This is a genomic window from Enterobacter sp. DVT3837 (assembly GCF_056238685.1).
The window spans coordinates 1,547,384-1,605,054 of the sequence record NZ_JBWDLA010000002.1 but is presented as its reverse complement, the minus strand read 5'-3'; the positions used below and the strand labels follow the sequence as shown (position 1 = coordinate 1,605,054).

Here is a 57,671-nt window from a genome sequence, read left to right as displayed (position 1 = left end):
CGATCGGCGCTTTGAGCTTACCGGCGAACTCAAGTAATTCTTTATGTGCGCCTGCACAGCCGCTGCCGCACATCAGGGCAATATTGCTGGAATAGCGCAGCAGTTGCGCCAGTTTTTTCAGCTCTTCTTCGGCTGGCGTCACCACTGGCTGTGGCGCATGATACCAGTGGCTGCTGGCGGTTTCTGGTGCGGCCTTGAGCGCGACGTCGCCAGGTAACACGACCACGGAAACACCCCGATTCAGTACAGCTTTGCGCATGGCAATCGCCAGGACCTGAGGGATCTGCTCGGGTGTCGAAACGAGCTCGCAATAGTGGCTACATTCACGGAACAGCTCCTGCGGATGCGTCTCCTGAAAATAGCCGCTGCCGATTTCTGTAGACGGAATATGAGCGGCAATCGCCAGCACCGGCACGTGGTTACGGTGGCAATCAAACAGACCGTTGATTAAATGCAGGTTTCCCGGTCCACACGATCCGGCGCAGACGGCCAGTTCCCCCGTGAGCTGGGCTTCGGCACCGGCGGCAAAGGCGGCGACCTCCTCATGACGGGTCGGCATCCATTCAATGGTTTTCATCTTGTTGAGACTGTCGCTCAGTCCGTTAAGTGAATCGCCGGTGACACCCCAGATGCGTTTTACGCCTGCTTGTTCCAGGGTTTTCGCTATGTATGCAGCCACGGTTTGTTTCATGGTTGTCCGTCTCCTTTTTGTGATATCGCTTACAAGCTTAGAAGAAAGTCTCCGTATTGCCCGCCGCATCCCCCCAATTAAAAGGTGCTGTTCACGCGCAATTATTCGGCATAATCTGGTGATACCTCAGTGAAAACAGGAATCATTTCAAATGGTTAAATCATTGTTAATTGCTGTTAATGAAAAGCTATCGTGCGACGATCTTGGCAAACTCTTGTTACGACTTGCCGTGGGTGGGCTAATGCTGTTTCACGGCTTGCATAAGTTGTTTGGTGGTGTGGGATTCATCAGCGGCATGCTGGTGGAAAAAGGGTTGCCGGGGTTTATCGCCTATGGCGTTTTGATTGGCGAAGTCGTGGCACCGATCCTGATTATTATTGGGCTCTTTACGCGCCCGGCCGCGCTGGTGCTGGCATTTACGATGATTGTGGCGTGGCTGATGGTGGGAATGGGGGAAACGCTCGCGCTCGATAAGGTAGGCGCATGGGCAATTGAAAGCCTGGTGTACTTCTTTATCGGCTCGCTGGCGGTGGCGTGTCTAGGGGCAGGGCGGTTTGCGGTAGGGAAAGGTCCTGCGTGGCGGTGAGGATAACAAAAGCCCGGTGGCGCTAGCGCTTACCGGGCCTGTGATCGAACGTTTACCGTTTATGCCAGAACCAAATCACCCTGCGGATGACACGAGCAGGCCAACACATAACCTTCTGCAATTTCCGCGTCGGACAGCGTCATAGAACTGGTGACGCTGTACTCCCCGGAGACCACTTTCGTTTTACAGCAGCCGCACACGCCTGCACGACAGGCTGCCACTACGGGGATCTTATTGCTTTCGAGCGCCTCCAGCAGCGTAGTGCCCACACGGCCAAAGAAAGTCTGTGCAGGCTGCAGTTTGCTGAATTTAATCCCGCTGGTAGCCGCTTCTGCCACGGGGGTAAAGAACTGCTCTTTGAAGAAGCGGGTCACGCCGAGCGCTTTCACTTCTTCTTCCACGATGGCCATATACGGCGCCGGGCCGCAGGTCATCACGGTACGATTTGCGATATCAGGCACGCTTTGCAGCAGCTCGCGGCTCAGACGACCGGGCACAAAACCATGGGTTGCGTTATGTTCCGCCACCAGCGTCACCGGATAATCACGCCACTCCCCGGCAAAAATCACATCGTCCGGGGAACGGACGCTGAAGATCGCCTGCACGTCGGCCTGCGGGCGGTTCTTCGCCAGCCAGCGACGCATCGACATAATCGGCGTCACGCCACAACCCGCTGCCAGCAGCAGGAATTTATCGTCTGTTTTGTCGTCACAGGTGAAATCCCCCTGCGCGTCAGACAGCCAGATGTAATCCCCGCGCTTGACGTCACGCGTCAGCCACTGGGAGCCCGCGCCGTCGTCAATGCGGCGGACGGTGAGCGTAATGTATTCGCTCACGCCCGGCGTTGAGGATAGGGTATAGGCGCGCAGGGTGTCCGCCGAATTGCGAACGCTGACCAGCGCATACTGCCCTGCACGGTACGGATAGTAGTCATGGCACAGCAGTGACAGTGTCCATACATCCGGCGTCTCCTGATGGATGTGATGAACCTGCATCCGCCACGGACATTGTGAGGTTGGCATGGTCATGAATAACTCCTTACGCGCTCAGCAGCTGCTTCATATCGTCTTCAACGTTGGTCACGGAACGCAGGCCGAATTTCTCGTTCAGCACGGCCAGCAGGTCCGGCGTAAGGAAGCCCGGCGCAGTGGGGCCGGTCACGATGTTGGTTACGCCCAGAGAGAGCAGGGTCAGCAGGATGACAATCGCTTTCTGCTCAAACCATGACAGCACCAGCGACAGCGGCAAATCGTTCACGCTGCAGCCTAGTTTCTCCGCCAGAGTAACCGCCAGGATGATCGCAGAGTAGGCATCATTACACTGTCCGGCATCCACCAGGCGCGGCAGACCTTCGATGTTACCGAAGTCCAGTTTGTTGAAGCGGTATTTACCGCAGGCCAGCGTCAGGATCAGACAGTCTTCCGGTACGCGGGTGGCGAAATCGGTGAAGTAGTTACGCTCGCCACGCGCGCCGTCACAGCCGCCGACGAGGAAGATATGGCGCAGTTTTTCACGGCTGACGAGATCGATCAGCGTATCTGCAGCCCCGAGCAGTGTTTCACGGCCAAAACCGACGGTAATCAGGTGCGGAATTTCACTGTACGGGAAGCCCGCCATCTGCTGCGCTTGCTTGATGACCGGACCAAAGTCATCGCCCTCAAGGTGGCTTACACCCGGCCAGCCGACGATGCTGCGGGTCCAGATGCGGTCGTCATACGCGCCCACGGTTGGGTCGATGATGCAGTTAGAGGTCATCACGATTGGGCCCGGGAAACGGGCAAACTCAACCTGCTGGTTCTGCCAGCCGCTGCCGTAGTTACCGATCAGATGTTTGAATTTACGCAGCTCTGGATACCCGTGAGCCGGCAGCATTTCACCGTGGGTATAGACGTTAACCCCCGTACCTTCGGTTTGCTTCAGGAGGTTGTAGAGATCTTTCAGGTCATGACCGGAAATCAGGATGCATTTGCCTTCGGTTGCTTTGACATTGACCTGGGTGGGCGTTGGGTGGCCGTAGGTGCTGGTTTCACCGGCGTCCAGAATGCTCATCACTTTGAAGTTCATCTGGCCGATTTCCATTGAGCACTCAAGCAGCGCGTTCATATCTGCAGGCCAGGTGCCGAGCCACGCCATGATGTTGTGGTACTGGGCGTAGATGTCGTTGTCGTATTGACCGAGCACATGCGCGTGCTCCATATAGGCCGCGGCGCCTTTCAGACCGTACAGGCACAGCAGACGCAAGCCAAGGATATTCTCGCCAATGGCCGCTTTGTCTTTGTTTGGGGTGAACTCTGCCGCCTGACGCTGCAACTCGCCCAGATCGTCGCTCACCAGCTGAAGTTCTGACATCGGATTTTCCACGCGGGCGTTAGCGTCCGCCTTCAGACACTGTGCTTTCAGCGCTTCACGCAGGGCAATGGCTTCGCGGGCGTAGCCGACAATGCGCGGAGAGTCGAAGTTAACGTTGGTTAGCGTGGAGAAGAAGGCGCGCGGTGCGAAGCTGTCGACGTAGTGGTCGATGATGCCATATTCACGCGCTTTGCACGCCCATGCGGAAAGGCCTTGCAGGGCCGCAATCAGCAGGTCCTGCAGGTCAGATGTTTCTGCGGTTTTGCCGCACATACCCTGTGCGTAAGAGCAGCCATTGCCTGCCGGGGTACGGATGGTTTGTTCACATTGCACACAAAACATAATCACACCTGTTAAAGTTATATTTGATATACATGTTTAAGGTTATGCTCGTGCCGGAACGGTGAAAAGGGCTTTCTGCGACAAAATAGAGGGAGATTGATTTAGCGCAATTTTGGCGGCAGGTTCGCTACCGCCAAAGAAGTATCAGGCAGAAAAGAATGCCATCAGAACGGGAACCAGCAGGCTCAAAATAAAGCCGTGCACGATGGCGGCGGGCACCATCTCCAGTCCGCCAGAGCGTTGTAATACCGGCAGGGTAAAGTCCATTGAAGTCGCGCCGCACAGACCCAGCGCCGTAGAGCGACTTCGGCGCACCAGACCCGGGATCAGCATAATGGCAATTAACTCCCGTGCCAGGTCGTTAAAGAAGGCGGCGCTACCAATCACCGGGCCGAACGATTCGGTCAGCAGAATCCCGGAGAGGGAATACCAGCCGAAACCTGAGGCCATCGCGAGGCCTGTTTTCAGCGGCAGGTCGAGAATAAAAGCGTTAATCACGCCCGCCACCATGGAGCTGGCGACAACAATGACCGCGACCATCATTCCCCGACGGTTCAGAACAATTTGCTTAAGCGTCATGCCATTATTTCGCAGCTGGATACCGATCAGGAACAGCAGGAAGATCAGCGTATATTCACTGGCCTCTGTTGCGTGCTGTAAAAATGCCCAGCCGGTCAGCCCAAGAAGAAACCCGAGCACCACGACGCCGCACAGTTTTAATGATTCCAGCGCCATCGCAATTCGGGAAGGCAGCTTTTCCTGATGATGATGGTTTTTCCAGGGAACGGTACGTTCAAGCCAGAATAGTGCGGCAATATTACACAGTAAAATAACCACCACGGTAACCACTGAATAATGCAGGATAGAAAGCAGATTGGTCGCCAGATTATCCAGGAAGGCCAGGCTGATCCCCATAAAGAAAAGAATGACGTAAACAATCCAGCTGAGAAAACGGTTGATAAGACGTAATGCGGATTCCTGATGCAGCGGGATAAGGTAGCCCGCAATCAGGGGCAGCAGAATGATGAGGAGTCCTGAAAACATGAACAGCTGGTCCTTTTGAGTATCTGTTAAGCGCCAGTGACACTACCCAATAAAGGCTGTTCAGTAAAGCGGCAAAAAGAAAGCCGGGTGGCGACTGCGCCTTACCCGGCTTGAGTGTATGTGGGGTTATGCGGCCTGATGCCCTCACCCCAACCCTCTCCCACGGGAGAGGGAGAAAATCATTAATCGCGTTTTTCCAGCAGGGTGCGATACAGCACACCGCCCAGAATACCGCCGATGATTGGCATCACCCAGAATAGCCACAGCTGCTCAAGCGCCCAACCGCCCTGGAAAATGGCGACGGCGGTACTGCGTGCCGGGTTGACGGAGGTGTTAGTGACCGGAATAGAAATCAGGTGGATAAGCGTCAGCGCGAGACCAATGGCAATAGGGGCAAAGCCTGCTGGTGCGTGTTTGTCGGTTGCGCCGTGGATCACCAGCAGGAAGCCTGCGGTCAGCACAATTTCAATCACGATGGCAGACAGCATGGAGTAGCCGCCGGGTGAGTGTTCACCGAAGCCGTTAGAGGCAAACCCGCTGGCTGCAGCGTCGAAGCCGGCTTTACCGCTGGCAATCACGTAAAGCACAGCTGCCGCAATAATACCGCCCACTACCTGAGCGACGATGTAGCCAATGACTTCTTTCGCAGGGAAACGGCCGCCCGCCCATAAACCCAATGTCACCGCCGGGTTAAAATGGCCACCCGAAATATGCCCTACGGCAAAGGCGGTAATGACTCCAACTTACTGATAGTGTTTTATGTTCAGATAATGCCCGATGACCTTGTCATGCAGCTCCACCGATTTTGAGAACGACAGTGACTTCCGTCCCAGCCTTGCCAGATGTTGTCTCAGATTCAGGTTATGCCGCTCAATTCGCTGAGTGTAACGCTTGCTGATTACGTGCAGCTTTCCCTTCAGGCGGGATTCATACAGCGGCCAGCCATCCGTCATCCATACCACGACCTCAAAGGCCGACAGCAGGCTCAGAAGACGCTCCAGTGTGGCCAGAGTGCGTTCACCGAAGACGTGCGCCACAACCGTCCTCCGTATCCTGTCATACGCGTAAAACAGCCAGCGCTGACGTGATTTAGCACCGACGTAGCCCCACTGTTCGTCCATTTCCGCGCAGACGATGACGTCACTGCCCGGCTGTATGCGCGAGGTTACCGACTGCGGCCTGAGTTTTTTAAGTGACGTAAAATCGTGTTGAGGCCAACGCCCATAATGCGGGCGGTTGCCCGGCATCCAACACCATTCATGGCCATATCAATGATTTTCTGGTGCGTACCGGGTTGAGAAGCGGTGTAAGTGAACTGCAGTTGCCATGTTTTACGGCAGTGAGAGCAGAGATAGCGCTGATGTCCGGCAGTACTTTTACCGTTACGCACCACGCCTTCAGTAGCTGAGCAGGAGGGACAACTGATGGAGATGGAAGCCACGGGAGCACCTCAAAAACACCATCGTACACTAAATCAGTAAGTTGGCACCATTACCGGCAAAGGCCATGGTTAATACGGTTAAACCAAACGCCAGTGCGACGCCGACAAAACCAATGCCTAATTCCGGGAATGCCGCAGCCAGAACGGCGCTACCGCAGCCACCAAATACCAGCCAGAATGTACCAAAGCATTCTGCTGCCAATTTTCTAAACATAACCACCTCAATAATAAATTTCCGCACGCTTTCCCGCGTACGGGATATATCGCCATAAAGGGATGACGACTCAAAGAGCCGTTATTCTAAAAACCAACAACACCCCTTCGCCACTTAAATAAATTCGATTAATTTGATTTAAGGCAATGTGATGTCAATCCTTGTTCAAATAAGCGGTAAATAGAGCATAGACCAATTCTCGCAAGGACGAATGTTATGCTGTCGTGACAGAACGCCGCCCGCTATACTGCTGATAACTTAAAGGAAAAAGTGGTCATTTCGCGGGGGATTTATGCTTCTCGAACGTGTGGAAATTGTCGGGTTTCGCGGGATTAACCGCCTGTCGCTGCAGCTGGAACAGAACAACGTCCTGATCGGCGAGAACGCCTGGGGTAAGTCCAGCCTGCTGGATGCGCTAACGTTGTTGCTTTCGCCCGAAGATGATTTGTATCACTTCGTCCACGATGATTTCTGGTTCCCACCGGGTGACATCACGGGCCGCGAGAAGCATCTGCATATCATTTTGACGTTCCGGGAATCTGAGCCAGGACGTCATCGCGTGCGTCGCTTCCGTCCGTTATCACCTTGCTGGGTGCCGTGCGATGACGATTTCCATCGTATTTTCTATCGGCTTGAAGGCGAGATGTCGGAAAACGAAGGGGTACTGACCCTGCGTGATTTTCTCGATGAGAAAGCCAACCCGATCCCCCTGGAGAATATCGACGATCTGGCGCGCCACCTGACCCGCCTGACGCCGGTACTACGCTTGCGTGATGCGCGCTTTATGCGGCGTATCCGTAACGGTACCGTACCGCATATGCCGGAAGTGGAAGTCACGGCCCGGGAGCTGGATTTCCTGGCCAGAGAGCTGGTTTCGCGTCCGCAAAATCTGACCGATGGGCAAATCCGTCAGGGATTGTCCGCGATGGTGCAACTTCTCGAACACTATTTTTCCGAACAGGGCACGTCGGAGTCGCGCCATCGTCTGATGCGCCGACGCTCTCATGATGAGCAGCGAAGCTGGCGTTACCTCGATATCATTAACCGGATGATCGACCGGCCTGGAGGCCGTTCCCATCGGGTAATTTTGCTGGGGCTGTTTTCAACACTTCTGCAGGCCAAAGGAACCGTTCGTCTCGACCGGGACGCCCGCCCGCTGCTGCTGGTGGAAGATCCTGAGACCCGTCTGCATCCCATTATGCTCTCCGTGGCATGGCATCTGCTGAATCTGCTGCCGCTCCAGCGCATTACCACCACCAATTCCGGCGAGTTATTATCGCTGACGCCGGTTGAACACGTCTGCCGTCTGGTGCGTGAATCTTCGCGTGTTTCTGCTTTCCGGCTCGGGCCTGGCGGTCTGAACGCGGAAGACGGGCGCCGTATTGCGTTTCATATTCGCTTTAATCGAGCATCGTCGCTTTTTGCCCGCTGTTGGCTGCTGGTGGAGGGGGAAACGGAAACCTGGGTCATCAACGAACTGGCGCGCCAATGCGGCCACCATTTTGATGCCGAAGGCATTAAGGTGATTGAGTTTGCCCAGTCGGGATTAAAACCGTTGATAAAATTTGCCCGCCGGATGGGGATCGAGTGGCATGTCCTGGTAGACGGTGACGAAGCGGGTAAAAAATACGCCTCAACCGTGCGTAGCCTGCTGAATAATGAGCGAGAAGAAGAGCGCGACCATTTAACCATGCTGCCTGCGATGGACATGGAGCATTTTATGTATCGTCAGGGTTTTGACGACGTATTCCACAGAATTGCGATGGTACCTGTAGATGTCCCGATGAACATGCGGCGCGTGATTGCCAAAGCCATTCATCGTTCGTCAAAACCGGATTTAGCCATTGAAGTGGCGACGGAGGCGGGGAAACGGGGCGTGGAATCGGTACCGACGCTGCTGCGCAAAATGTTCTCCCGCGTGCTGTGGCTGGCACGCGGGAAAGCGGATTAAGGTTGGGTTGCCTGGCTCACTTGCTGAATCAGGCTATCCAGCAGTTCGTAGCGGCGGCGATATTCGGAACGTTTTTTACTCGCGATCTCTTCCATCGGTTTACGTGGCATAACAAGCGGCAGCCTAAAGTTACCGTTATCCTGTTTTTCACCGCCGATGGAAACCCAGAAACTGTCGTAATCGGCCAGCAGTTTCCCCTCTTTTTTCTTGCGATAACGCCAGCTGCGATAAATATGGGTGGCGTTACTGACGGCAACAATCTGTTCTACCGGGAAAGCGGTGCCGAGGGTCATTGCGGCTTCAACGAGCAGACGTTTCGGGAACAGGCCATGACAGGCTTTCGTTGCCCCCTGGATAAGCTCGTGCGGAACGTGTGCTTTTGCGCCCTGCAAACCGCCGATAAATAGCGTCGATTTCCCTTCAAACTGGCACAACGTAAAGGTCATTTCTGCCAGCACCGTGTTCTGGCTGTCACAGAAAGCGAGGGTGGCTTCCCCCTCTTTATCCAGGAATGCATCTGCGCACAGACGAACGGTAAATTGCTGTTCATCTTTGCCGGTTAAGGTCAGCAGCGTGAAGCCCTGTTTAGAAAGATAACCATTCAGCAGCGTCGCAGGAAGCTGGCGGCTCATCGTCTGATAGTGCCAGTTGAGGGATTCCAGCGCGTGCTGACTATCCATATTCACCGTTAACCAGGGACGATGCAGCCGGCATGGTAGCCCAGGTTGTACCTGCAACATCTGCATCAGACGCGGTTGTTTTGCCAGACTCGTTAAAAGGCGCGCGGTGCTAACAGGTGACGCCAGCGAACGTAACATGAATTTACGTCGATAGGAGGGATTCTTCCACGCAAGCCCAGGTGTGAGCTGACCGAAAGCCAGATTTTTGAAAAGCTGCCAGCCTGATTTAGGCTGCGGCAGGTTTGAAAAAGGTGTATCGACGATGGAAGACATGATAGATCCTGCTTCTTGTTGAAGAGCTTCATTTCAGCAGGCGAACGTTCAACATCTCGTAAACAAATTGTGACGATTTCGGGAAACAGGGGTTTCGTTGAGGAGTCGTTTAGATAAAATCAACACTGATAATTGCCAGAACATTTATTTGGAATATTTATGAACCTCAAGGGAAAACGCAGAACGCTGTTTCTGCTGCTGGCGGTCGTGGTTTTGGTCGGCGGATACTGGCTCTGGCAGGTGCTTAATGCGCCGGTGCCGCAGTATCAGACACTGATTGTTCGTCCGGGTGAACTGCAGCAAAACGTCCTCGCAACGGGCAAACTTGACGCCCTGCGAAAGGTTGATGTCGGCGCTCAGGTCAGCGGCCAGTTGAAAACGTTGTCGGTAGAGATTGGCGACAAGGTGAAAAAAGGTCAGTTGCTTGGGGTAATCGACCCTGAACAGGCTGAGAACCAGATCCGTGAGGTGGAAGCGACGCTGATGGAACTGCGGGCGCAGCGTGCACAGGCACTGGCAGAGCGTAACCTCGCCCAGGTGACGCTCACCCGCCAGCAGGCGCTTGCCAAAACTCAGGCTATTTCGAAACAAGATTTAGATACTGCCACCACAGAACTGGCGGTCAAGCAGGCGCAGATTGGCACGATTGATGCACAAATCAAGCGCAATCAGGCCTCGCTGGATACGGCGAAAACCAACCTCGATTACACGCAAATTGTTGCCCCGATGGCTGGGGAAGTCACCCAGATCACGACGCTTCAGGGCCAGACGGTCATTGCGGCACAGCAGGCGCCAAACATTCTGACCCTGGCAGACATGAGCACCATGCTGGTGAAAGCCCAGGTCTCAGAGGCGGATGTGATCCATCTTAAACCGGGGCAGAATGCCTGGTTTACGGTGCTTGGCGATCCGCAGACGCGTTATGAAGGCGTGCTAAAAGATATTCTGCCGACGCCGGAAAAGGTCAACGACGCCATTTTCTACTATGCCCGTTTTGAGGTGCCCAACCCGCAGGGCGTTCTGCGTCTGGACATGACCGCACAGGTGCATATTCAGCTCACCGGCGTGAAAAACGTGCTGACCATTCCACTCTCCGCACTGGGTGAATCCACTGGCGAGGGACGTTATAAGGTGAAGGTGCTGCGTAATGGCGAAACCCGCGAGCGAGAAGTGGTGATCGGCGCGCGTAACGATACTGACGTGGTGGTGACGAAAGGGCTGGAAGAGGGTGAGGAGGTTGTCACCAGCGAAAGCCTGCCAGGAGCGCCTAAATGACGGCGCTGCTTGAGCTGAACGACATTCGTCGCAGCTACCCATCGGGCGACGGCCCGGTGGAGGTGCTGAAGGGGATCTCGTTACGCGTCGAGGCTGGCGAGATGGTGGCGATTGTCGGAGCGTCCGGTTCCGGTAAATCGACGCTGATGAATATTCTCGGCTGCCTGGATAAACCCACCAGCGGTACCTATCGCGTGGCCGGGACGGATGTCTCCACGCTTGATGGTGACGCGCTGGCAAAACTGCGGCGCGAACACTTTGGTTTTATCTTCCAGCGTTATCACCTGCTTTCTCATTTAAGTGCGGCACAGAACGTGGAAGTGCCCGCGGTCTATGCGGGCGTGGAGCGTAAGAAGCGTCTGGAGCGGGCGCAAGCGTTATTAACGCGTTTGGGGCTGGCAGAACGGGTGGAATATCAACCGTCTCAGCTTTCCGGCGGTCAGCAGCAGCGAGTCAGTATTGCCCGTGCGCTGATGAACGGTGGACAGGTGATCCTCGCGGATGAGCCGACCGGCGCGCTCGACAGCCATTCGGGTGAAGAGGTCATGGCGATCCTCCATCAGTTGCGCGATCAGGGGCACACGGTGATTATCGTGACGCATGACCCACAGGTCGCGGCGCAGGCGGAGCGGATCGTTGAGATCCACGACGGCGAGCTGGTCAGCAACCCGCCACCGCGACAGACCAGAGCGGCAGCACCGAAAGAAGCCTTGCCTGCGTCAACCGGTTGGGGGCAATTTTCCAGTGGCTTTCGCGAAGCGCTGACCATGGCCTGGCTGGCGATGGCGGCCAACAAAATGCGCACCTTGCTGACGATGCTCGGCATTATCATTGGTATCGCCTCGGTGGTGTCGATTGTGGTGGTGGGCGATGCCGCCAAGCAGCTGGTGCTGGCCGATATTCGCGCCATCGGCACCAATACTATTGACGTCTATCCCGGCAAAGACTTTGGCGACGACGAGCCACAGTATCAGCAGGCGCTGAAATATAACGATCTGGAGGCTATTCAGAAGCAGCCGTGGGTGAACTCCGCCACGCCTGCGGTTTCGCAAAACCTGCGTCTGCGCGTGGGCAACGTTGACGTGGCCGCCAGCGCGAATGGCGTGAGTGGAGACTATTTCAACGTCTACGGCATGACCTTCAGTGAAGGCGCTACCTTCAACGCCGAGCAGCTGGCGGGCAGGGCACAGGTGGTGGTGCTGGACGCGAACTCACGCAGGCAACTCTTCCCCAATAAAACCAACGTGGTGGGTGAGGTGATCCTGGTAGGGAATATGCCTGCCACCGTCATTGGCGTAGCGGAAGAGAAGCAGTCGATGTTTGGCAGCAGTAAGATCCTGCGCGTCTGGCTGCCCTATACCACCATCTCAGGGCGGATCATGGGGCAATCCTGGCTCAACTCCATCACCGTGCGCGTGAAGGAAGGCTACGACAGTGCCCGGGCCGAGCAGCAGCTGGAACAACTGCTCACGTTACGTCACGGAAAGAAAGATTTCTTCACCTGGAATATGGACGGCCTCTTGAAAACGGCTGAAAAGACCACACGTACTCTTCAGCTGTTCCTGACGCTGGTGGCAGTGATCTCGCTGGTGGTGGGTGGCATTGGGGTGATGAATATCATGCTGGTGTCGGTGACCGAACGCACGCGGGAGATTGGCATCCGTATGGCGGTCGGGGCCAGGGCCAGTGATGTGCTACAACAGTTTTTGATTGAAGCGGTGCTGGTGTGTCTGGTCGGCGGTGCAATGGGCATTGCGCTCTCGATGATGATTGCATTTACGCTCCAGCTCTTTTTACCCGGCTGGGAAATTGGTTTCTCACCTCTGGCTATTCTTACCGCATTTTTGTGTTCGACATTTACCGGCATTTTGTTTGGCTGGTTGCCGGCCCGCAACGCGGCGCGCCTGGATCCGGTTGATGCGCTGGCCCGCGAATAGGCTGAAAATAAAAATGCCAGCCGATCGGGCTGGCATTTTGACTGCGGGATGTACACAATAAAACAGAGAGCTATGCAACCGTCTCTGCTTCAATGGGTACGATAAGGCTTGCATGATTGCCTTTTGGTCCCTGGTGTACATCGAACCGGACGGACTGCCCGGCTTTGAGCGTTCTGTAACCATCCATCTGAATGGTGGAATAGTGAGCGAAGATATCCTCGCCGCCGCCTTCGGGGCAGATGAATCCAAACCCTTTGGCGTTGTTGAACCACTTAACAGTACCCATTTCCATGCTTCGACATCCTTCGTAAATCTTATAAATTAAGATGGAATGAACCGGTGGTGGAGTGGGGGCTGTTCAAAACCTCGCCATCTCACGCTTGTACAATTTAGAGAAACGAAAGAAGTCGTCAAGCGTTTGGGGCTGGAGATGGGACAATAATCAACCAAAGTTTGAAGCAGTTAACGCTATTGCAACAGTTTGTGACAGACATCGCGGATGACAGTAATAGATGATTGTTATCTAACATCTGAGGTAGATTCAAAGTGGTTATGCATAATGGGTAAGACCAACGATTGGCTGGATTTTGACCAGCTGGCGGAAGACAAAGTGCGCGACGCGCTAAAACCGCCATCTATGTATAAAGTTATGTTAATGAACGATGATTACACGCCGATGGAATTTGTTATTGACGTGCTACAAAAGTTCTTTTCTTATGATGTAGAACGTGCAACGCAACTGATGCTTACCGTTCATTATCGTGGTAAAGCGATCTGCGGCATCTTTACTGCTGAAGTCGCGGAAACCAAAGTGGCGATGGTGAACGACTACGCGAGGGAGAACGAGCATCCGTTGCTGTGTACGCTGGAAAAGGCCTGATAAGGCATAAAATTGGGGGAGGTGCCTATGCTCAATCAAGAACTGGAACTCAGTTTAAACATGGCTTTCGCCAGAGCGCGTGAGCACCGACATGAGTTTATGACCGTCGAGCATTTACTGCTCGCACTGCTTAGCAACCCATCTGCCCGCGAAGCGCTGGAAGCCTGCTCCGTGGATCTGGTGGCGCTACGTCAGGAACTCGAAGCCTTCATCGAACAAACCACACCGGTGCTGCCAGCCAGTGAAGAAGAGCGCGACACGCAGCCGACGCTCAGCTTCCAGCGTGTATTGCAGCGCGCGGTTTTCCACGTCCAGTCTTCCGGACGTAGCGAAGTGACTGGCGCAAACGTCTTAGTCGCCATCTTCAGCGAGCAGGAGTCACAGGCTGCCTACCTGCTGCGCAAACACGAAGTCAGCCGCCTCGATGTGGTTAACTTTATTTCTCACGGAACGCGCAAAGACGAGCCTAACCAGGCATCGGATTCCAGCAATCAGGTCAATAACAATAATGAAGAGCAAGCAGGCGGGGAGGATCGTATGGAAAACTTCACCACCAACCTTAACCAGCTTGCTCGCGTTGGCGGTATCGACCCGCTGATTGGCCGCGATAAAGAGCTGGAGCGAGCGATCCAGGTGCTGTGCCGTCGTCGCAAGAACAACCCGCTGCTGGTGGGGGAATCTGGCGTGGGTAAAACCGCGATTGCCGAAGGCCTGGCCTGGCGTATCGTGCAGGGCGACGTGCCGGAAGTGATTGCCGATTGCACCATCTATTCGCTGGATATCGGCTCGCTGCTGGCTGGCACCAAATACCGCGGTGATTTTGAAAAACGCTTCAAGGCGCTGTTAAAACAGCTGGAGCAGGACACCAACAGCATTTTGTTTATTGATGAAATCCATACCATCATCGGTGCAGGTGCGGCCTCCGGTGGCCAGGTGGATGCCGCGAACCTGATCAAACCGCTGCTCTCCAGCGGCAAGATCCGCGTGATTGGCTCCACCACCTACCAGGAGTTCAGCAACATCTTTGAGAAAGACCGTGCGCTGGCGCGCCGCTTCCAGAAAATCGACGTGACCGAACCGTCCGTCGAGGAGACGGTGCAGATCATCAATGGCCTGAAGCCGAAGTACGAAGCGCACCACGACGTGCGTTACACCGCGAAAGCGGTACGTGCGGCGGTGGAGCTGGCGGTGAAATACATCAACGACCGTCATCTGCCGGATAAGGCGATTGACGTGATTGATGAGGCAGGGGCGCGTGCGCGCCTGATGCCGGCCAGCAAGCGTAAGAAAACCGTTAACGTGGCGGATATTGAGTCTGTAGTCGCCCGTATCGCGCGTATCCCTGAGAAGAGCGTTTCTCAGAGCGACCGCGACACGCTGCGCACCCTCGGCAATCGCCTGAAAATGCTGGTCTTTGGTCAGGATAAAGCCATTGAGGCCTTAACCGAAGCGATCAAGATGGCACGCGCTGGGCTGGGACATGACCACAAGCCAGTCGGTTCCTTCCTGTTCGCCGGTCCAACCGGTGTCGGGAAAACCGAGGTGACAGTACAGCTCTCCAAAGCCCTGGGCATTGAGCTGCTGCGTTTTGATATGTCCGAGTATATGGAGCGTCACACCGTCAGCCGTTTGATTGGTGCGCCTCCGGGCTATGTGGGCTTTGACCAGGGCGGTCTGCTGACCGACGCGGTGATCAAGCATCCGCACGCGGTACTGTTGCTCGATGAAATCGAGAAAGCGCACCCGGACGTGTTCAACATCCTGCTGCAGGTGATGGACAACGGGACGCTGACCGACAACAACGGGCGCAAGGCGGACTTCCGCAACGTGGTGCTGGTGATGACCACCAACGCCGGTGTGCGTGAAACCGAGCGTAAATCCATCGGCCTCATCCACCAGGATAACAGCACCGATGCTATGGAAGAGATCAAAAAGATCTTTACGCCGGAATTCCGTAACCGTCTGGACAACATTATCTGGTTCGATCACTTGTCTACCGAGGTGATCCATCAGGTAGTGGATAAGTTCATCGTCGAACTGCAGGTTCAGTTGGATCAGAAAGGCGTGTCGCTGGAAGTGAGCCAGGAGGCCCGCAACTGGCTGGCTGAGAAAGGCTATGACCGTGCGATGGGCGCTCGTCCTATGGCGCGTGTGATTCAGGACAACCTGAAGAAACCGCTGGCGAACGAACTGCTGTTTGGCTCGCTGGTGGATGGCGGCCAGGTGACGGTGGCGCTGGATCAGGCGAAGAATGAGCTGACGTATGATTTCCAGAGTGCGCAGAAACACAAGCCTGAAGCGGCTCACTGAGTGAGTTGAACGTTAATGTTAAAAACCGGGCTTTTGCCCGGTTTTTTTATGCCTGCCAAGGTAAAAGCAAAACGACAACAGTGTTGTCGTTTTTAGTGTTTTCTCCCTCTCCCTGTGGGAGAGGGTTGGGGTGAGGGCAACAGACCGCAGAGGAATTTTGCGAGGCGCTTTCCAGTTTCCTTCGAAGTCAGTTGCTGGATAAAACCACAGTAATAAAATGGCGTCGCACCTGCAAAATCAGGTGCTGGGATTGGCGTCCTGATTACACACATATGGAAAGATGTTGCTAACGCAACGTCACTGGTTTCGTTCACTCTTTTTTTAGCTGCGGTATAATCCGTATCTTCAAATATGGTGGGCTGAACCGGGGCTTCTTTTGAAGCGCCGATTTTCCATATGGTCGGTACGCCAAACCGGTTCAGTCTGCCACCCGAAGTTGGCGTTTCTGGTGGTAGTTTTCAGCTCTTAATATGGAAATTATGAATATGGAAAACCAGTCTATCTCCCAACTCTACAGCGAACTCTCCCTCAACCCCGATCTCCCAACCCTTGCAGAGCGCTGCAAATTGCTCACCGAAATCCTCCTCGATTGCACATCACTCCCACAAACGCAGCCCATCTGTCGCTGCCTTGGGGCGTATCTGGAAGAAATGAAATCCGGCCTCACAGAGTCAATGCGTGATTTTCAGGTGGTGGAATTTGAGGACGAAGCGGAACAACCGAGACAAAAAGAGTGGCTGCTTGAAGGCACCGAAGCACAGTGTGATTACTGTCGGGCGTTAAACCACATACTGCTGGTATCGCATTTTGACCGCGATATGTTGCCGCACCTCACGGGATTACTCCATGACATGGCTCATTCTATGGCGGGGGATTTAATCGCTCCTGTACAACCGTGGATGACAATACATCTTCCGACGCAGCATAACTAAAGCCATAAATAAAAAAGGCCGGGATTATCCCGACCTTTTAAATATTCATCTGCCATTACAGGCGAAAACAATTAGCGACTACGGAAGACAATGCGGCCTTTGCTCAGGTCGTACGGGGTCAGTTCAACAGTCACTTTGTCGCCCGTCAAAATGCGGATGTAGTTTTTGCGCATTTTACCGGAGATGTGCGCAGTTACCACGTGACCGTTTTCCAGCTCTACGCGAAACATGGTATTAGGCAACGTATCAAGTACGGTACCCTGCATTTCAATATTGTCTTCTTTGGCCATCTAATCCTCTGGGGTATCACTACCAAGTTTTGAACCGGCAAGATAATGCCGAAATTCATCAATTAAGTAAAGAATTGCGCGATTAAAACGCAGCAAAACAGTTTCGGCGCATTGCCCAAGCGTCACGGTACAACCGAACAGGAAGCGCATTCGTAAAGGGGAGACGACAGGATAAACGTCAGGACGTTATCTGAAGCGAGGGTCCCAAACGGCGGCGGGGCAACAGGCAGAAGCTACTCTGCGGCATAATTATAACACCCTCACAAAAAATATGCGGAAAACATTTAGGCATTGGGCAGAAAGAGCGTTCTCGGTATCCAGAAGTCGCGCGGGAGCTTCTCCTGACGGCTGGCATCCAGTTGTTCGATGTACTGGCGTCGCGGAATTTCAACAGCACCCAGGGAGGCCGTATGCTCGTTGAGTACCTGACAATCGATCAGGCGTCCGCCGCGTTGGGAAAACGCCTGGCAGAAGACCAGCAGCGCCGTTTTTGAGGCATTCACCGCGCGGGAGAACATGGATTCGCCGCAAAAAAGCGTCCCTTGCGCGACGCCATACATGCCGCCGACGAGCTCACTGCCTTCCCATACCTCAATGGAATGGGCGTAACCCAGTTCATGGAGCTGGTGGTAAGCGGTAATGATATCGCGTGTTATCCATGTCCCTTCATAGCGGTCTTCAGCACAGCCTTCAATCACCTGACCAAAGGCGTGATTCAAGGTCACCCGATACGGTGATTTAGCGTGGAAACGCTTCATGCTGCGGCTCAGGTGAAACTGCGCAGGCCACAGTACGGCACGCGGATCGGGAGACCACCATAAAATCGGGTCACCGGGGGAAAACCAGGGAAAAATACCTCGCTGGTAGGCCATCAATAGTCGTGCAGGACTGAGATCGCCACCAAGAGCCAGCAACCCATTGGGTTCACGTAGCGCCCCCTCCGGAGAAGGGAACGCAATATTATGACGAGAAAGCTGGACCAGGCGCATGACAGCAGAACTCCAATACGCGAGTGAGGATCGGTACAAATATAGTCTACAGACGCTGTTTAAACTGGTAGTAGCGACCCTGTTTCGCCAACAGTTCTGTGTGACTACCTTGCTCAATAATGTGTCCGTTGTCCATCACAATTATCTGATCAAAACTCGCCAGTCCGCGCAGGCGGTGCGTGACCATCAGCACGGTTTTACCGGTCATGACATTGGCCAGCAAATCAAGGATTTGGCTCTCGGTTGTGGCGTCCAGACCTTCCGTCGGTTCGTCCAGCAACATCAGCGGCGCATCGTGCAGCAGCGCGCGGGCAATCGCCAGACGGCGCAGCTCACCGCCGGAGAGCTGACGGCCACCTTCACCCAGCCAGCTGTTTAGCCCTGCATCTTCAAGCAACTTATGCAGTCCAACCTGTTCCAGCATGGCGCTCAGTTCTTCATCAGAGGCCTCTGGTGATGCCAGCAGCAGGTTATCGCGCAGTGTGGCGCTAAACAGATGCACGCGCTGCGGAACCACACTGACAGTTTTGCGCAGAGACTGTTCGCTGAAATCTGTCAGCAACGTATCATTGAAACGAATCTGACCGTGTTGCGGGTCCCAGGCGCGGGTCAGCAACTGTAACAGCGTCGATTTGCCACAGCCGGTACGGCCGAGTATGGCAATGCGCTGGCCAGCGTTTACCGCGAGATTCACACCTTCCAGTGCGTTCTGCGCCTGCTTGTCGTAAGCGAAAGTGACATTATCAAGCGTGAGCGCAACGTTCTCTGGCACCGCGGTCTGTGCGTCACTGAATGTGACTTCAGGTTCTTGCTCGGCGATCTGGGTGATGCGCAGGGCGGAGGCGATTACCTGTCCCAAATGCTGGAAAGCGCCTGTCACCGGTGCCAGCGCTTCAAATGCGGCCAGAGCACAGAACACGAAGAGGGCAATCAGAGGACCTGGCTGCGTATTACCGCCGATACCACCGGATGCCAGCCATAGCATAGCGATTACTGCCACGCCGCCGATTAACATCATCAGCGCCTGAGAGAAGGCCGTCAGTTCCGACTGGCGGCGCTGGGCCTCATGCCAGTTCAGTTCCGTACTTTCCATTCGGGCGCGGTAGCGCTTGCTGGCACCAAAAATGGTCAACTCGGCCTGCCCCTGAAGCCAGGAGGTCAGTTGCTGACGGTAGTCCCCGCGCAGGCGCGTCAGGTTTTCCCCGGTGGATTTCCCGGCGCGGTAAAACAGCGGTGGCAAAATAATGAGCGTGAGCAACATGATCCCACCCAGCGTCAGCGCAACGGGAACATCCAGAACGGACAGTCCCAGCGTGACCACTACAATCACCACAAACGCGCCCACGATCGGGGATATCACGCGCAGGTACAGGTGATCCAGCGTGTCGACATCCGCTACGACACGGTTAAGTAACTCACCCTGACGAAAACGCGCCAGCCCGGCAGGGGAGAGGGGCAGTAGTTTGCTGAAGGTGTAGATACGCAGGTGCTGCAGCACGCGGAAAGTGGCGTCGTGGCTGACCAGCCGTTCGAAATAGCGTCCGGCAGTACGGGTGATGGCGGTACCGCGAACACCGGCCGCCGGAAGCATATAGTTGAAGCTGTACAACCCGGCAACGCCCGCAACGGCAGAGGCCGACAGGAACCAGCCGGAAAGGGTGAGCAGGCCGATACTGGCGAGCAGCGTCACAATCGCCAGCACAATCCCCAGTGTCAGCATCCATTTGTGGCGTTTATAGAGCGCAAGATAAGGCAGCAGAGCACGCATCAGATGTCCTCCTGACGATTTGCCAGCAGGGCGGCAAACGGTCCCTGCGCGGTAACGAGAGAGGCGTAATCGCCTTGCTCAACAATACGGCCGTTCTCCATGACCCAGATCTGGTCCCAGTCGGCAATACCTTCCAGCTGATGGGTGACCATCAGGGTGGTTTGCTGCAGAGAGGCGTCATTCAGGGCATCCATTACGCGCTGCTCGCTGTGTGCATCCAGGCTGGCTGCGGGCTCATCAAGCAGCATCAGCTGGCACGGGTTAAGCAGCGCACGGGCAACCGCCACACGCTGCGCCTGTCCGACGGACAGCCCGGCAGACTGGTCGCCGACCACGGTATCAACTCCCTGCGGGAGTTGCGGCAGAAATTCGCTGACCCATGCGCGGTCAAGGACAGATTGCAGCTCGTCTTCTCGGGCATCCGGGCGCGCCAGCAGCACGTTTTCACGTAGCGTAGAGGCTGGAAGCTGCGGATTTTGGCCTACCCAACTCAGCTGTTTACGCCAGGCGTCAGGATCGAGGTTGCGCAGTTCCGTTTTGTTGATCCGCAGTGAACCTGTGTAGGCCATAAAACCGGATAGCGCATTCAGCAGCGAACTTTTCCCGGAACCGCTGGTGCCGACGAGCACTACGCGTTGTCCGGCCGGTAAGGTAAAGTTCAGCGGACCTGCGAGCACTTTGCCTTCGGGTGACAAAATGGAAAAGTCCTGCGCTTCAATAGTCACGGGATCTTTAGCATTCAGCGTAATGTCACCCCGTTCCGGGTGCGCCAGCGGCGTTTCCAGGAACGTTTTCAGGCTATCGGCTGCGCCAACCGCCTGGGCTTTGGCGTGATAGAAGGTCCCCAGATCGCGAAGCGGCTGGAAAAACTCCGGGGCCAGGATCAGTGCCAGGAAACCGGCAGAAAGGGTCACCACCGTGCCGTAATGGCCAAAATCCAGCGCGCCGAGATAGGAGAAGCCGAAATAGACCGCCACGAGGGCAATCGACAGCGAGGTGAAGAATTCAAGTACGCCTGAGGACAGGAAGGCGAGGCGTAACACTTCCATAGTGCGCTGACGGAAGTCCTGCGATGCCTGGCGAATGTTTTCGGTTTCCGCTTCACCGCGACCAAAAATGCGCAATGTTTCCATGCCGCGCAGACGGTCGAGGAAATGGCCGCTTAAGCGACCCAATGCCAGGAAGTTACGACGGTTAGCGTCCGCAGCCCCCATGCCGACCAGCGCCATAAACAGCGGGATCAGCGGGGCGGTGCCCATCAGAATCAGCGCGGCCATCCAGTTCACCGGGAAGATGGCGAGCACAATAAGCAGCGGAACAAAGACGGCAAGGGCCATCTGCGGCAGATAGCGCGCATAGTAGTCGTGCATATCGTCAATCTGCTCAAGGATCAGCGTCGCCCAGCTACCGGCCGGTTTACCCTGGATCCACGCGGGCCCGGCTTCCTGAAGGCGATCGAGCACCTGACGGCGGATCTCGTAGCGGATGTGCTGTCCGGCGTGAAAACCGACGCGCTCACGCAGCCACACCACCCAGGCGCGCAGGATAAAAATCAGGATCAGAACAATAAAGGGCAGCAGGAGCGCTTCGCGTGGAATGTTCTCCATGATCATATGATTAAGAATGCGGGCCAGCAGCCATGCCTGGGCAACAATCAACAGACCACTGACGAACCCAAGAATACGGGAGATCGTAAGCCAGCGGCGGGAAAGAACGCTTTGCTGTTTCAGCCAGCGTGTTAACTCTTGTTGACGGGTTTTTTCCATTGCGTACTTTGCAGGTGACGTTATTAGAAATTGGGCAGCGCAATGTTACAACGGTGAGACAATAAAGGCGACTTATCGCCGCCTTTATTTACGTTTGTTACTGACTTGTAAAGATTATTTACCTTGTTCAGCCAGTCCATCGAGGTAGCGTTCAGCGTCCAGCGCGGCCATACAGCCGGTGCCCGCTGAGGTAATCGCCTGACGATAAATATGGTCCATCACGTCACCAGCGGCGAACACGCCCGGGATGCTGGTCTGGGTCGCGTTGCCGTGAATACCAGACTGCACTTTGATGTAGCCGTTTTCCAGCTCTAGTTGACCGTCAAAGATCGCGGTGTTCGGGCTGTGGCCGATAGCCACAAACAGACCCGCCACTTCCAGCGTTTCAACATTATCGGTGTTCTGGGTATCACGGATACGCAGACCCGCAACGCCCATCTGATCGCCCGTCACCTCTTCCAGGGTGCGGTTGGTATGCAGCACGATGTTGCCGCTTGCCACTTTATCCATCAGACGTTTGATCAGGATTTTTTCTGCGCGGAAGGTGTCGCGACGGTGGATCAGATGCACCTCAGAGGCAATGTTCGCCAGGTAGAGCGCTTCTTCCACTGCGGTGTTACCGCCGCCAATGACCGCGACTTTCTGATTGCGGTAGAAGAAACCGTCGCAGGTAGCGCATGCAGAAACGCCGCGGCCTTTGAACGCTTCTTCGGATGGCAGACCGAGGTAACGGGCAGAGGCACCGGTGGCGATGATCAGCGCGTCACAGGTGTATTCGCCGCTGTCGCCCGTCAGGCGGAACGGACGGTTCTGCAGATCGACCTTATTGATGTGGTCGAACAGAATTTCGGTTTCGAATTTAGCGGCATGCTCGTGCATACGCTCCATCAGCAGCGGCCCGGTCAGGTCGTGCGGGTCGCCTGGCCAGTTTTCCACTTCGGTGGTGGTGGTCAGCTGACCGCCTTTTTCCATGCCGGTAATTAACACCGGTTGCAGGTTAGCGCGTGCAGCATAGACCGCCGCGGTATATCCCGCAGGTCCAGAACCAAGGATTAGCAGCTTACTGTGTTTAGCCGTGCCCATGAGATCCCCATTGTTGTTGGCAGACATTTGGCAGGATTGTAGGGAATTTGTTGCCGTAAAAAAAGAGCGCAGCAATTTTGATATCAATCTGTGTAATAGCCGCTGACGATGAATGGCGCGCGATAACATCGCGCTTTCCCTTGAAAAACGGTCGTTTGTAAGGCAATAAAATGAGGATTCATACCCTGCCGTAATGAATATCCGGCATGTTGTACTAAAAAACGATGTTTTGCTTTGACAATCCCCTGCGCTTTTGCGAAAACATTCAAGGAAGAAAAAAAACCGCGTTAACCGTGTGCCGCATAGGCATGCATGTAAATGCCATTTTTACCGGGTCAGTGAAATCTACGCATGGCGTGGACAGACGCCATACGTGATGTCGGTGACTGCCTTCGGGCAACGGTCTTCTTACCAACAGAACCCGAATCCGCATCGCGTCTAATACAAAACCAGGCGATGTGATGACTAACGGGTACAGGCTCTGAACAGTGATGTGCACAGGGTCCAGGCAGGAGTAGGGAAGGAATACAGAGAGACAATAATAATGGTAGATAGCAAGAAGCGCCCTGGCAAAGATCTCGACCGTATCGATCGTAACATTCTTAATGAATTGCAAAAGGATGGGCGTATTTCCAACGTCGAGCTTTCAAAACGTGTGGGACTTTCCCCGACGCCATGCCTTGAGCGTGTGCGCCGACTGGAAAGACAGGGTTTCATTCAGGGCTATACTGCTCTGCTGAACCCGCATTATCTGGATGCCTCACTTCTGGTATTTGTTGAGATTACTCTGAATCGTGGTGCGCCGGATGTGTTTGAGCAATTTAACGCTGCTGTACAAAAACTTGAAGAAATTCAAGAGTGTCACCTGGTGTCCGGTGATTTCGACTACCTGTTGAAAACCCGTGTGCCGGATATGTCCGCCTACCGTAAGCTGCTGGGTGAGACCCTGCTGCGTCTGCCGGGCGTGAACGACACCCGTACTTATGTGGTGATGGAAGAGGTCAAACAGAGCAATCGTCTGGTTATTAAGACGCGCTAACACGGAACAGGTGCAAAATCAGCGTAGTTTGATTACACTCCTGTTAATCCATACAGCAACAGTGCCGGGGAGTCCCGGCGCTGTTGTCCGTTTTAGCAAACAGGCAGGATATGCCTGATACCTGGAGAGCCTTTCTTGAGCCAGGAATACACTGAAGACAAAGAAGTCACACTATCGAAGCTAAGCAGCGGACGTCGTCTCCTCGAGGCTTTGCTGATTGTTATTGCCCTTTTTGCCGTCTGGCTGATGGCAGCCTTACTCAGTTTCAACCCCTCAGATCCCAGCTGGTCACAAACTGCATGGCATGAGCCTATCCATAATTTAGGCGGTGTCCCCGGTGCCTGGCTTGCGGACACGCTGTTTTTCATTTTCGGTGTGATGGCCTACACCCTTCCCGTCATTATCATTGGCGGATGCTGGTTTGCGTGGCGTCATCGTCAGAACGATGATTACATCGACTATTTCGCGGTTTCGCTGCGCCTGATCGGCGCGCTGGCACTGATCCTGACCTCATGCGGTCTGGCGGCCATTAATGCCGATGATATCTGGTACTTTGCCTCTGGCGGAGTGATCGGCAGTTTGTTGAGTTCTGCACTGCAACCGATGCTCCACAGCAGCGGCGGCACGCTGGCGCTGCTGTGCATCTGGGCTGCCGGGCTGACGTTGTTTACCGGCTGGTCCTGGGTGAGCATTGCCGAGAAAATCGGCAGTTTTATCCTCACCATTCTGACCTTCGCCAGCAACCGTACCCGTCGTGACGATACGTGGGTGGATGAAGACGAGTATGAAGATGAAGACGAAGATGAGGATGAAGCGCCTGTGCAACGTCGCGAATCCCGTCGCGCCCGTATCCTGCGTGGGGCACTGGCGCGTCGCCAGCGCGTAGCTGAAAAATTTGCCAACCCGCTTGGACGTAAAACCGATGCGGCACTCTTCTCCGGCAAACGCATGGATGAAGACGAGCAGGTTGAGTATCGCGCAGCAGGTAACGCCGTCGATCCTGATGATGTGCTTTTCTCCGGGAGCCGTGCCACGCCGGGTGACTTTGACGAATACGATCCGCTGCTAAATGGCCAAACCGTTACCGCGCCGGTTGCGGCAGCCGCAGCAGCAACGACCGCTGCGCAGGCGTATGCCGCACCTGTCGAAGCCGTGATGCCATCTGCACCGGTTCCACCGCCGGAATCCGTTATTCAGCAGCCTCAGGTTGACTGGCAGACAGCACCCGGTGTTCACACACCGGAGCCCGTTATCGCCCCTGAACCGGAAAGCTATATCCCTGTGCATCAGGAGCAGTGGCAGGAGCCTTATCAGCCGCCGCAACCTGAATATGAACCGCAGCAATATGAACAGCCTGTGGCCCAGCCGTATCAGGAGTATGTGCCTGAGCCGGTTGAATCTGTGCAGCCTTATGTAGCGCCACAGCCTGAACCTGAAGTGGTGGAAGAGGTGAAACCCTCTCGTCCACCAATGTATTATTTTGAAGAGGTTGAAGAGCGTCGTGCTCGTGAACGCGAGCAGCTGGCAGCCTGGTATCAGCCTGTGCCTGAACCGGTGCAGGAGCCGGTTACCAAAGCACCTTCTTTCTCTGTTCCGCCGGTTGACCCAACACCTGCTGTTGCTCCTGTTACGGAAAGCGTTAAGCAGGCAACTGCGGCGGCGGCCGTGGCTGCACCTGTCTTCAGTCTGGCAACAGGTGGGACACCACGTCCTCAGGTGAAAGAGGGTATTGGCCCACAATTGCCTCGTCCTAATCGTGTCCGTGTGCCTACTCGTCGTGAGCTTGCTTCTTACGGTATCAAGCTGCCTTCCCAGCGTATGGCCGAAGAAAAAGCGCGTGAACCAGAGTACGAAGATGACGCCGATGAAATGCAGCAGGACGAACTGGCTCGCCAGTTCGCAGCGCAACAGAATCAACGTTACGGTGAGGAATACCAGCACGATGAACCGATTCTGGAAGATGAAGATGACGCGGCGGAAGCCGAATTAGCGCGCCAGTTTGCCGCAACGCAGCAGCAACGCTATTCCGGTGAACAACCTGCTGGTGCGAACCCGTTCTCGCTGTCTGATTTTGAATTCTCGCCAATGAAGGATCTGGTGGATGATGGTCCGAGCGAGCCTTTATTTACCCCGAGCGTGATGCCGGAAGCCGAGCCAGTGCGTCAGCAGCCAGCTCCGCAGGCTTATACGCAGCCGCAACAGGCGCAACAGCCTCCGCAATTCCAGCAACCTGCGCCTCAGGCGCAGGAAAGCCTGATTCACCCGCTGCTGATGCGTAATGGTGACAGCCGTCCATTGCAACGTCCAAGTACGCCGTTACCGTCGCTGGACCTGTTAACGCCGCCGCCGTCTGAAGTTGAGCCGGTCGATACGTTTGCGCTGGAGCAGATGGCGCGTCTGGTGGAAGCTCGTCTGGCCGACTTCCGTATCAAGGCGGACGTGGTGAACTACTCTCCTGGCCCGGTTATTACCCGTTTTGAACTGAATCTGGCGCCGGGTGTTAAAGCCGCGCGTATTTCGAACCTGTCCCGCGACCTGGCGCGTTCGCTGTCGACCGTTGCGGTACGTGTGGTGGAAGTGATTCCCGGCAAACCTTACGTTGGCCTTGAGCTGCCGAACAAAAAACGTCAAACCGTTTACCTGCGCGAAGTGCTGGATAACACCAAATTCCGCGATAACCCATCCCCGCTGACCGTGGTGCTGGGTAAAGATATCGCGGGCGATCCGGTGGTGGCTGATCTCGCCAAAATGCCTCACCTGCTTGTAGCGGGTACCACCGGTTCCGGTAAGTCCGTCGGCGTGAACGCCATGATCCTCAGCATGCTTTATAAAGCGCAGCCGGAAGACGTGCGTTTCATCATGATCGACCCGAAAATGCTCGAACTGTCGGTCTACGAAGGCATTCCGCATCTGCTGACCGAAGTGGTCACCGACATGAAAGACGCCGCCAATGCCCTGCGCTGGAGCGTCAATGAGATGGAACGCCGCTACAAGCTGATGTCTGCGCTGGGCGTGCGAAACCTGGCCGGTTATAACGAGAAAATTGCCCAGGCTGTGCGCATGGGACGTCCGATCCCGGATCCTTACTGGAAGCCGGGTGACAGCATGGATGCCCAGCATCCGGTGCTGGAAAAACTGCCTTATATCGTCGTGCTGGTCGATGAATTCGCTGACCTGATGATGACCGTCGGTAAGAAAGTGGAAGAGCTGATTGCCCGTCTGGCGCAGAAAGCGCGTGCGGCCGGTATTCACCTTGTGCTCGCGACCCAGCGTCCTTCCGTGGACGTTATCACTGGTCTTATTAAAGCGAACATTCCGACGCGTATTGCGTTTACGGTATCAAGTAAAATTGACTCCCGTACCATTCTTGATCAGGGCGGCGCAGAGTCGCTGCTGGGTATGGGTGACATGCTCTATTCCGGCCCGAACTCCACCTCTCCGGTGCGTGTCCACGGCGCGTTTGTCCGCGATGAGGAAGTTCACGCCGTGGTGCAGGACTGGAAAGCGCGCGGTCGTCCGCAGTATGTTGACGGTATTACCAGCGATGTAGAAAGCGAAGGCGGCGGTGGCGGTTTTGACGGTGGAGAAGAGCTGGATCCATTATTTGATCAGGCGGTTAACTTCGTTACCGAAAAACGCAAAGCGTCCATCTCTGGCGTTCAGCGTCAGTTCCGCATCGGCTATAACCGCGCAGCGCGTATCATCGAGCAGATGGAAGCGCAGGGCATCGTGAGCGAGCAGGGGCATAATGGTAACCGCGAGGTGCTTGCTCCGCCGCCGTTTGACTAACCTTCAGTGATTGCAAAGAAGGGTAAATCAGCAAAAAATTAAGCATTTTCTTCTGTCGCCTGCCTTCGGGCAGGTCCAGAATAGAAGACGGAAACCCCATTTCGGGAAGACGTATTTTAAGGAATAACAATGAAAAAAATCGCCATCGCCTGTGCATTACTGACCAGTTTTGTCGCCAGCAGCGTCTGGGCTGATGCAGCCAGCGACCTTAAAAGCCGACTGGATAAAGTGAGCAGCTTCCACGCCAGCTTCACGCAAAAAGTGACTGACGGCAGCGGCAACGCGGTGCAGGAAGGCCAGGGCGATTTGTGGGTAAAGCGCCCCAATCTGTTTAACTGGCACATGACCCAGCCGGATGAGAGCATCCTGGTGTCTGACGGTAAAACCTTATGGTTCTTCAACCCGTTCGTTGAGCAGGCAACGGCGACCTGGCTGAAAGATGCCACCAGCAATACGCCGTTTATGCTGATTGCCCGCAACCAGTCCAGCGACTGGCAGCAGTACAATATCAAACAGACGGGTGACGAGTTTATCCTGACGCCGAAAGGCAGCAACGGCAACCTGAAGCAGTTCACCATTAACGTAAGCACCAACGGAACCATTAATCAGTTCGGCGCGGTTGAGCAGGACGATCAGCGCAGCAGCTACCAGCTTAAGTCTCAGCAGAACGGCGCCGTTGATGCATCGAAATTCACCTTTACCCCGCCGAAGGGCGTAACGGTGGACGACCAACGCAATAAGTAAGAGGCGTGAGTGGGCAATCTGTCGCTCGATTTTTCAGATAACGCGTTTCAACCTCTGGCCGCTCGTATGCGGCCAGAAAATTTAGCGCAGTACATCGGCCAGCAGCATCTGCTGGCTGCCGGAAAGCCTTTGCCGCGTGCTATTGAAGCCGGGCATCTCCATTCCATGATCCTCTGGGGGCCACCTGGCACCGGCAAAACCACCCTTGCAGAAGTTATTGCCCGCTATGCCAACGCGGACGTTGAACGTCTTTCGGCGGTCACCTCCGGCGTGAAAGAGATCCGCGAGGCGATCGAGCGTGCGCGGCAGAACCGCAATGCCGGGCGGCGTACCATCCTCTTTGTGGACGAAGTCCACCGCTTCAATAAGAGCCAGCAGGATGCTTTCCTGCCGCATATTGAAGACGGCACGATTTTCTTCATCGGTGCAACCACTGAAAACCCATCGTTTGAACTGAACTCGGCGCTGCTTTCGCGTGCGCGCGTTTACCTGCTCAAATCGCTGACTACCGAGGATATCGAAAAGGTTCTCACCCAGGCAATGGACGACAAAGCACGCGGCTACGGTGGGCAGGATATCGTTTTACCTGACGAGACGCGTCGTGCGATTGCTGAGTTGGTCAACGGTGATGCGCGTCGGGCACTGAATACGCTGGAGATGATGGCCGATATGGCCGAAATTGATGACTCCGGCAAGAGAGTGCTTAAACCGGAACTGCTCACCGAGATTGCTGGTGAACGTAGCGCGCGTTTCGATAACAAGGGCGACCGTTTTTACGATCTGATCTCGGCGCTACATAAGTCCGTGCGAGGCAGCGCGCCGGATGCGGCACTTTACTGGTATGCACGCATTATCACTGCCGGTGGCGATCCGCTGTATGTTGCACGACGTTGCCTGGCTATTGCCTCGGAAGATGTCGGCAATGCTGATCCACGGGCGATGCAGGTGGCGCTCTCAGCATGGGACTGTTTTACCCGCGTAGGTCCCGCTGAAGGGGAGCGCGCCATTGCGCAGGCGATTGTCTATCTGGCCTGTGCGCCGAAGAGTAATGCGGTCTATACCGCCTTTAAAGCGGCAATGTCTGATGCGCGTGAACGTCCGGACTACGATGTGCCGGTTCATCTGCGTAATGCACCGACCAAACTGATGAAAGAGATGGGGTATGGTCAGGAGTACCGTTACGCCCATGATGAACCCAACGCCTACGCTGCCGGAGAGGAATATTTCCCGCAAGAGATGGCACAAACGCGCTATTATCACCCCACAAACAGAGGTCTTGAAGGCAAGATTGGTGAAAAGCTCACCTGGCTCGCCGGACAGGATCAAAATAGCCCTATAAAACGCTACCGTTAGCGCTATCGTTGCGGTAATGTTGGCAATGTATCCCTGTGACCGCAGGCTGTGGTCACATTTTCCTATTTTAATTCGATAAGCACAGGATAAGCATGCTCGATCCCAATCTGCTGCGTAACGAGCCAGACGCAGTCGCTGAAAAACTGGCACGCCGGGGCTTTAAGCTGGATGTAGATAAGCTGCGCGCTCTTGAAGAGCGTCGTAAAGTTCTGCAGGTACAAACTGAAAATCTGCAGGCAGAGCGTAACTCTCGATCGAAATCCATTGGCCAGGCGAAAGCGCGCGGGGAAGATATTGAGCCATTACGCCTGGAAGTGAACAAACTGGGTGAAGAGCTGGATCAGGCGAAAGCTGAGCTGGATGTTCTTCAGACCGAAATTCGTGATATTGCCCTGGCTATCCCGAATATTCCTGACGACAGCGTGCCTGTCGGCAAAGATGAAAACGACAACGTTGAAGTGAAACGTTGGGGTACGCCTCGCGAGTTCGACTTCGAAGTGCGCGATCACGTGACGCTGGGCGAAATGCACGCGGGCCTGGACTTTGCGGCGGCGGTTAAGCTGACTGGCTCTCGCTTCGTGGTGATGAAAGGCCAGATTGCCCATCTGCACCGCGCGCTGGCGCAGTTCATGCTGGACTTGCACACTGAGAAGCACGGCTACAGCGAAACCTACGTACCGTATCTGGTTAACCACGATACGCTGTACGGTACGGGCCAGCTGCCGAAATTTGCCGGCGATCTGTTCCACACCCGTCCGCTGGACGAGGAAGCGGACAGCAGCAACTACGCGCTGATCCCAACTGCAGAAGTGCCGCTGACAAACCTCGTGCGTGATGAGATCATCGACGAAGACGACCTGCCAATTAAGCTGACAGCACACTCTCCGTGCTTCCGTTCTGAAGCAGGATCTTACGGTCGCGACACGCGCGGTCTGATTCGTATGCACCAGTTCGACAAAGTTGAGATGGTGCAGATTGTCCGTCCTGAAGAATCCATGGACGCGCTGGAAGAGATGACCGGCCACGCTGAGAAAGTGCTGGAGCTGTTGGGTCTTCCGTACCGTCGTATGGCCCTGTGCACCGGTGATATGGGCTTTGGCGCCTGCAAAACCTTCGATCTGGAAGTGTGGGTACCTGCGCAGAACACCTACCGTGAGATCTCCTCTTGTTCTAACGTCTGGGATTTCCAGGCGCGTCGCATGCAGGCACGTTGCCGTAGCAAGTCTGACAAGAAAACCCGTCTGGTTCATACCCTGAACGGCTCTGGTCTGGCTGTCGGCCGTACGCTGGTTGCCGTGCTGGAAAACTATCAGCAGGCAGATGGTCGTATCGAGATCCCTGAAGTACTGCGCCCATACATGAAAGGCCAGCAGTACATCGGCTAATTCTTTGCCTCACAACAAAAAAGCGCCTTCGGGCGCTTTTTTTATGCCTCTGAATTGATACTACGCAATACCCCCTCCCTCTAAAGTAGTAATACTCCTCCGAATGAAAGTTAGCATAAATGACTGATAACGAAGAGTTTCGTTATATATAAAACTATATAGCGGTATGTGCCGCCTCTCTTTTCTTTGTGAGCAACCAAGTGAGTCTCTATGAAAATCAACGCGCCTGAAGCATTAATGGCAGCTGAGGTCACTCGCCGTGGGTTGATGAAAACCACGGCAATAGGCGGCCTGGCTATGGCCAGTAGCGCCCTCACGCTTCCTTTTACCCGGCTGGCGTCGGCGGCAGATGCATTGTCCCCGGCGACAGCTCCGGAAAAAGTGGTGTGGAGCGCCTGTACCGTAAACTGTGGTAGTCGTTGTCCACTGCGTATGCATGTGGTGGATGGCGAAATTAAATATGTTGAAACCGACAATACCGGGGACGATAACTACGAAGGATTACATCAGGTACGCGCTTGTCTGCGTGGCCGTTCCATGCGTCGTCGTGTGTATAATCCGGACCGTCTGAAGTACCCAATGAAGCGCGTTGGTAAGCGTGGGGAAGGGAAGTTCGAGCGCATTAGCTGGGATGAAGCCTACGATATCATCGCCACCAACATGCAGCGTTTGATCAACGAGTATGGCAACGAATCCATCTACCTGAACTACGGTACCGGGACGCTCGGCGGCACCATGACCCGTTCCTGGCCACCGGGTAAAACACTGGTGGCGCGCCTGATGAACTGCTGCGGCGGTTATCTTAATCACTATGGTGACTACTCCTCTGCTCAGATTGCCGCCGGCCTGAACTACACCTACGGTGGCTGGGCGGACGGTAACAGCCCGTCTGATATCGAAAACAGCAAACTGGTTGTGCTGTTCGGTAACAACCCGGGTGAAACCCGTATGAGCAGTGGCGGGGTGACATATTACCTCGAACAGGCTCGCGCTAAGTCCAATGCCCGCATGATCATCATCGATCCGCGCTATACCGATACCGGTGCCGGGCGAGAAGATGAGTGGATCCCAATCCGTCCGGGTACCGATGCAGCGCTGGTCTCAGCGCTGGCGTGGGTGATGATCACCGAAAACCTCGTCGATCAGCCTTTCCTGGATAAATACTGCGTCGGTTACGACGAGAAAACCCTGCCAGCCAGCGCGCCGGCAAACGGGCATTACAAAGCGTACATTCTTGGCCAGGGCAGCGATGGCGTGGCGAAAACGCCAGAGTGGGCGTCCACGATCACCGGTATTCCGGTCGAACGCATCGTCCAGCTGGCGCGTGAGATTGGCTCAGCCAAACCGGCCTATATCAGCCAGGGCTGGGGCCCGCAACGTCATGCAAACGGTGAAATCGCGACCCGCGCCATTTCTATGCTCTCCATCCTGACCGGCAACGTCGGTATTCATGGCGGCAATACCGGTGCGCGTGAAGGCTCGTATGAAGTGCCGTTCGAACGTATGCCGACACTGGATAACCCGGTTCAGACCAGCATCTCGATGTTTATGTGGACCGATGCGATCGAACGTGGTCCGGAAATGACCGCTTTGCGCGACGGTGTGCGCGGCAAGGACAAGCTGGATGTGCCGATCAAGATGATCTGGAACTATGCCGGCAACTGTCTGATCAACCAGCATTCTGAAATTAACCGTACCCACGAAATCCTGCAGGATGACAAGAAGTGCGAGATGATTGTGGTCATCGACTGCCACATGACCTCCTCGGCAAAATATGCCGATATCCTGCTGCCGGACTGTACTGCATCTGAGCAGATGGATTTCGCGCTGGACGCCTCCTGCGGCAACATGTCCTATGTGATCTTCACCGATCAGGCCATCAAACCTCGCTTTGAGTGCAAAACCATCTATGAGATGACCTCTGAGCTGGCGAAACGTCTTGGTGTTGAGCAGCAGTTTACTGAGGGGCGTACTCAGGAAGGGTGGATGCGCCATCTGCACGAACTCTCCCGTAAAACGATCCCTGACCTGCCAGATTTCGACACCTTCCGTAAGCAAGGGATGTACAAACAGCGCGATCCGGAAGGGCACCACGTGGCGTACAAAGCGTTCCGTGAAGACCCGCAGGCGAACCCGCTAACCACACCGTCGGGTAAAATCGAAATCTACTCCGAAGAGCTGGCAAAAATTGCCTCAACCTGGGAATTGCCGGAAGGGGACGTTATCGATCCGCTGCCGATCTACACGCCGGGCTTTGAAAACTATAACGATCCGCTGACGGCGAAATTCCCGCTGCAGTTGACCGGTTTCCACTACAAAGCGCGAGTTCACTCCACGTACGGTAACGTCGACGTACTGAAAGCCTCCTGCCGTCAGGAGATGTGGATCAACCCGATGGATGCCAAAGCGCGCGGCATCAACAATGGCGATCGCGTACGCATTTTCAACGGGCGTGGTGAGGTGCATATCGAAGCCAAGGTTACACCGCGCATGATGCCTGGCGTTGTCGCGCTGGGGGAAGGGGCCTGGTATAACCCGGATGCCAACCGCATCGACCAGGCAGGCAGTATTAACGTACTGACTACACAGCGCCCGTCGCCACTGGCGAAAGGTAACCCATCTCACACAAACCTTGTTCAGGTTGAAAAGGTTTAAGGAGTAACCGATGACAACCCAGTATGGATTTTTTATTGATTCCAGCCGTTGCACCGGGTGCAAAACCTGCGAGCTGGCCTGTAAAGATTACAAAGATCTGACCCCGGACGTCAGCTTCCGCCGTATCTACGAATACGCCGGGGGTGACTGGCAGGAAGATAACGGCGTCTGGCATCAAAACGTGTTCGCCTACTACCTGTCGATTGCCTGCAACCACTGTGAAGATCCGGCCTGTACTAAGGTCTGTCCGAGTGGGGCGATGCACAAGCGCGATGACGGTTTTGTCGTCGTGGATGAAGATGTCTGCATCGGTTGCCGTTACTGCCATATGGCTTGTCCGTACGGCGCGCCGCAGTACAACGCCGCCAAAGGTCATATGACCAAGTGCGACGGCTGCCACTCACGCGTGGCGGATGGCAAAAAACCGATTTGCGTCGAGTCCTGTCCGCTGCGCGCGCTGGACTTTGGCCCAATTGAAGAGCTGCGTAAAAAACACGGTCAGCTTGCGGCGGTAGCGCCACTACCGTCAGCGCACTTCACGAAGCCGAGTATTGTGATTAAACCTAACGCCAACAGCCGTCCGACAGGTGACACCACCGGCTACCTGGCAAATCCGAAGGAGGTGTGAGATGGGAAGTGGATGGCATGAATGGCCGCTGATGATCTTCACGGTCTTTGGGCAATGTGTTGCCGGTGGGTTTATCGTGCTCGCCCTGGCGCTGTTAAAAGGCAACCTCAGTGCTGAACAGCAGCAGCGTCTCGTGTTGAGTATGTTTGGTCTGTGGGTACTGATGGGAATTGGCTTTATTGCCTCAACGCTGCATCTGGGCTCACCGATGCGTGCGTTTAACTCCCTGAACCGCGTGGGGGCCTCATCACTCAGTAATGAGATTGCCAGCGGGGCGATTTTCTTCGCCGTCGGTGGGCTGGGATGGCTGCTGGCAGCGCTGAAAAAATTGCCTGCGGGTCTACGCAGCCTGTGGCTGATCGTGACCATGGTGCTGGGCGTGGTATTCGTATGGATGATGGTGCGCGTGTACAACACCATTGATACCGTTCCAACCTGGTACAGCGTCTGGACGCCGATGAGTTTCTTCCTGACGATGTTTATCGGTGGTCCGCTGTTGGGCTACCTGCTGCTGCGCGTAGCGGGCGTAGATGGGTGGGCAATGCGTTTGCTCCCCGCTGTTTCGCTGCTTGCGCTGGTGGTGAGTGCAATGGTTGCCCTGATGCAGGGAACCGAACTGGCAACCATTCACAGCTCTATTCAGCAGGCCTCTGCCCTGGTGCCGGACTACGGTTCACTGATGGCCTGGCGCATCGTTCTGCTGGTCGCGGCGTTGGTATTCTGGATCGCGCCTCAGCTTAAAGGATATCAGCCCGCGCTGCCGCTGCTGTCGCTGGCTTTTGTGCTGGTACTGGCAGGTGAACTGATTGGCCGTGGTGTGTTCTACGGATTGCATATGACCGTGGGTATGGCTATTGCCAGTTAACGTTGCATTTAGTTATATCAAGCCGGGCCTGAGTGCCCGGCTTTTTCTTTTTTCGATCATGAAATTTTTCGACTGTTGTTTCGTTTTAATTTCGTTCATTAATAAATAAAAACAGATACATAATTAATATCTATAGCAGGCGTTGCATTAGCAGGATAAGTTTTTTGAATCGACAAGGAACATATTGTGCGTGACGGCGAAATCAGTGGATTGACTTTGTTTTTGCCAGTGGCATGATGCGCACGAAATCTGAACTTCCTAACGGTTTTTAACCCATGACCACCTATACCCGGCCAGTGCTTCTGTTGCTCTGTGGCCTGCTTCTGTTGACCCTGGCGATCGCAGTGTTAAATACGCTCGTCCCGCTGTGGCTCGCCCATGAAAACTTACCGACCTGGCAGGTGGGTATGGTCAGCTCGTCCTTTTTTACCGGCAACCTGTTGGGGACGCTGGTCACCGGGAGCCTGATTAAGCGCTTTGGCTTTAATCGCAGCTATTATCTGGCCTCGCTAATTTTCGCCGCCGGATGTGCCGGTTTAGGCTTTATGGTCGGCTTCTGGAGCTGGATGGCGTGGCGCTTTATCGCTGGCGTAGGCTGCGCGATGATTTGGGTGGTGGTTGAAAGTGCGCTGATGTGCAGCGGTACGTCGCGCAACCGCGGACGCCTGCTGGCAGCCTATATGATGGTTTACTATATGGGCACCGTGCTGGGTCAACTGATGGTCAGCAAACTGCCAACCGACCTGATGAGCGTTCTGCCGTGGGTAACGGGTATGGTGCTGACCGCGATCCTGCCGCTGCTCTTTACGCGCATTGTGAACAAGAACAGCGAACACCAGGAAGCAACCCACGTCTGGCCGATGCTGAGACTCCGTCAGGCGCGGCTGGGCGTTAACGGCTGCATTATCTCGGGGATTGTACTGGGCTCACTCTATGGCCTGATGCCGCTCTATCTAAATCATCAGGGCGTCAGCGACTCCGGGATCGGTTTCTGGATGGCGGTCATGGTGAGTGCAGGGATCGTCGGGCAATGGCCGATTGGCCGACTGGCGGACCGTTTCGGTCGTCTGCTGGTACTGCGCGTTCAGGTCTTCGTGGTGATCCTGGGATGTCTAGCCATGCTCAGCAACGCCGCGATGGCGCCTGCGCTGTTTATTCTCGGGGCCGCCGGCTTTACGCTCTATCCGGTTGCGATGGCCTGGGCCTGTGAGAAAGTAGAACATCACCAGCTGGTGGCAATGAACCAGGCGCTGTTACTGAGCTATACCATCGGCAGTTTATTAGGGCCGACGTTTACCGCGATGCTGATGCAGAATTACTCTGATAATTTATTGTTTATCATGATCGCCAGCGTATCGTTTATTTATCTCTTAATGCTGCTGCGCAAAGCGGGCGAACACCCGACGCCTGTGGCTCATGCCTGATTAATTAAAAGCCTGTCGATGACAGGCTTTTTTGTCCCTGTCACAACTAAGAGTTTTACTTATTGTTTGTTTATTGCGTCAGACGATAATTCATGTGAGTCCTACCACTATAAGGCATCAATCATGTCTATTCGTCGTTTTTCCACTACCGCACTTGCCGTAGTGTTGTCTTTAACGTTTGCAACGGCTCCGGTCATGGCTAATCCTGGAAACGGGAATGGCGCTGGTCACGGAAACGGTGGCGGACAGGGTAATGGCGGCAATCATGGTAACGGGAATTCTGGTAACTCCGGTAACCATGGCAATAAGCAAAATAGCGATCAGGATAACCCTGGAAAATCGGATAAGAGCTTTAAAAGCAGTAAAGATGTCGGTAACGATGTTGATGCTCGTGTGAGTTTCGATCATGCCCGCCACCTGGCACTGAATTATGGCTTAACGGGCTATGACTCTCTGCCTCCGGGTATCGCGAAAAACCTGGCGCGCGGTAAACCGTTGCCTCCGGGTATTGCGAAGAAAACCGTGCCGGCCTCTATGCTGGGCCAGCTTCCTTCCTATCCAGGCTATGAGTGGCGGGTAGTGGGTGACGATCTGGTCTTAATTGCGCTGAGTACAGCCATTGTGACGTCCGTGATTAACGGCGTCTTTAAATAGAATATAAAAAAGCCCGGTTTTCACCGGGCTTTTCTTTAATACATCACCTTATGGCCGTACTGCTCAAGAATGCCTTTGACGCGTTCCATCGTCTCTTTCTTCGGCGGCTTCACGCCATCGAGTTTGTACTCTTCGCCCATTGCCACCCATTTGTGTTTACCCAGCTCGTGATAGGGCAGAAGCTCGATTTTCTCGACGTTGCCCATGTCGCGGGTAAATTCCCCGAGACGATGCGCGGAGTCGTCATCATCTGACCAGCCAGGCACAACCACGTAGCGGATCCAGGTTTTGATGCCTTTATCGGCAATGTATTTGGCAAATTCCAGCGTCCGGTGGTTTGAGACACCAACGAGGTTCTGGTGGATCTCATCGTTCATCTGTTTGAGATCGAGCATCACCAGATCGGTCACTTCGAGCAGCTCGTCGATAACCGGATCGTAGCGACGTACAAAGCCGTTGGTATCGAGACAGGTATGAATGCCTTCTTTGCGGCAGGCACGGAACCAGTCGCGTACAAACTCAGCCTGAAGAATGGCTTCACCGCCGGATGCGGTTACACCACCGCCAGACGCGTTCATAAAGTGACGGTAGGTCACCACCTCTTTCATTAAATCTTCAACGGTCACTTCTTTGCCGCCGTGTGTATCCCAGGTGTCACGGTTATGGCAGTACAGGCAGCGCATCAGGCAGCCCTGGAAAAAGGTGATAAAGCGGATACCTGGGCCATCGACAGTGCCACAGGATTCAAAGGAGTGAATGCGACCAATAATTGACATTGCGGTGATATCTCCAGCATCGGCCCGTCCGGGGCCTGTGTATGCACAGCTCAAAACCGGCTGTGTTAAGTCTGTTTTGGCTGTTATCCATTAAGTATAGATAGCGGACAAAAGAGACTGAGGTGGAGAGGGTGCTAAAAAGGCCCCACTTGCGTGGAGCCTTTATTGTACGCTTTTTAACGCGTGATTTCAGTCAATTCCACTTACATGGACTGAGTGAAAGTACGGGTGATAACGTCCTGCTGCTGTTCTTTAGTCAGGGAGTTAAAACGTACTGCGTAGCCGGATACGCGGATGGTCAGCTGAGGATATTTCTCAGGGTGTTCCATCGCGTCGAGCAGCATTTCACGGTTCATTACGTTCACGTTCAGGTGCTGACCACCTTCGATGGACGCTTCGTGGTGGAAGTAACCATCCATCAGACCCGCGAGGTTAGTTTTACGCACTTCGTCGTCTTTACCCAGCGCATTTGGAACGATAGAGAAGGTGTAAGAGATACCATCTTTAGCGTAAGCAAACGGCAGTTTAGCAACGGAAGTCAGAGAGGCAACAGCACCTTTCTGGTCACGACCGTGCATTGGGTTAGCACCTGGGCCGAATGGCGCGCCAGCACGACGTCCGTCTGGGGTATTACCGGTTTTCTTACCATACACAACGTTAGAGGTGATGGTCAGAACAGACTGAGTCGGGATAGCGTTACGGTAAGTAGTCAGTTTCTGAATTTTCTTCATGAAACGTTCTACCAGGTCAACCGCCATGTCATCAACGCGAGAATCGTTGTTACCAAACTGCGGGTATTCACCTTCGATTTCGAAGTCTACAGCCAGGCCGTCTTCGTCACGAATTGGTTTAACTTTCGCATATTTGATTGCAGACAGGGAGTCAGCCGCAACGGACAGACCTGCGATACCACACGCCATGGTGCGGATAACGTCACGGTCGTGCAGCGCCATCAGAGAGGCTTCGTAGCTGTACTTGTCGTGCATGTAGTGGATAACGTTCAGTGCAGTGACGTACTGTTTAGCCAGCCAGTCCATGAAGTGATCCATGCGGTCCATCACTTCATCGAAGTTCAGAACGTCGCCTTTGATTGGCTCAGACTTAGGACCAACCTGCATTTTCAGTTTTTCATCAACGCCGCCGTTGATTGCGTACAGCATGGTTTTCGCCAGGTTTGCACGCGCACCGAAGAACTGCATTTGTTTACCAACAACCATTGGGCTTACGCAGCAAGCGATAGCGTAATCGTCGTTGTTGAAGTCCGGACGCATCAGGTCATCGTTCTCGTACTGCAGAGAAGAGGTGTCGATAGACACTTTAGCGGCGAATTTCTTGAAGTTCAGAGGCAGTTTTTCAGACCACAGAACAGTAATGTTCGGCTCCGGAGAAGGACCCATGGTGTACAGGGTGTTCAGGAAGCGGAAGCTGTTTTTGGTTACCAGAGTACGGCCATCAACGCCCATACCACCGATAGATTCTGTTGCCCAGATTGGGTCACCAGAGAACAGCTCATCGTATTCTGGGGTACGCAGGAAGCGAACCATACGCAGTTTCATGACCAGGTGGTCAATCATTTCCTGAGCGTCTTGCTCGGTGATTTTGCCTGCTTTGATGTCGCGTTCGATGTAAGCATCCAGGAAGGTGGATACACGACCGAAGGACATCGCTGCACCGTTCTGAGACTTAACCGCGGCCAGATAGCCGAAGTAGGTCCACTGGATAGCTTCCTGTGCGTTGGTAGCAGGACCAGAGATATCGCAGCCATATTTAGCTGCCATTTCTTTGATCTGACCCAGCGCGCGGTGCTGTTCAGCAATTTCTTCACGCAGACGGATAGTCGCTTCCAGGTTTACGCCGTTTTCCAGGTCAGACTGCAGGGAAACGAACTGTGCGTACTTGTCTTTCATCAGGAAGTCGATACCGTACAGCGCAACGCGACGGTAATCACCGATGATACGGCCACGGCCATACGCATCTGGCAGACCGGTCAGAACGCCAGATTTACGGCAGTTCAGAATGTCTTTGGTGTAAACATCGAATACGCCCTGGTTGTGGGTTTTACGGTATTCGGTGAAGATTTTTTTCAGCATTGGGTCCAGCTCGCGGTTATACGCTTTGCAGGAACCTTCAACCATTTTAATACCACCGAACGGGATGATTGCACGTTTCAGTGGTGCTTCAGTCTGCAGACCAACGATTTTCTCAAGGGCTTTGTTGATATAGCCAGCATCGTGAGAAGTGATGGTGGAAGCAACGGAGGTGTCGAAATCAACTGGCGCGTGAGTGCGGTTTTCCAGTTTAACGCCTTCCATTACGCTGTCCCACAGCTTGGTGGTCGCGTCAGTTGCGCCAGCCAGGAAGGATTCGTCACCTTCATACGGGGTATAGTTTTTCTGAATGAAGTCACGTACGTTTACTTCATTCTGCCAGTCACCTTTCGCAAAACCTTCCCAGGCTGTGGCTAACTTTTCATTAAGCTCGGACATGTAACACCTACCTTCTTAAGTGGATTTTTTATTTACTGCCTGAGAAAACCATCAATGATGATCGTCGCCACGCAGGTAAATGACCCAGTATGTCAACCCAACTAACAGACCCCCACCGATAATGTTCCCGATAGTGACAGGGATCAGGTTATCAGTAATGAAATTCATAATAGTCAGGTGAGAGAAACTTTCCGGGGATGAACCAACTGCGGTCCAGAACTCCGGGCTTGCAAAGTCGCGGATGACAATGCCCATTGGGATCATGAACATATTCGCGATACTGTGCTCAAAGCCGCTGGCAACAAACATCGCAACTGGCAGAACCATAATTAAGGCTTTGTCCATCAGGCTGCGACCCGAGTAGCTCATCCATACAGCCAGGCAGACCATCAGGTTAGCGAGGATGCCGAGAGCAACGGCTTCGATAAATGTGTGGTGCATTTTGTGGTCGGCAGTTTGCAGGACGTTGAGCCCCCAGCCACCGTTGGCGGTCATGTACTCGCCAGAAAGCCACATCAACAAAACAAAGAGCAGACAGCCAACCAGGTTACCCACGTAGACGTTAAGCCAGTTACGCGCCAGCTGACCCCAGGTAATTCTTCCGCTGGCTTTCGCTACGACAATCAGCACCGTTGAGGTGAAGAGGTCGGCACCGCAGATAACGCAAAGAATCAGACCCAGTGAGAAGCAAATACCGCCAATCAGTTTGGCCATGCCGAAAGGCATTCCAGCAGTACCGGTGGTGGCAGTGATGTAGAAGACGAAAGCGATAGAGATGAACACACCAGCCGTGATCGCCAGATAGAACGTCTTCATCGGGTGTTTCGTTGCTTTATAGACACCTGCTTCTTCGGCAACTTTGGCCATCGCAGCAGGGAGTAAAAGATCAAAAGGGTTGTCAGCTTTCACACTAACTCTCTCTTTATTAAGTCGGCGACGAGATACTAACAAAGCATTATAGAAGAGAAATTGATATAGATCATATCTCGCCTGGCTTATAGGCCCGCAGTGTGTATGGTTTTACAACAAATGCGGAGTAAGTATTTGATTATCCGTATAAAAATAAATTTTAAAAGTTATGAAAAGAGTTGAATTTTTTCGTTCGGCCACCTCTAAAACAGTTAATTAATATGGAGTATTTACCATAAAAAGTAACAGTAAAGCCCGGGTTAATATTATTATATTTACCCATGTTTAACTTTATTATTACAATTAACAATCATTGCCGAAGAAAATAAAAAACGGGGCAATGAAATTGCCCCGTAATATAGCCCAGACGATTGAATACGCCTACTGCTGCTAATGTTATGTGCGCTTATTTTGACCAGTAAGCGGCTTTTGCTTTCTGCAGTTTTTCATAGGCGTTCAGCAGCGACTGGTGCGCCGGGAAGGCTTTCAGATCGCTGTCAACAGCCTGCAGACCATAGAACGGCTCTTCGCCACTCAGGGCCGCACTGGCCGCTTCTACCGCCTCAGCACCGTACATCCGTACGAAGGCATTCAGATATTGCAGCGGCTCGCGATCGTCTTCCTGTGCAAGCAACAACAGCGTTTGCAGGCAGCGGTAATAGTTGGTTCGCTCGGCAGAGAAGACCGACTGGTTGAATTCCATGGTCCACTCGGTCCAGGCCAGGGCCTGATCCAAATCGCCACCCGCCAGGGCCAGCATGGCTTTCAACTCCCCGATGCGCAGGGTATACCAGCCGTTGTCTTTACCGGTCGCCAGGCCCAGCAGTTCGCGTACGCGGGTGAAGTCATCGTGACCTTCTTCGTCCAGTTGGGCGATCAGGTTCAGATAATCTTCTTTCTCCCATTCGCTGCCCGGCAGAGCCAGCAGCGTCTCGCGCAGATGCGCGCCCATGCTGTTATTCGCCAGCCACAGATCTTCAGCCGGGTAGATGTCGGACATACCTGGCACCAGAATACGGCAGGCGTAGACGCCAAGGTGTTCGTAGTCGGCAATATAGACTTCCTGATCTTCCGCGTCGAAGATCGCCATCAGCGTGGCGAACTCTTCTTCAGTGGTACCGGCAAAGCTCCAGTCCACGAACGGATAGTCTGCGTCCTGCTTAAACATATCCCAGGAGATCAAACCGCTGGAGTCGATGAAGTGGGTTTCGAGGTTGGTATGCTCGGCCACTTCTTCATCGTCAAACGTTGGCGGGGTGAACACGTCGAGATCTTTCAGACTACGGCCCTGCAGCAGTTCGGTGACGGTACGTTCCAGCGCCACGCCGAAGTCAGGGTGCGCGCCGAAGGAGGCGAAACAGGTGCCGTTGGTCGGGTTAAACAGCACGACGCAGATAACCGGGTATTTACCGCCCAGCGAGCCGTCATACGCAAAGATTGGGAAACCTTCTGCTTCCAGTTTGGCGATGGATTCCACCACGCCCGGGTAGCGCGCCAGCACGTCTGCCGGAATTTCAGGCAGGCTGATAGATTCGGCAATAATGCGGTTTTTGATGTGACGTTCGAAGACTTCGGAAAGACCCTGCACGCGCGCTTCATTGCGGGTGTTACCGGCGGACATACCGTTGGAGACATACAGGTTGCCGACGATGTTCATCGGAATATAGACGGTTTGCTCATCAGACTGACGGGTAAATGGCAGGGCACAGATACCGCGATCGTCGTTACCGGACTGCAGATCGATCAGCATGCTGGCAGTCAGTTCGTTTTCCGGATCGTAGAAGGCACGCAGGCGGGCGTCGAGAATACCTTCCGGCAGTTCGTCATCTTCGGTCAGTGGGAACCATTTTTCGTTTGGATAGTGAACAAACGGGCCGTTAGCGATGGTTTCGCCCAGCCAGAAGTCAGCGAAGAAATAGTTGGTGGACAGACGCTCAAAATACTCACCCAGCGCAGAGGCCAGTGCCGCTTTTTTTGTCGCACCTTTACCGTTGGTAAAGCACAGGGCACAGTCTTTATCGCGAATATGCACGGACCAGACATGAGGCACCGGATTGAGCCAGGAGGCTTCTTCGATGTTAAAGCCCAGGTCGGTCAGTTTCTGCTGGAAGCGAGCGATGGAATCTTCCAGAGCGGCGTCTTTGCCGGGGATAAATGTTTGAGTCATGGCGTTCACTTTTATCGTACGTAAAGCGCGCAATGATACGGGTTTTGCGTGACAGGTGCTATCTCCGGCGAAAATAAATGCCTGAGCTATGCTTATAGCCAGTAACCTACTGTAAGGCATAGAAAAATGAAAGCTTTCGATCTCCATCGGATGGCGTTTGATAAAGTCCCTCCTGAGTTTTTAGGCGAAGTCGCTCTGCGCAGTCTGTATACCTTCGTCCTGGTCTTTCTGTTTCTCAAGATTACGGGCCGTCGTGGCGTCCGGCAGATGTCGCTCTTTGAGGTATTGATTATCCTGACGCTGGGATCAGCGGCGGGTGACGTTGCCTTCTATGATGATGTGCCTATGGTGCCGGTGTTTATTGTCTTTGTCTCACTGGCGCTTATTTACCGTCTTGTCATGTGGCTGATGTCGAAAAGCGAAAAGCTGGAAGACCTGCTTGAAGGGAAGCCGGTTGTAATCGTCGAGGACGGACAGTTGGCCTGGGAAAATGTAAAAAGTGCCAACATGACCGAGTTTGAGTTCTTTATGGAGCTACGCCTGAATAGCGTGGAACAGCTCGGGCAGGTGCGTCTGGCAATAATGGAAACCAACGGGCAGATTAGCGTTTATTACTATTCTGACGAGGACGTAAAGCCCGGTCTCTGTATTTTACCGGACATGCTGATCGAACGTTTCAGAACGGTTCCTGAAGCTGGCGAATATGCCTGCGTACGATGTAGCCACGTGGTTGCGATGCAGCCGGGCGATCGTCAATTATGCCCCCGCTGTGCAAATCCGGAATGGTCGAAGGTTAGCCGGGCTAAACGGCTTACCTGACAGCCATTTTGTCGGTTTTGTCCTGACGAGGCGGTAGATTGTTTTGTGTGACGCGGGACACATTTCGCCGGCTATAAGTTTTAGACATTGCGGCGCGTGTCACTGAATGATAAAACCGATATCCACAGTTATAACTTATGGCTTTTAGCGTGGTGAGGGGAAATGGCTCAAGTCTTTAATTTCAGTTCAGGTCCGGCAATGTTACCGGCAGACGTGCTTAAACAGGCCCAACAGGAACTTTGTGACTGGAACGGTCTCGGTACGTCGGTGATGGAAATCAGCCACCGGGGTAAAGAGTTTATTCAGGTGGCGGAAGAGGCAGAAAAGGATTTTCGCGATCTGCTGAATATTCCCTCGAACTACAAAGTATTGTTCTGTCACGGCGGCGGACGCGGTCAGTTTGCAGGTGTACCGCTGAATATCCTCGGTAACAAAACGACGGCTGACTATGTTGACGCGGGTTACTGGGCGGCAAGTGCCGTTAAAGAAGCGCATAAATACTGCACGCCAAATGTTATCGACGCCAAAGTGACCGTTGACGGTCTGCGCGCCGTTAAGCCAATGAGCGAGTGGCAGCTTTCTGATAACGCAGCGTATCTGCACTACTGCCCGAACGAAACCATTGACGGGATTGCCATCGATGAGACGCCAAACTTCGGCAGCGATGTCGTGGTTGCCGCGGATTTCTCCTCCACCATTTTGTCTGCACCGATTGATGTCAGCCGCTACGGTGTTATCTATGCGGGCGCACAGAAAAATATCGGCCCGGCCGGTTTGACTATCGTCGTCGTGCGTGAAGACCTGCTGGGGAAAGCGCATAAATCTTGCCCGTCGATTCTCGATTACACCGTGCTGAACGATAACGATTCTATGTTCAACACCCCACCTACGTTTGCGTGGTACCTCTCCGGTCTGGTGTTCAAATGGCTGAAGCAAAACGGCGGTGTGGCGCAGATGGACAAGGTTAACCAGCAGAAAGCTGAACTGCTGTATGGCGTCATCGACAAGAGCGATTTCTACCGTAACGATGTCGCGAAAACCAATCGTTCCCGCATGAACGTGCCGTTCCAGCTGGCAGACAGCAACCTGGATAAAGTCTTCCTGGAAGAGTCCTTCGCGGCCGGCCTGCATGCACTGAAGGGACACCGTGTTGTTGGCGGTATGCGTGCCTCCATCTATAACGCGATGCCGCTGGAAGGCGTTAAAGCTCTAACCGATTTCATGATCGACTTCGAACGTCGCCACGGTTAATTACGCTGTTTTCACCCCCGTAGCCCTGCTGCGGGGTTTTTATTATGTTGATTTGAGAGTTAAGTTTTCATGGAATCCCTGACGTTACAACCTATCGCGCGGGTAGATGGCACCATTAATCTGCCTGGTTCAAAAAGTGTCTCGAACCGCGCTCTGCTGCTGGCAGCTCTGGCAAACGGCACCACTGTCCTCACAAATCTGCTGGATAGCGATGACGTACGCCACATGCTCAATGCGCTGAAAGCGTTGGGAGTTCAATACACGTTGTCTGACGACCGCACGCGTTGTGAAGTGACTGGTAACGGCGGTGCACTGCGCTCTGGTGAAGAGCTGGAGCTGTTTCTGGGGAACGCCGGTACCGCAATGCGTCCGCTGGCGGCAGCCCTGTGTCTGGGCAGCAACAATATTGTGCTGACCGGCGAGCCGCGCATGAAAGAGCGCCCGATTGGTCATCTGGTGGATGCGCTGCGTCAGGGCGGCGCGCAGATTGAGTATCTGGAGCAGGAAAACTACCCACCGCTGCGTCTGCGCGGAGGTTTTACCGGCGGAAGCGTTGAGGTTGACGGCAGCGTCTCCAGCCAGTTCCTGACGGCACTGCTGATGACTGCACCGCTGGCACCGCAGGACACGGTTATCACCATTAAGGGTGATCTGGTTTCCAAACCGTATATTGATATCACTCTGCACCTGATGAAAACCTTCGGTGTTGAGGTGGAGAACCAGTCCTATCAGCGCTTCGTGGTGCGTGGAGCACAGCAATATCAATCCCCGGGTAGCTACCTTGTTGAAGGTGATGCTTCCTCTGCATCCTATTTCCTGGCCGCTGGAGCAATTAAAGGCGGCACCGTAAAAGTGACCGGTATTGGCCGAAACAGCGTGCAGGGCGATATCCGTTTTGCGGACGTGCTGGAAAAAATGGGCGCTATTGTCACCTGGGGCGATGACTTCATCTCCTGTACCCACGGCGAGCTGAACGCCATCGACATGGACATGAACCATATCCCGGATGCGGCGATGACCATTGCCACGGCGGCGCTGTTTGCCAAAGGCACCACCACGCTGCGTAACATCTACAACTGGCGCGTAAAAGAGACGGACCGCCTGTTCGCAATGGCGACAGAGTTGCGAAAAGTCGGTGCCGAGGTGGAAGAGGGCGAAGACTACATTCGCGTGACCCCTCCGGCAAAACTGCAGTTTGCGGAAATCGGAACCTACAACGATCACCGTATGGCGATGTGTTTCTCGCTGGTGGCGCTGTCAGACACGCCGGTCACCATTCTTGACCCGAAATGTACCGCGAAAACCTTCCCGGACTACTTCGAACAGCTGGCACGCATTAGCACGCTGGCCTGATGATGTTTTGCCGCATCATCTGATGCGGCATTTCCTTACGTTTCCTGACGAACACTTCCGTTCATTTCTTCTACACTCTGCTTCAATCATTCCGTAATTTGCACGCAAAGGTAACAGTTGCGCACGTTGGCGCGTATAATGCGCGGCGTTCATGTAAACGGTATGCCTTATTTAAGGAGAAAAAGATGACGGCAGTTGCCCCGGTAATCACCATTGATGGGCCTAGTGGCGCAGGGAAAGGTACTCTGTGCAAAGCGATGGCGGAAGCATTGCAATGGCATCTTTTAGATTCGGGAGCAATCTATCGCGTGCTGGCTCTGGCAGCGCTGCATCACCATGTGGATGTTGCGTCTGAAGAAGCGCTGGTACCGCTGGCTGCGCATCTGGATGTGCGTTTTGTCTCGACCGATGGCAACCTGGAAGTCATCCTGGAAGGGGAAGACGTAAGTGGCGAAATTCGTACTCAGGAAGTCGCGAATGCGGCCTCTCAGGTGGCGGCTTTCCCGCGCGTTCGCGAGGCTCTGTTACGCCGTCAGCGCGCTTTCCGTGAAGCCCCGGGTCTGATCGCCGACGGACGCGATATGGGAACCGTGGTATTCCCTGATGCGCCAGTGAAAATTTTCCTTGACGCCTCTTCTGAAGAACGTGCTCAACGCCGCATGCTTCAGTTGCAGGAGAAGGGGTTTAGTGTTAACTTTGATCGCCTTTTATCCGAGATAAAAGAGCGTGATGACCGCGATCGTAACCGCGCCGTCGCCCCACTTGTTCCTGCAGAAGATGCATTAGTTCTGGATTCAACCAGTTTAACTATTGAGCAAGTGATTGAAAAAGCGCTACAATATGCGCGCCAAAAACTGGCACTCGCGTAATCGCGACCGATTTAGCAGTACCCCCGCTGCAATGGATTGACGGCGGGTATGTGAAACAACCCCATCCGGCACGGAGCCAGGTGGACGTTAATATTAACCTGAAGATTAAACATGACTGAATCTTTTGCTCAACTGTTTGAAGAATCCTTAAAAGAAATCGAAACCCGTCCGGGTTCCATCGTTCGCGGTGTTGTTGTTGCTATCGACAAAGACGTAGTACTGGTTGACGCCGGTCTGAAATCTGAGTCCGCCATTCCGGCAGAGCAGTTCAAAAACGCCCAGGGCGAGCTGGAAATCCAGGTTGGTGACGAAGTTGACGTTGCTCTGGACGCAGTAGAAGACGGCTTCGGTGAAACCCTGCTTTCTCGTGAGAAAGCTAAACGTCACGAAGCATGGATCACGCTGGAAAAAGCTTACGAAGAAGCTGAAACTGTGGTCGGTGTTATCAACGGCAAAGTTAAAGGTGGCTTCACTGTTGAGCTGAATGGTATTCGTGCGTTCCTGCCAGGTTCTCTGGTAGACGTTCGTCCAGTCCGTGACACCCTGCACCTGGAAGGCAAAGAGCTTGAGTTCAAAGTAATCAAGCTGGACCAGAAGCGTAACAACGTTGTTGTTTCCCGTCGTGCTGTTATCGAGTCCGAAAACAGCGCAGAACGCGATCAGCTGCTGGAAAACCTGCAGGAAGGCATGGAAGTCAAAGGTATCGTTAAGAACCTCACTGACTACGGCGCATTCGTTGACCTGGGCGGCGTTGATGGCCTGCTGCACATCACCGACATGGCGTGGAAACGCGTTAAGCACCCAAGTGAAATCGTGAACGTGGGCGACGAAATCACTGTTAAAGTGCTGAAGTTCGACCGCGAGCGTACTCGTGTATCCCTCGGCCTGAAACAGCTGGGCGAAGATCCATGGGTAGCTATCGCTAAGCGTTACCCAGAAGGTACTAAACTGACTGGTCGCGTTACTAACCTGACTGACTACGGCTGCTTCGTTGAGATCGAAGAAGGCGTTGAAGGTCTGGTGCACGTTTCCGAAATGGACTGGACCAACAAAAACATCCACCCATCCAAAGTTGTTAACGTTGGTGATGTAGTGGAAGTGATGGTTCTGGATATCGACGAAGAACGTCGTCGTATCTCCCTGGGCCTGAAACAGTGCAAAAACAACCCATGGCAGCAGTTCGCGGAAACCCACAACAAGGGTGACCGTGTTGAAGGTAAAATCAAGTCTATCACTGACTTCGGTATCTTCATCGGCCTGGACGGCGGCATCGATGGCCTGGTTCACCTGTCTGACATCTCCTGGAACGTTGCAGGCGAAGAAGCAGTTCGTGAATACAAAAAAGGCGACGAAATCGCTGCAGTTGTTCTGCAGGTTGACGCAGAGCGTGAGCGTATCTCCCTGGGCGTTAAACAGCTCGCAGAAGATCCGTTCAACAACTGGGTTGCACTGAACAAGAAAGGCGCAATCGTAAACGGTAAAGTGACTGCAGTTGACGCTAAAGGCGCAACCGTAGAACTGGCTGACGGCGTTGAAGGTTACCTGCGCGCTTCTGAAGCTTCCCGTGACCGCGTTGAAGATGCCACTCTGGTTCTGAACGTAGGCGACGACGTTGAAGCTAAGTTCACCGGTGTTGACCGTAAGAACCGTGCAATCAGCCTGTCTGTTCGTGCTAAAGACGAAGCTGATGAGAAAGATGCAATCGCAACTGTTAACAAACAGGAAGATGCAAACTTCTCTAACAACGCAATGGCTGAAGCTTTCAAAGCAGCTAAAGGCGAGTAATATCAAGTTCTCAGCATCATTTGAGCTGTAATGCATTTACAGCGTGAAGGATGAGGAGCAAACTTGACAGATTGCAGGATTCGTCCTGTAATCAATAACAAAGGGCGGCTACGGCCGCCCTTGTTTAATGAGCTGTTCAGCTAATTGGTTTGAAAGGAACCGGAGGAATCATGACCAAGTCAGAATTGATTGAAAGACTTGCCAGTCAGCAACCGCATATCCCTGCCAAGGCAGTGGAAGATGCCGTAAAAGAGATGCTGGAGCATATGGCCTCCACTCTTGCCCAGGGCGAGCGCATTGAAATCCGCGGTTTCGGTAGTTTTTCTCTGCACTATCGTGCTCCACGCACCGGGCGTAACCCGAAAACGGGTGATAAAGTCGAGCTGGAAGGTAAGTACGTTCCACACTTTAAGCCGGGTAAAGAACTGCGCGACCGCGCCAATATTTACGGTAACTGAGTTTAGCCATCGGGTTAAACTGGGTTCGAAAGAAAGCACCTGCGGGTGCTTTTTTTGTCTTTATCGTTTCAATTCTGAAGAAACCGCGCATTTTTCATTTCGCTTTCTGCAAACCAATAAAATCAATACAGCGCTTGCTGTAAAACGCATTTTTCTCAACTGACGGCTCACCCTGCCTGCCTGCATACTGCCTTTCCTGAGACAGGGAGGTAGTCATGAGAATTCCCGCTATTAGCGTCTGTGCCATTCTGGCGATAACTCCGTTACTCTGGTTACCTGAACTGCCACCACGCTATTTCGTGTGGATAATGATTGTTGGCGGAATAGGGTTGGCCGCGCAGCGGCGCGTACGACTGAAATATGTGGGGATCGGTTTATTATTTTGCGTATGGGGAATTCTTGCCGCTCAAGAGAGCGTCTGGCCGATGCAACATTTAACGTCAGATGCCGTACATGCTGAGGTAGAGATCACCGCCACTGATGGTTCAACAATGCATCAGGGAAAGATTATCAGCGTCGATGGCCAACGCGGGTGGACATCGGCTGGCGTAACATTGTATGGCAATGCACTGCCGCAAAAGGTTTGTGCCGGCCAGCGCTGGGCCATGACGCTCAGACTTAGGCCTGTACATGGAGAATTAAATGACGGGGGCTACGATCTTCAGCGAAGCGCGTTTGCCCAACATCAAACACTGAGTGGGCGCTTCACCCATGCGGAACTCGTCGATGGACGCTGTAGCCTGCGTGCTCAATACCTAATGTCTCTGCAAAACCGGCTTTCTTCTTATCAATGGGGGGCTGTTATCCTTGGATTGGGGATGGGAGAACGTCTGGACGTACCCCAGGAAATAAAAGACCTGATGCGGGAAACCGGCACACTCCATCTGATGGCAATTTCAGGACTGCATATTGCGATGGCAGCATCCATCGCCTGGCTACTCGCACGTGGGTTCCAGTTTTTATTACCCTGCCACTGGATCCGCTGGCAGATGCCTCTGCTGGCTGGGGTGGTTTTTGCTGCCTTCTACGCCTGGCTTACTGGTCTGCAACCCCCGGCATTGCGAACGGTTACCGCCATTACTATGCTGGCGGCGTTGCGGATCGCCGCCCGTCAATGGTCCCCCTGGGAGATCTGGTTTTGCTGTGTTGCGGCAATCCTGCTAATCGATCCATTAGCTGTGCTTTCACAGAGTCTGCTCTTGTCAGCCTTTGCGGTTACCGCACTGATTTTCTGGTTTCAGTGGTTGCCTCTTCCTCACGGACACAGGGCTCGCTGGATGCGGCCACTACTGAATCTGCTTTATCTTCAGATAGGAATGCTGCTGTTGCTCATGCCTTTGCAGGTCCTGATTTTCCATGGCTTCAGCATCTCTTCCCTGGTTGCGAATCTCTTTGCCGTTCCCCTGGTGACATTGGTCTCTGTCCCGCTGATCCTGCTCGGTATGCTGCTTCATCTGCTTCCACTGACGGCCCTGGAAAGTACCATCTGGTTTGCAGCCGAAAAGTCTCTGGCGGTATTGTTCTGGCTGCTGATGCGCCTGCCTGATGGCTGGCAAAATGTGGATCAACGCTGGCAGTCCCTCACATTACTCCCCTGGCTTATCATTGTTGGCTGGCGGTTTCGTGCCTGGAGCAGTGTTCCTGCCGTTTGCCTGGCTGGAAGTGTCATACTCACATTTCCCCTCTGGCGAACGGCAAAAAGCGATAGCTGGACGTTACATATGCTGGATGTGGGGCAGGGCCTGGCAATGGTTATTGAAAGACAGGGAAAAGCCATTCTCTATGATACCGGGCTCGCCTGGCCAGGCGGCGATAGTGCGCAGCGGTTAATTATTCCGTGGCTCCGTTGGCATCACCTGCGACCAGAAGGCGTAATTCTCAGTCATGAGCATCTTGACCATGCGGGAGGGCTGGTATCGCTGCAAAAAACATGGCCTGATTTGTGGATAAGAAGTCCATTACGCCAAGCGGGACATCATCCCTGTTTTCGTGGGCAGAGATGGATTTGGCAGGGGTTGACCTTCGCCGTCCATTGGCCACCTGAAAATTATCCTGCTCAAGGAAACAACCACTCCTGTGTGGTAAAAATTGACGACGGCGAGCAGAGTGTTCTGCTGACAGGGGACATTGAAGCGCAAGCGGAACAGGCAATGCTCAGCCATTACTGGCGTAATGTGACGTCTACACTCATACAGGTACCTCATCATGGCAGTAAGACGTCTTCTTCATTGCCACTGGTTCAACGGGTAGAAGGGCAAATTGCCCTGGATTCGGCGGCACGCTATAACGCATGGCGATTTCCGTCGGCGAAAGTGGTTCGACGTTATCGAAAAGAGGGATATATCTGGCACGATACCCCCCATTCTGGACAAATATCGGTGACATTTTCGCAACATCGCTGGCAAATCCTGCGCTTGCGAGAGCAATTTTTACCACGTTGGTATCATCAGTGGTTTGGCGCGCCCGTAGATAACGGGTAGAATATGCGGCTATTTCAACAAATGCTGGTTTTTTGAATGCATAACGACAAAGATCTCTCCACGTGGCAAACCTTCCGCCGACTCTGGCCGATGATTGCGCCCTTTAAACCAGGCTTGATCGTGGCGGGTGTAGCGTTAATCCTCAACGCAGCCAGCGATACTTTTATGCTATCGCTTCTCAAACCGTTACTGGACGACGGTTTTGGTAAAACGGATCGCTCAGTGTTGCTATGGATGCCTCTGGTGGTTATCGGACTGATGATCTTACGCGGCATCACCAGCTATATCTCCAGCTACTGTATTTCCTGGGTATCAGGGAAAGTGGTTATGACTATGCGTCGCCGTCTGTTCAGTCACATGATGGGCATGCCGGTCTCATTCTTTGATAAACAGTCGACCGGGACGCTGCTGTCTCGCATTACCTACGACTCAGAACAGGTTGCCTCCTCGTCATCAAGCGCACTGATTACCGTTGTGCGTGAGGGCGCGTCGATTATCGGCCTGTTCGCGATGATGTTCTATTACAGCTGGCAGCTGTCGATCATCCTTATCGTTCTGGCACCGGTGGTTTCTATTGCGATTCGCGTCGTCTCAAAACGTTTCCGCAATATCAGTAAGAATATGCAGAACACCATGGGGCAGGTGACGACCAGTGCAGAACAGATGCTGAAAGGACATAAAGAGGTGTTGATTTTCGGCGGTCAGGAAGTCGAAACCCACCGCTTTGACAAAGTCAGCAACAAAATGCGCCTGCAGGGGATGAAAATGGTGTCGGCCTCTTCAATCTCTGACCCTGTTATTCAGCTGATTGCCTCTCTGGCACTGGCATTCGTTCTGTATGCGGCAAGCTTCCCTAGCGTGATGGAGACGCTGACGGCGGGTACTATCACCGTGGTCTTCTCCTCGATGATTGCTCTGATGCGTCCACTGAAATCGCTGACAAACGTCAATGCCCAGTTCCAGCGTGGGATGGCTGCTTGTCAGACTCTCTTCAGCATTCTGGATTCCGAGCAGGAGAAAGATGAAGGTACACGCGTGATTGAGCGCGCCCGTGGCGATGTCGAATTCCGCAATGTCACTTTCGCCTATCCTGGCCGTGAAACTCCGGCCCTGCGCAACATCAACCTGACCATTCCGGCGGGGAAAACTGTTGCACTGGTTGGTCGTTCCGGTTCAGGTAAATCGACCATTGCCAGCCTGATCACCCGTTTCTATGATATTAACGAAGGTGAGATTCTGTTGGATGGCCATGACCTGCGAGAGTACACCCTGCAGTCGCTGCGTAACCAGGTTGCGCTGGTCTCACAGAACGTGCATCTGTTCAACGATACTGTTGCAAACAACATTGCTTATGCACGCACTGATGAATACAGCCGCGAGCAGATTGAAAACGCCGCGCGTATGGCGTACGCAATGGACTTTATCAACAAGATGGATAACGGACTGGATACCATAATCGGTGAGAACGGGGTGCTACTCTCCGGTGGGCAGCGTCAACGTATCGCCATTGCGCGTGCGCTGCTGCGCGATAGCCCAATTCTGATCCTTGATGAAGCGACCTCGGCGCTGGATACGGAATCGGAACGCGCGATTCAGTCAGCCCTGGATGAACTGCAAAAGAACCGTACATCGCTGGTGATTGCGCACCGTCTGTCGACTATCGAGCAGGCTGATGAAATCGTCGTGGTTGAAGATGGCATCATTGTTGAACGCGGAAGTCATACTGATTTGCTGGAGCACCGTGGTGTTTACGCCCAGCTTCATAAGATGCAGTTTGGCGCATGATTGCACGCATCTGGTCCGGTGAATCGCCGCTGTGGCTACTGCTTCTACCGCTCTCCTGGCTTTATGGCCTGGTGAGCGGTGTCATTCGTCTTCTTTATCGTCTGGGGCTCAAACGCGCATGGCGCGCGCCGGTTCCGGTAGTGGTTGTCGGTAACCTCACCGCCGGTGGCAACGGTAAAACGCCAGTCGTTATCTGGCTGGTGGAACAGTTGCAAAAACGCGGTATACGCCCCGGCGTAGTGTCGCGCGGGTATGGCGGCAAGGCAACGCATTACCCACTGCTGCTGACGGATGAAACATCGACTGCTGAAGCGGGTGATGAACCGGTTTTAATTTACCAGCGTACCGGCACTCCGGTTGCGGTTTCTCCGGTGCGCAGCGACGCCGTGCAGGCACTGCTTGCAGAACATGCGGTACAAATCATCATCACTGATGATGGTCTGCAGCATTATGCTCTGGCGCGTGACAAAGAGATTGTGGTTATTGATGGCGTTCGTCGTTTTGGCAATGGCTGGTGGCTGCCGGCCGGGCCGATGCGCGAACGCGCTTCACGTCTGAAATCCGTAGATGCGGTCATTGTGAATGGCGGTGTGGCAAAAACGGGTGAAATCCCTATGCATCTCCATCCTGGTCTGGCGGTGAATTTGCAGACCGGGGAACGCCGGGAAGTTGCACAACTTCCCGCCCTGGTGGCGATGGCCGGTATTGGCCATCCTCCACGTTTCTTCACGACGCTGGAACAGTGTGGCGCACAGCTTGAAAAATGTGTGCCGCTGGCGGACCACCAGGCGCTGGTGGAACAGCAGGTCGATGCCCTGACTATGCCGGGACAGACGCTGATCATGACCGAAAAAGATGCGGTGAAATGCCGTGCCTTTGCAAAAGAAAACTGGTGGTACCTGCCGGTTGACGCTGAACTCAGCGGCGAGCAACCGGAACAATTACTCAAGGAACTGATCGCGTTGGTGAAGTGAAGGCTTACGCGGTTCTGGTGGCGCTTTGACTGACAGGAAAACGCATGTCTTTACCGCAACTCTCGCTTTCAGCCGCACGTAATTTGCACCTTGCTGCGCAGGGGTTACTCAAAAAACCCCGTCGCCGCGCGCAATCTGCCGATATCCTCTCTACCGTTCAGCGCATGTCGCTACTTCAAATCGACACCATTAACATCGTGGCCCGTAGCCCTTATCTGGTGCTGTTTAGCCGTCTGGGGAATTATCCCTCGCAATGGCTGGATGAGGCTCTCAGCAAAGGGGAGTTAATGGAGTACTGGGCGCACGAAGCCTGTTTCCTGCCTCGCAGTGATTTTGCCCTGGTTCGTCACCGGATGCTTGCTCCGGAGAAGATGGGCTGGAAGTACCGGCAAGAGTGGATGCTGGAACATGCAACTGAGATTGAGCAACTCATCCGCCACATTCAGGAAAACGGACCTGTACGTTCTGCCGATTTTGAGCATCCGCGAAAAGGTACGAGCGGCTGGTGGGAGTGGAAGCCGCACAAACGCCATCTTGAAGGACTGTTTACGTCAGGCCAGGTCATGGTGATTGAACGGCGTAATTTTCAGCGTGTATACGACCTGACCCATCGTGTGATGCCTCACTGGGACGATGAGCGTGACTTATTGACTCAGGAAGCGGCTGAGGATGTCATGCTGGAAAACAGTGCCCGCAGTCTGGGTATTTTCCGCCCACAGTGGCTGGCAGATTATTACCGCCTGCGCCAGCCCGCGCTGAAACCATTGCTGGAAATATGGCAGCGCGAACAGCGAGTCGTTCCCGTCACAGTGGAAACACTGGGAGAAATGTGGCTGCATTCGGAGCTACTTCCGCTTCTGCCTCAGGCTCAGGAAGGAAAACTTCAGGCAACACATAGCGCGGTGCTGTCTCCTTTCGATCCGGTGGTTTGGGACAGAAAAAGAGCCGAGCAACTGTTCGGTTTTACTTACCGACTGGAGTGCTACACTCCAGCCCCGAAGCGCCAGTATGGTTACTTTGTTCTGCCTCTGCTGCACAAGGGGCAGCTTGTCGGGCGCATGGACGCCAAAATGCACCGTAAAACCGATACGCTTGAGGTCATCGCGCTCTATCTGGAAGAGGGTATCAGAGTGTCAGCGAGTCTGGAAAAAGGGTTAGCGTCCGCTATAAGTGATTTTGCTCGCTGGCAGGGGGCCAGCAACGTGACGCTGGGGCGGGTACCTGACGGACTGTTTACAACCTGCCGAAGTGGCTGGGAAACAGGCACTCTCTGAAAAGGGAATGTGGTAAGCTTTAATGATTACCCATACGGAGGAACTATGGATCACCGTTTACTTGAAATTATTGCCTGCCCGGTGTGCAACGGCAAACTCTACTATAGCCAGGACAAACAAGAGCTGATTTGCAAGCTGGACAGCCTGGCTTTCCCGCTGCGTGACGGCATTCCGGTATTGCTGGAAAACGAAGCCCGCTCCCTGGTGGCAGAAGAGAGCAAGCCATGAGTTTTGTTGTCATTATTCCTGCGCGTTATGCGTCAACGCGACTGCCGGGTAAACCACTGGTGGATATCAACGGCAAGCCGATGATTGTGCATGTCCTGGAGCGTGCACGTGAATCGGGTGCCGATCGCGTTATCGTTGCTACCGATCATCCGGACGTCGCCCGCGCGGTCGAGGCAGTCGGCGGAGAGGTGTGCATGACCCGTGCCGATCACCAGTCCGGCACTGAACGTCTGGCGGAAGTGGTTGAAAAATGCGGTTTTAGTGACGATACGGTCATCGTTAACGTCCAGGGCGACGAGCCGATGATCCCGGCGGTTATTATCCGTCAGGTGGCGGAAAACCTGGCACAACGTCAGGTCGGTATGGCCACACTCGCAGTACCCATTCACCACGCTGAAGAAGCATTCAACCCGAATGCGGTGAAGGTGGTGATGGATACCGAAGGTTATGCGCTCTATTTCTCCCGCGCCACGATTCCGTGGGATCGCGATCGCTTTGCGCTCTCTAAAGAGACTATCGGTGATTCATTCCTGCGCCATCTGGGGATTTACGGCTATCGCGCCGGCTTTATTCGTCGATATGTCACCTGGGCACCCAGCCCGTTGGAACATATTGAAATGCTGGAGCAGCTTCGTGTGCTCTGGTACGGTGAAAAAATCCACGTTGCTGTTGCCATGGAAGTGCCTGGAACGGGCGTTGATACACCGGAAGATCTTGAGC

46 protein-coding genes and 2 pseudogenes (2 of these 48 running past the window's edge) are annotated in these 57,671 nt (G+C 54.0%); 29 read left to right on the top strand and 19 right to left on the bottom strand.

What is annotated here, in order from left to right; translation table 11 throughout:
• Window positions 1-691: the start of a ubiquinone-dependent pyruvate dehydrogenase gene (gene poxB / locus AC0XWG_RS22755; protein ID WP_475681103.1), read on the bottom strand. It extends 1,028 nt beyond the left edge of the window; only the first 691 of its 1,719 coding nucleotides appear in the window; the start codon lies at window positions 689-691; its stop codon lies beyond the left edge, outside the window.
• A gap of 151 nt (window positions 692-842) precedes the next feature.
• Between poxB and AC0XWG_RS22750 the strand changes: the two genes are divergently transcribed.
• Window positions 843-1,277, top strand: coding sequence for a DoxX family protein (locus tag AC0XWG_RS22750; protein WP_028019272.1), 435 nt, complete (start codon window positions 843-845; stop codon window positions 1,275-1,277).
• A 59-nt stretch (window positions 1,278-1,336) separates the two neighbouring features.
• Here the strand turns inward: AC0XWG_RS22750 and hcr are convergent, their stop codons facing one another.
• The 6 genes and pseudogenes from hcr to AC0XWG_RS22720 form a co-directional block, all read right to left on the bottom strand.
• Window positions 1,337-2,305, bottom strand: a complete 969-nt coding sequence (hcr, locus tag AC0XWG_RS22745) for an NADH oxidoreductase (protein ID WP_475681102.1) — start codon at window positions 2,303-2,305, stop codon at window positions 1,337-1,339.
• Window positions 2,306-2,315: 10 nt separating this feature from the next.
• Window positions 2,316-3,968, bottom strand: a complete 1,653-nt coding sequence (gene hcp / locus AC0XWG_RS22740) for a hydroxylamine reductase (RefSeq protein ID WP_134707376.1) — start codon at window positions 3,966-3,968, stop codon at window positions 2,316-2,318.
• A 144-nt stretch (window positions 3,969-4,112) separates the two neighbouring features.
• Window positions 4,113-5,012, bottom strand: a complete 900-nt coding sequence (locus AC0XWG_RS22735) for a LysO family transporter (protein ID WP_475681101.1) — start codon at window positions 5,010-5,012, stop codon at window positions 4,113-4,115.
• 182 nt (window positions 5,013-5,194) lie between these two features.
• Window positions 5,195-5,740: pseudogene (gene aqpZ, locus AC0XWG_RS22730) on the bottom strand (aquaporin Z); the annotation flags it as partial.
• Between the two features lie 15 nt (window positions 5,741-5,755).
• Window positions 5,756-6,453, bottom strand: a protein-coding gene (locus AC0XWG_RS22725) for an IS1 family transposase (protein ID WP_223216367.1) whose coding sequence is annotated in 2 segments (ribosomal slippage) — window positions 5,756-6,204 and window positions 6,204-6,453 — 699 coding nt in all. Because the reading frame shifts where the segments join, the coding sequence is not laid out codon by codon here.
• 55 nt (window positions 6,454-6,508) lie between these two features.
• Window positions 6,509-6,667, bottom strand: a pseudogene (locus AC0XWG_RS22720) (aquaporin); the annotation flags it as partial.
• Between the two features lie 292 nt (window positions 6,668-6,959).
• On the opposite strand from AC0XWG_RS22720, the gene AC0XWG_RS22715 reads away from it, so the two are divergent.
• Window positions 6,960-8,618 (top strand): ATP-dependent endonuclease, encoded by a 1,659-nt coding sequence (locus AC0XWG_RS22715; RefSeq protein WP_134707378.1) that lies wholly within the window; start codon window positions 6,960-6,962, stop codon window positions 8,616-8,618.
• Here the strand turns inward: AC0XWG_RS22715 and AC0XWG_RS22710 are convergent.
• Window positions 8,615-9,571, bottom strand: a complete 957-nt coding sequence (locus AC0XWG_RS22710; RefSeq protein WP_475681100.1) for a VirK/YbjX family protein — start codon at window positions 9,569-9,571, stop codon at window positions 8,615-8,617. The genes AC0XWG_RS22715 and AC0XWG_RS22710 overlap by 4 nt on opposite strands.
• Before the next feature lie 159 nt (window positions 9,572-9,730).
• Here AC0XWG_RS22710 and macA point away from each other — a divergent pair, with 159 nt between their 5' ends.
• Window positions 9,731-10,846 (top strand): macrolide transporter subunit MacA, encoded by a 1,116-nt coding sequence (gene macA / locus AC0XWG_RS22705; RefSeq protein ID WP_237992065.1) that lies wholly within the window; start codon window positions 9,731-9,733, stop codon window positions 10,844-10,846.
• Complete coding sequence (macB, locus tag AC0XWG_RS22700; RefSeq protein WP_028019265.1) at window positions 10,843-12,783, top strand: macrolide ABC transporter ATP-binding protein/permease MacB; 1,941 nt, start codon at window positions 10,843-10,845, stop codon at window positions 12,781-12,783. The genes macA and macB overlap by 4 nt, the downstream gene beginning before the upstream one ends.
• A gap of 70 nt (window positions 12,784-12,853) precedes the next feature.
• Here macB and cspD read toward each other — a convergent pair whose 3' ends face one another.
• Entirely contained in the window at window positions 12,854-13,075 is a 222-nt protein-coding gene (gene cspD / locus AC0XWG_RS22695) for a cold shock-like protein CspD (RefSeq protein WP_008499993.1), read from the bottom strand.
• Between the two features lie 267 nt (window positions 13,076-13,342).
• On the opposite strand from cspD, the gene clpS reads away from it, so the two are divergent.
• The 3 genes from clpS to AC0XWG_RS22680 all read left to right on the top strand — a co-directional run bounded on the left by clpS (window position 13,343) and on the right by AC0XWG_RS22680 (window position 16,905).
• The gene (clpS, locus tag AC0XWG_RS22690) at window positions 13,343-13,663 is read left to right on the top strand and encodes an ATP-dependent Clp protease adapter ClpS (protein ID WP_006174393.1); all 321 of its coding nucleotides are present in this window, start codon (window positions 13,343-13,345) and stop codon (window positions 13,661-13,663) included.
• Window positions 13,664-13,690: 27 nt separating this feature from the next.
• A complete protein-coding gene (clpA, locus tag AC0XWG_RS22685; protein ID WP_049005459.1) occupies window positions 13,691-15,973 on the top strand; it encodes an ATP-dependent Clp protease ATP-binding subunit ClpA in 2,283 nt (760 codons plus the stop codon).
• A gap of 470 nt (window positions 15,974-16,443) precedes the next feature.
• Complete coding sequence (locus AC0XWG_RS22680; RefSeq protein ID WP_028019263.1) at window positions 16,444-16,905, top strand: hypothetical protein; 462 nt, start codon at window positions 16,444-16,446, stop codon at window positions 16,903-16,905.
• A 71-nt stretch (window positions 16,906-16,976) separates the two neighbouring features.
• Here the strand turns inward: AC0XWG_RS22680 and infA are convergent, their stop codons facing one another.
• The 5 genes from infA to trxB all read right to left on the bottom strand — a co-directional run bounded on the left by infA (window position 16,977) and on the right by trxB (window position 22,801).
• The gene (infA, locus tag AC0XWG_RS22675) at window positions 16,977-17,195 is read right to left on the bottom strand and encodes a translation initiation factor IF-1 (RefSeq protein ID WP_002211347.1); all 219 of its coding nucleotides are present in this window, start codon (window positions 17,193-17,195) and stop codon (window positions 16,977-16,979) included.
• A gap of 284 nt (window positions 17,196-17,479) precedes the next feature.
• The gene (gene aat / locus AC0XWG_RS22670) at window positions 17,480-18,184 is read right to left on the bottom strand and encodes a leucyl/phenylalanyl-tRNA--protein transferase (protein WP_475681099.1); all 705 of its coding nucleotides are present in this window, start codon (window positions 18,182-18,184) and stop codon (window positions 17,480-17,482) included.
• A gap of 46 nt (window positions 18,185-18,230) precedes the next feature.
• The gene (cydC, locus tag AC0XWG_RS22665; protein WP_475681098.1) at window positions 18,231-19,952 is read right to left on the bottom strand and encodes a heme ABC transporter ATP-binding protein/permease CydC; all 1,722 of its coding nucleotides are present in this window, start codon (window positions 19,950-19,952) and stop codon (window positions 18,231-18,233) included.
• Window positions 19,952-21,718, bottom strand: coding sequence for a heme ABC transporter permease/ATP-binding protein CydD (gene cydD, locus AC0XWG_RS22660; RefSeq protein ID WP_028019260.1), 1,767 nt, complete (start codon window positions 21,716-21,718; stop codon window positions 19,952-19,954). Before cydD ends, cydC begins: the two co-directional genes overlap by 1 nt.
• A 114-nt stretch (window positions 21,719-21,832) precedes the next feature.
• Complete coding sequence (gene trxB, locus AC0XWG_RS22655; RefSeq protein WP_049005462.1) at window positions 21,833-22,801, bottom strand: thioredoxin-disulfide reductase; 969 nt, start codon at window positions 22,799-22,801, stop codon at window positions 21,833-21,835.
• 544 nt (window positions 22,802-23,345) lie between these two features.
• Between trxB and lrp the strand changes: the two genes are divergently transcribed.
• The 10 genes from lrp (at window position 23,346) to AC0XWG_RS22605 (ending at window position 37,337) form a co-directional block, all read left to right on the top strand.
• On the top strand, window positions 23,346-23,840 hold the full coding sequence (gene lrp / locus AC0XWG_RS22650) for a leucine-responsive transcriptional regulator Lrp (protein ID WP_000228469.1): 495 nt from the start codon (window positions 23,346-23,348) through the stop codon (window positions 23,838-23,840).
• Between the two features lie 135 nt (window positions 23,841-23,975).
• The gene (locus AC0XWG_RS22645) at window positions 23,976-27,629 is read left to right on the top strand and encodes a DNA translocase FtsK 4TM domain-containing protein (RefSeq protein WP_128348079.1); all 3,654 of its coding nucleotides are present in this window, start codon (window positions 23,976-23,978) and stop codon (window positions 27,627-27,629) included.
• 129 nt (window positions 27,630-27,758) lie between these two features.
• Window positions 27,759-28,373: an outer membrane lipoprotein periplasmic chaperone LolA gene (lolA, locus tag AC0XWG_RS22640; protein WP_108090351.1), complete on the top strand. Its 615-nt coding sequence runs from the start codon at window positions 27,759-27,761 to the stop codon at window positions 28,371-28,373.
• Window positions 28,374-28,382: 9 nt separating this feature from the next.
• Entirely contained in the window at window positions 28,383-29,726 is a 1,344-nt protein-coding gene (rarA, locus tag AC0XWG_RS22635) for a replication-associated recombination protein RarA (protein WP_108090350.1), read from the top strand.
• Window positions 29,727-29,818: 92 nt separating this feature from the next.
• On the top strand, window positions 29,819-31,111 hold the full coding sequence (gene serS, locus AC0XWG_RS22630) for a serine--tRNA ligase (protein WP_128348081.1): 1,293 nt from the start codon (window positions 29,819-29,821) through the stop codon (window positions 31,109-31,111).
• 210 nt (window positions 31,112-31,321) lie between these two features.
• The gene (dmsA, locus tag AC0XWG_RS22625; protein WP_475681097.1) at window positions 31,322-33,766 is read left to right on the top strand and encodes a dimethylsulfoxide reductase subunit A; all 2,445 of its coding nucleotides are present in this window, start codon (window positions 31,322-31,324) and stop codon (window positions 33,764-33,766) included.
• Between the two features lie 10 nt (window positions 33,767-33,776).
• Window positions 33,777-34,394, top strand: a complete 618-nt coding sequence (locus AC0XWG_RS22620; protein WP_017384545.1) for a DMSO/selenate family reductase complex B subunit — start codon at window positions 33,777-33,779, stop codon at window positions 34,392-34,394.
• A 1-nt stretch (window position 34,395) separates the two neighbouring features.
• Window positions 34,396-35,259: a dimethyl sulfoxide reductase anchor subunit family protein gene (locus AC0XWG_RS22615; RefSeq protein WP_028019253.1), complete on the top strand. Its 864-nt coding sequence runs from the start codon at window positions 34,396-34,398 to the stop codon at window positions 35,257-35,259.
• A gap of 275 nt (window positions 35,260-35,534) precedes the next feature.
• Window positions 35,535-36,683, top strand: a complete 1,149-nt coding sequence (locus tag AC0XWG_RS22610) for an MFS transporter (protein ID WP_128348082.1) — start codon at window positions 35,535-35,537, stop codon at window positions 36,681-36,683.
• 123 nt (window positions 36,684-36,806) lie between these two features.
• A complete protein-coding gene (locus tag AC0XWG_RS22605; protein ID WP_128348083.1) occupies window positions 36,807-37,337 on the top strand; it encodes an anti-virulence regulator CigR family protein in 531 nt (176 codons plus the stop codon).
• Between the two features lie 35 nt (window positions 37,338-37,372).
• Here AC0XWG_RS22605 and pflA read toward each other — a convergent pair whose 3' ends face one another.
• The 4 genes from pflA to ycaO form a co-directional block, all read right to left on the bottom strand.
• Window positions 37,373-38,113 carry a pyruvate formate lyase 1-activating protein gene (gene pflA, locus AC0XWG_RS22600; RefSeq protein WP_010429226.1) on the bottom strand — a complete coding sequence of 247 codons (741 nt, stop codon included), beginning with the start codon at window positions 38,111-38,113 and terminating at the stop codon, window positions 37,373-37,375.
• 203 nt (window positions 38,114-38,316) lie between these two features.
• Entirely contained in the window at window positions 38,317-40,599 is a 2,283-nt protein-coding gene (gene pflB, locus AC0XWG_RS22595) for a formate C-acetyltransferase (RefSeq protein WP_024907798.1), read from the bottom strand.
• 51 nt (window positions 40,600-40,650) lie between these two features.
• The gene (gene focA / locus AC0XWG_RS22590) at window positions 40,651-41,508 is read right to left on the bottom strand and encodes a formate transporter FocA (RefSeq protein WP_008499974.1); all 858 of its coding nucleotides are present in this window, start codon (window positions 41,506-41,508) and stop codon (window positions 40,651-40,653) included.
• Window positions 41,509-41,914: 406 nt separating this feature from the next.
• Window positions 41,915-43,675, bottom strand: a complete 1,761-nt coding sequence (gene ycaO, locus AC0XWG_RS22585) for a 30S ribosomal protein S12 methylthiotransferase accessory factor YcaO (protein WP_033830109.1) — start codon at window positions 43,673-43,675, stop codon at window positions 41,915-41,917.
• 126 nt (window positions 43,676-43,801) lie between these two features.
• Between ycaO and AC0XWG_RS22580 the strand changes: the two genes are divergently transcribed.
• From AC0XWG_RS22580 to ihfB, 6 genes are all read left to right on the top strand, one after another.
• Window positions 43,802-44,494, top strand: a complete 693-nt coding sequence (locus AC0XWG_RS22580) for a DUF421 domain-containing protein (RefSeq protein WP_049005470.1) — start codon at window positions 43,802-43,804, stop codon at window positions 44,492-44,494.
• A 162-nt stretch (window positions 44,495-44,656) separates the two neighbouring features.
• Window positions 44,657-45,745, top strand: coding sequence for a 3-phosphoserine/phosphohydroxythreonine transaminase (gene serC / locus AC0XWG_RS22575; protein ID WP_028019248.1), 1,089 nt, complete (start codon window positions 44,657-44,659; stop codon window positions 45,743-45,745).
• Between the two features lie 69 nt (window positions 45,746-45,814).
• A complete protein-coding gene (gene aroA, locus AC0XWG_RS22570; RefSeq protein ID WP_049005471.1) occupies window positions 45,815-47,098 on the top strand; it encodes a 3-phosphoshikimate 1-carboxyvinyltransferase in 1,284 nt (427 codons plus the stop codon).
• Window positions 47,099-47,283: 185 nt separating this feature from the next.
• A complete protein-coding gene (gene cmk / locus AC0XWG_RS22565; RefSeq protein WP_013097305.1) occupies window positions 47,284-47,967 on the top strand; it encodes a (d)CMP kinase in 684 nt (227 codons plus the stop codon).
• Window positions 47,968-48,078: 111 nt separating this feature from the next.
• Window positions 48,079-49,752 carry a 30S ribosomal protein S1 gene (gene rpsA / locus AC0XWG_RS22560; RefSeq protein WP_008499966.1) on the top strand — a complete coding sequence of 558 codons (1,674 nt, stop codon included), beginning with the start codon at window positions 48,079-48,081 and terminating at the stop codon, window positions 49,750-49,752.
• Between the two features lie 170 nt (window positions 49,753-49,922).
• Window positions 49,923-50,210: an integration host factor subunit beta gene (ihfB, locus tag AC0XWG_RS22555; protein WP_008499965.1), complete on the top strand. Its 288-nt coding sequence runs from the start codon at window positions 49,923-49,925 to the stop codon at window positions 50,208-50,210.
• A gap of 94 nt (window positions 50,211-50,304) precedes the next feature.
• On the opposite strand, the gene AC0XWG_RS22550 is transcribed toward ihfB, so the two are convergent.
• The gene (locus AC0XWG_RS22550) at window positions 50,305-50,427 is read right to left on the bottom strand and encodes a hypothetical protein (RefSeq protein WP_255660271.1); all 123 of its coding nucleotides are present in this window, start codon (window positions 50,425-50,427) and stop codon (window positions 50,305-50,307) included.
• Between AC0XWG_RS22550 and AC0XWG_RS22545 the strand changes: the two genes are divergently transcribed.
• The 6 genes in view from AC0XWG_RS22545 to kdsB are tightly spaced (at most 45 nt apart) and all read left to right on the top strand, a layout consistent with a single transcriptional unit that may run on beyond the window.
• Window positions 50,426-52,690, top strand: coding sequence for a ComEC family protein (locus tag AC0XWG_RS22545; protein WP_475681096.1), 2,265 nt, complete (start codon window positions 50,426-50,428; stop codon window positions 52,688-52,690). The genes AC0XWG_RS22550 and AC0XWG_RS22545 overlap by 2 nt on opposite strands.
• Window positions 52,691-52,726: 36 nt before the next feature.
• On the top strand, window positions 52,727-54,475 hold the full coding sequence (gene msbA, locus AC0XWG_RS22540; protein ID WP_028019244.1) for a lipid A ABC transporter ATP-binding protein/permease MsbA: 1,749 nt from the start codon (window positions 52,727-52,729) through the stop codon (window positions 54,473-54,475).
• A complete protein-coding gene (gene lpxK / locus AC0XWG_RS22535; RefSeq protein ID WP_028019243.1) occupies window positions 54,472-55,449 on the top strand; it encodes a tetraacyldisaccharide 4'-kinase in 978 nt (325 codons plus the stop codon). Before msbA ends, lpxK begins: the two co-directional genes overlap by 4 nt.
• A gap of 44 nt (window positions 55,450-55,493) precedes the next feature.
• A complete protein-coding gene (locus AC0XWG_RS22530) occupies window positions 55,494-56,723 on the top strand; it encodes a winged helix-turn-helix domain-containing protein (RefSeq protein ID WP_028019242.1) in 1,230 nt (409 codons plus the stop codon).
• A 45-nt stretch (window positions 56,724-56,768) separates the two neighbouring features.
• A complete protein-coding gene (gene ycaR / locus AC0XWG_RS22525; protein ID WP_006174474.1) occupies window positions 56,769-56,951 on the top strand; it encodes a protein YcaR in 183 nt (60 codons plus the stop codon).
• On the top strand, window positions 56,948-57,671 hold the 5' portion of the coding sequence (kdsB, locus tag AC0XWG_RS22520; RefSeq protein ID WP_108090342.1) for a 3-deoxy-manno-octulosonate cytidylyltransferase. 23 nt of this gene lie beyond the right edge of the window; 724 of the gene's 747 nt are visible here — the first part of the coding sequence; it begins with the start codon at window positions 56,948-56,950; its stop codon lies off the right edge, out of view. Before ycaR ends, kdsB begins: the two co-directional genes overlap by 4 nt.

Coding starts and splice junctions, on each gene's coding strand:
- aroA (WP_049005471.1), top strand. CDS start 45,815: ATGGAATCCCTGACGTTACAACCTATCGCGCGGGTAGATGGCACCATT.
- AC0XWG_RS22680 (WP_028019263.1), top strand. CDS start 16,444: ATGGAAATTATGAATATGGAAAACCAGTCTATCTCCCAACTCTACAGC.
- cydD (WP_028019260.1), bottom strand. CDS start 21,718: ATGGAAAAAACCCGTCAACAAGAGTTAACACGCTGGCTGAAACAGCAA.
- clpS (WP_006174393.1), top strand. CDS start 13,343: ATGGGTAAGACCAACGATTGGCTGGATTTTGACCAGCTGGCGGAAGAC.
- ihfB (WP_008499965.1), top strand. CDS start 49,923: ATGACCAAGTCAGAATTGATTGAAAGACTTGCCAGTCAGCAACCGCAT.
- AC0XWG_RS22550 (WP_255660271.1), bottom strand. CDS start 50,427: ATGACTACCTCCCTGTCTCAGGAAAGGCAGTATGCAGGCAGGCAGGGT.
- msbA (WP_028019244.1), top strand. CDS start 52,727: ATGCATAACGACAAAGATCTCTCCACGTGGCAAACCTTCCGCCGACTC.
- aat (WP_475681099.1), bottom strand. CDS start 18,184: ATGCGCCTGGTCCAGCTTTCTCGTCATAATATTGCGTTCCCTTCTCCG.
- rpsA (WP_008499966.1), top strand. CDS start 48,079: ATGACTGAATCTTTTGCTCAACTGTTTGAAGAATCCTTAAAAGAAATC.
- cmk (WP_013097305.1), top strand. CDS start 47,284: ATGACGGCAGTTGCCCCGGTAATCACCATTGATGGGCCTAGTGGCGCA.
- macB (WP_028019265.1), top strand. CDS start 10,843: ATGACGGCGCTGCTTGAGCTGAACGACATTCGTCGCAGCTACCCATCG.
- AC0XWG_RS22750 (WP_028019272.1), top strand. CDS start 843: ATGGTTAAATCATTGTTAATTGCTGTTAATGAAAAGCTATCGTGCGAC.
- AC0XWG_RS22615 (WP_028019253.1), top strand. CDS start 34,396: ATGGGAAGTGGATGGCATGAATGGCCGCTGATGATCTTCACGGTCTTT.
- AC0XWG_RS22605 (WP_128348083.1), top strand. CDS start 36,807: ATGTCTATTCGTCGTTTTTCCACTACCGCACTTGCCGTAGTGTTGTCT.
- pflB (WP_024907798.1), bottom strand. CDS start 40,599: ATGTCCGAGCTTAATGAAAAGTTAGCCACAGCCTGGGAAGGTTTTGCG.
- hcr (WP_475681102.1), bottom strand. CDS start 2,305: ATGACCATGCCAACCTCACAATGTCCGTGGCGGATGCAGGTTCATCAC.
- infA (WP_002211347.1), bottom strand. CDS start 17,195: ATGGCCAAAGAAGACAATATTGAAATGCAGGGTACCGTACTTGATACG.
- AC0XWG_RS22620 (WP_017384545.1), top strand. CDS start 33,777: ATGACAACCCAGTATGGATTTTTTATTGATTCCAGCCGTTGCACCGGG.
- AC0XWG_RS22715 (WP_134707378.1), top strand. CDS start 6,960: ATGCTTCTCGAACGTGTGGAAATTGTCGGGTTTCGCGGGATTAACCGC.
- serS (WP_128348081.1), top strand. CDS start 29,819: ATGCTCGATCCCAATCTGCTGCGTAACGAGCCAGACGCAGTCGCTGAA.
- pflA (WP_010429226.1), bottom strand. CDS start 38,113: ATGTCAATTATTGGTCGCATTCACTCCTTTGAATCCTGTGGCACTGTC.
- AC0XWG_RS22710 (WP_475681100.1), bottom strand. CDS start 9,571: ATGTCTTCCATCGTCGATACACCTTTTTCAAACCTGCCGCAGCCTAAA.
- AC0XWG_RS22610 (WP_128348082.1), top strand. CDS start 35,535: ATGACCACCTATACCCGGCCAGTGCTTCTGTTGCTCTGTGGCCTGCTT.
- AC0XWG_RS22530 (WP_028019242.1), top strand. CDS start 55,494: ATGTCTTTACCGCAACTCTCGCTTTCAGCCGCACGTAATTTGCACCTT.
- macA (WP_237992065.1), top strand. CDS start 9,731: ATGAACCTCAAGGGAAAACGCAGAACGCTGTTTCTGCTGCTGGCGGTC.
- lpxK (WP_028019243.1), top strand. CDS start 54,472: ATGATTGCACGCATCTGGTCCGGTGAATCGCCGCTGTGGCTACTGCTT.
- serC (WP_028019248.1), top strand. CDS start 44,657: ATGGCTCAAGTCTTTAATTTCAGTTCAGGTCCGGCAATGTTACCGGCA.
- dmsA (WP_475681097.1), top strand. CDS start 31,322: ATGAAAATCAACGCGCCTGAAGCATTAATGGCAGCTGAGGTCACTCGC.
- clpA (WP_049005459.1), top strand. CDS start 13,691: ATGCTCAATCAAGAACTGGAACTCAGTTTAAACATGGCTTTCGCCAGA.
- hcp (WP_134707376.1), bottom strand. CDS start 3,968: ATGTTTTGTGTGCAATGTGAACAAACCATCCGTACCCCGGCAGGCAAT.
- trxB (WP_049005462.1), bottom strand. CDS start 22,801: ATGGGCACGGCTAAACACAGTAAGCTGCTAATCCTTGGTTCTGGACCT.
- cydC (WP_475681098.1), bottom strand. CDS start 19,952: ATGCGTGCTCTGCTGCCTTATCTTGCGCTCTATAAACGCCACAAATGG.
- AC0XWG_RS22580 (WP_049005470.1), top strand. CDS start 43,802: ATGAAAGCTTTCGATCTCCATCGGATGGCGTTTGATAAAGTCCCTCCT.
- AC0XWG_RS22545 (WP_475681096.1), top strand. CDS start 50,426: ATGAGAATTCCCGCTATTAGCGTCTGTGCCATTCTGGCGATAACTCCG.
- lolA (WP_108090351.1), top strand. CDS start 27,759: ATGAAAAAAATCGCCATCGCCTGTGCATTACTGACCAGTTTTGTCGCC.
- cspD (WP_008499993.1), bottom strand. CDS start 13,075: ATGGAAATGGGTACTGTTAAGTGGTTCAACAACGCCAAAGGGTTTGGA.
- ycaR (WP_006174474.1), top strand. CDS start 56,769: ATGGATCACCGTTTACTTGAAATTATTGCCTGCCCGGTGTGCAACGGC.
- lrp (WP_000228469.1), top strand. CDS start 23,346: ATGGTAGATAGCAAGAAGCGCCCTGGCAAAGATCTCGACCGTATCGAT.
- ycaO (WP_033830109.1), bottom strand. CDS start 43,675: ATGACTCAAACATTTATCCCCGGCAAAGACGCCGCTCTGGAAGATTCC.
- AC0XWG_RS22735 (WP_475681101.1), bottom strand. CDS start 5,012: ATGTTTTCAGGACTCCTCATCATTCTGCTGCCCCTGATTGCGGGCTAC.